The organism is Modestobacter sp. SYSU DS0511, from assembly GCF_054050755.1.
The window spans coordinates 1-49166 of sequence record NZ_JBJGZY010000030.1; the positions used below are offsets into that span (position 1 = coordinate 1).

Below are 49166 nucleotides of genomic sequence, written 5' to 3' on the forward strand. Positions count from 1 at the left end.
CCCCCCCCCCCCCCCCCCCCCCCCCCCCCCCCCCCCCCCCCCCCCCCCCCCCCCCCCCCCCCCCCCCCCCCCCCCCCCCCCCCCCCCCCACGACTGTCCCGGGGTGACCCTGGTGGCGCGGTCGCCCGGATCAGCCGGGCAGGGTGCTCAGCCAGTCGACGACGGCGGTGGCGACCGCGGCGGGGTCCTTCTTCAGGCCGTGGTCGCCGGGGACGGCCTGCACCCGGCCGGGCAGCACCGCCTCGACCTCGGCCGGCCTGCCGAAGGCGTCGGTCTCCCCCTGCACGACCAGCAGCGGGGTGCCGACCCCCAGCAGCTCGGCCGCGCGGCTCTTCTCCGGCTTGCCCGGCGGGTGCAGCGGGAAGGCCAGCCCGAGCACGCCCGCGGCGCCGAGCGCCCCGGCGGTGCGGCAGGCGACCCGGGCGCCGGCGCTGCGGCCGCCGAGCACCAGCGGGCCGGTCAGCGCGCCGTCGTCCCGCAGGTGTGCGAGCACCGCCGTCCAGCCCTCGTCCAGCCGTGCCGGGGCGGGCGCGATCCGCTTGCCGGCGACCACCCACGGCTGGTCGACCCGCAGCACCCGCCAGCCGGCCGCGCAGGCCGCAGCCGAGACGGCCAGCAGGTCGGCGGTGCCGTTGCCGGCGCCGGCCCCGTGGCCGAGCGCGAGGGTGCCGCGCACGTCACCGGCGGGGTCGTCGCGGTGCACCCGGGCCGGGCCGAGCGGGGTGGGGACGTTGGAGGCCGTCACGCCGGGGGGAGGGCGAGCAGGGCGTCGACCACCTCGGGCAGCGAACGCCCCTGCACGTGCGGCGGCTCGAACACCGCGGCCGGCACCTGCTCGGTGCGGGCCACCCAGCCGGTGGTCAGCCCGGCCCGGGCCGCGCCCAGCACGTCCCAGGAGTGGGCAGCCACCAGTGCCATCCGTTCCGGTGCCACGTCACAGACCCCGGCGGCCCACAGGTAGGCCTCCCGGTTCGGTTTCCACGCCCGGATCGACTCGGTGGTGAGCGTCCGCTCGACCAGCGGCGTCACCCCACCGCGGGACAGGCCTGCCTCGGCGACGCCGGGGGAGCCGTGGCTGAGGGTCACCGCCCGCACCCCGCCCTCGGCCAGCCGGCGCAGCGCCGGCTCGACGTCCGGGTGCGGGGAGAGCTCCATGAACGCGTCGGCGACCGCGGAGCACTCGGCCGCCGGCAGGCCGGTGACCTGCGCCAGGGAGGTCTCGAACGCGTCGCGGAACCGGCACCACGTGCCCACGGCCGCAGCCGCGAAGCCGGTGACCAGGGTGCGCGCGAACACCGTGCTCAGCAGGTGGCCGGGCTCCCCGCGTTCGACCAGGGCGGCCTGCACGGGCGCGAGGTCCAGCAGGGTCTCGTTGACGTCGAACGCGACGACGTCCGGCCGGGTGCGGGGCTCGGTCACGGCTGGTCCATCCGGTCGAGAGGCAGGTGGGTACCGGCATCCGGCGGACGCCGGTACTGGCCGGTCACCTTCTTGTAGACGAACCAGCCCACCGCGATGACGGCCGCAGCCACCACCGCGTAGTCCAGGTACTGCAGGTTGGCCTGCACGAAGTCGCCGGCGGCCACGCCCAGCCCGATCAGCAGGCAGTTCCACAGCAGGCTGCCCGCGGCGGTGAACAGCAGGAACTGCCAGAACGGCATCCTCACCACGCCGGCCGGCACGGAGACGAAGCTGCGCACGATCGGCACCATCCGGCCGAAGAACACCGCGCCCCGCCCGTGCCGGTCGAACCACGCGAAGGCCCGGTCGACGTCGGAGGTCTCCACCAGCGGCAGCCGGTCGAGGAAGGCGTGCGACCGGCGGGGACCCAGCAGGCGGCCCACCCAGTACAGGGCCGTGGCGCCCAGCACCGACCCGATCGTGGCCCAGATGATCACCGGCACGACGGACATCCGGCCGTCGTTGATCAGCACCCCGGCGGCGCCGAGCACCGCCTCGCTGGGGATCGGCGGGACGACCGTCTCGATCAGGATGGTCAGGCCGACGCCCACCGCGCCCAGCTTCTCGATCAGGTCGAGCAGGAAGCCGGTGATGCCACCCTCGTCGGAGGTGGCGGCCAGCACCTCGGCAGACCGGGCGAGGGGGTGCATGGCGTCACGGTATCCGGGTCACCTGGGCGTCCGCCCTGCCTCGCGGCCGCAGCCCGGCTAGGTTCAGCTCTCATGCTGCAGCGCTTCACCGCCCGGGCCGTCGTCGTCGGTGACCGGGCCGGCACCGTCGTCCCGGATGCCGTGCTGGACGTCGAGGACGGGCTCATCCGCTGGGTGGGCGGTGCCGCCGACGCGCCGGAGGCGCCGGACGCCGAGGTGACCGCGCTGCCCGGCGTCCTCACCCCCGGCATGGTGAACACCCACTCGCACGCGCCGATGGTGCTGTTCCGCGGGCAGGGGGAGGGCCTGCCGCTGGACCGGTGGCTGCGCGAGGTGATGTGGCCGCGGGAGGCGCGGCTGAGCCCGGAGGACGTCGAGGTGGCGATGACCGCCGCGTCGGCGGAGATGCTGCGCCACGGCGTGACCACCAGCGTGGAGATGTACTTCCACCCCGACCGGATGGCCGCCGCGGTGCGGCGCACCGGAGCGCGCGGGGTGATCACCCACCCGCTGATCGGACTGCCCGGGTTCGGCACGTTCGACGAGCAGCTGGCCCGGGCGGCTGCGTCGGCCGGCACCGGCGACGAGCAGGTCGAGTGGGGCATCGGCCCGCACTCGGCCTACACGGTGCCGCTGCCGGTGCTCACCCGGGCGGCCGAGGTGGCCCGCGAGCACGGCATGCTGCTCACCACGCACGTCGCGGAGACCACGACCGAGGGCGCCGAGCTGCTGGCGCAGCACGGCTCGAGCGTGCCGCAGCTGCTGGCCAGCCACGACGTGCTCGGCGGCCGGGTGCTGGCCGCGCACTGCGTGCACATGGACGACGGCGACCTGGAGCTGTGGCGGGAGTACGACGTCGCCGTGGCGCACTGCCCGGGCAGCAACACCAAGCTGGCCAGCGGCACCGCCCGGCTGCGGGACATGCTCGACCTGGGCATCCGGGTCGGCATGGGCACCGACGGCCCGGCGTCCAACGACAACCTGGACCTCTTCGAGGACCTGCGGCTGGCCGCCCAGCTGGCCCGGCTGCGCGAGCGGGACGCCACGGCCCTCACCGCCCCGGAGGCGTTCTGGCTGGCCACCGGCGCGGCGGCCGCGGCGATCGGCCGCGACGACCTCGGTCAGCTCACCGCGGGCCGGCGGGCGGACCTGGTGCACGTCGACAGCGAGGACATCGCCTTCGTCCCGGTCGGCGAGGCCACCGACCTGCTCACCCACCTGGTCTGGGCGGCCGGGTCACGGCACGTCCGCGACACCTGGGTCGCCGGCCGGCAGGTCGTCCGGGACGGGGTGTCGACGACGGTCGACGAGGCCGAGCTGCGCGCCGACGTGCAGACCCGGGCGATGCGGCTCGCCGGCCGCTGAGCCGGGCGGTCACTCCTCCGCGGAGAAGCGGTAGCGCACGTCGTCGAACGAGTCGGTCGGGAACGCGTACACGAACCGCAGCGGCCCCGGACCGGTGTTGCGGATGCCGTGCTCGGTGTCGCCGGGGATGAACACCGCCGAACCGGCGGTCACCGGGTGCTCCACCCCGTCGAGGACGACGATGCCGCTGCCCTCGACGAGGTGGTAGACCTCGGTCGCGCTGTGCCGGTGCAGGCCCAGCCAGCCGTCGGGGGCCAGCTCGGTCAGGCCGGTGTAGAGCGCGGCGGTCGGCGTCCGGTCCTGGCTGAACAGCACCCGGAAGGACACCTTGCCGCGCACCGGGTCGTCCCAGGTCTCGGCCTCGACCTCGGCGCTGTCGCGGATCAGGGGTTCCACGGCAGCCCCGTGCCCCCAGCGCGGATGCCGTACACGCGAACCCGGTCACGGCCGTGCCGGTCAGCCGCGGCGCGGCAGACGGCGTCAGCGGGCGTCGGCCGCCGGGGTGATCCGCCCGGCGCACCCGGTCATCCCGGGGACGGAGGTCGTCGACGGGAGTCGCCGATCTCTCACGCGTCGTCGCACCGGCCCGCGGTGGGCCGGGGGAAGCTCTCGGGGATGACGGACGCGTTCCCGGGCGACCTGCTCCCCGCCGGGCTGACCCTCGAGGTGCTCGCGCTCGTGCTGGTCGCCGCGCTGGCAGCCGGGTGGATCGACGCCGTCGTCGGTGGCGGCGGCCTCCTGCAGTTGCCCGCGTTGTTGCTGGTCCCGGGGATGAGCCCGGTCCAGGCCCTCGCGACGAACAAGCTGGCCTCGATCTTCGGCACCACGACGAGCGCCGTCACCTACCACCGCCGGGTGCACCCCGATCTCCGGACCGCCCTCCCGATGGCCGGGGTGGCCCTGGTGTGCAGCTTCGCGGGGGCGTCGGTGGCCGCCGCGCTGCCGGCCAGTGTGTTCAAGCCGGTCATCGTCGTCGCGCTCATCGCGATCGCGGCGTTCACCGTGCTGCGGCCCTCCCTCGGGGAGGTGACCGCGTTGCGCCACAGCGGGCGTCGTCACCACGGCGTCGCCGCGGTGACGGGCGCCGGGATCGGCTTCTACGACGGCATCCTCGGGCCGGGCACCGGGTCGTTCCTCGTGTTCGCCCTGGTGTCGCTGCTGGGGTACGACTTCCTCAACGCCAGCGCCAAGGCCAAGATCGTGAACGTCGCCACCAACCTGGGGGCGCTGCTCTTCTTCGTCCCCTACGGTGCGGTCTTCTGGGGTCTGGGTCTCCTCCTCGCCGCGGCGAACACGTGCGGGGCCTACCTGGGTGCGCGGACGGCGACCGCCCGGGGCAGCCGCTTCATCCGGGTCGCCTTCCTGGTCGTCGTCACCGCGTTGATCGGCCGGGTCGGCTGGGACGTCTGGACGGAGAACGTGCGCCCTCTCCTGCGGTGAGGCACCCGCGGGGCCGGCGGCGGGCCGGCCCGTCAGGCGCGCAGCGAGATCGTCTGACCGCGACCCACGGTGCGGATCTCCCCCGGGGCCCGGCGGCGGGCCACCTCGGCGACGAAGTCGCCCAGCGGGCTGGCGAACACCCCGTAGTCGTCGAAGTGCACCGGCACCGTCACCGGCGGCTGCAGCAGCTCGACCAGGTCGGCGCCCTGCTGCGCGTCCATCGTCACCGTGATGCCGGCGATCCTGGTGCCGCCCAGGTGCGGGATCAGCACGTCCAGCGGCCCGCAGCGCTGCAGCACCTCGCCCAGCACCGGGCGGTAGAGGGTGTCGCCGCTGACGTAGCCGCGCCAGGTCACCTCCCCGCCGCGCACCAGCTCCAGCACGCTGCCCATCACCTCCGGCAGCAGCCGGGCCAGCGGGCCCGGCCCGTGCACCCCCGGCACGGAGGTGATCCGCAGGACGTCGTCGCCGGAGCCGATCTCGTGGGTCTGCCAGGGCCGCAGGTCGGAGGTCTGGGCGAAGCCGCGCTTGCCCAGGCAGCGCGCCGCCTCCGGGGTGGTGACCACCGGGGTCTCCTTCGGCAGCGCCCGGGTGGCGATCCGGTCCCAGTGGTCGCCGTGCATGTGGGACAGCAGGATCGCATCCAGCTCCGGGAGCTGTGCCGGCACCAGCGCCGGGTCGGTGAGCCGCTTGCTGCGCAGGCCGTACCCCAGGTGCGCCCGCTGGCCGCGGTGCAGGAAGTTCGGGTCGGTGAGCAGCGTGAACGGGCCCAGCCGCAGCAGCGTCGTCGCGGTGCCGCCGAAGGTGAGCGTGACGTCGTCTGCCGGCGCGGTCATGCCCGACCGGCTACCCGGCGGGGCCGCCGTCGATGCCTGGTAGACACAGGCGCGTGGCACAACCCCGTTCGGTGGACGAGTCGTTCCTCGCCCTCCCGCTGTCCGCCCTCGCCGACGCCGCGCTGACCCGGGCCGTCGACCTGGGGTGCGAGCACGCCGACCTGCGGGTCGAGCGGGTCCGCACCCAGTCCGTCCGGCTGCGCGACGCCCGGCTGGAGTCGCTGGCCGACGGCGAGGACCTGGGCCTCGCCGTCCGGGTCGTCTACGAGGGCACCTGGGGCTTCGCGGCCGGGGTGGTGCTCACCGCGGCCGAGGCGGTGCGGCTCGCCGAGGAGGCCGTCGCCGTCGCGCAGGTGTCCGCGGCGGTCAACACCGACCGGGTCGAGCTCGCCCCGGAGCCCGCGTACGACGGCGAGTGGGTGTCGGCCTACGAGGTCGACCCGTTCGCCGTCCCGGACGCGGAGAAGACCGCGCTGATGACCGAGCTGTCCGAGCGGCTGCTGGCCGGCGACGGGGTGGAGCACGTGCAGAGCAGCGTGCTGCAGGTCAAGGAGCAGAAGTTCTACGCCGACACCGCCGGCACCCGCACCCGCCAGCAGCGGGTGCGGATCGAGCCGGAGTTCACCGCGCTCACCGTCGACCGGGCCACCGGGGCGTTCGAGTCGATGCGCACGCTGGCCCCGCCGGTCGGCCGCGGCTGGGAGTACCTCACCGCCGGCCACTGGGACTGGCGCGGTGAGCTCGCCGAGATCCCCGAGCTGCTGCGGGAGAAGACCAAGGCGCCCTCGGTCGAGGCCGGCCGCTACGACCTCGTCGTCGACCCGACGAACCTGTGGTTGACCATCCACGAGTCGATCGGCCACGCCACCGAGCTCGACCGCGCGCTGGGCTACGAGGCCGCCTACGCCGGCACCTCCTTCGCGACGCCCGACAAGCTCGGCACCCTGCAGTACGGCTCGCCGCTGATGAACGTCACCGGTGACCGCACCGCCGAGCACGGGCTGTCCACCGTCGGCTGGGACGACGAGGGCGTCGCCGGCCAGCAGTGGGACCTCATCCGGGACGGCGTCCTGGTCGGCTACCAGGTCGACCGGAACATGGCCCGGCTGCGGGGCATGGACCGCTCCAACGGCTGCGCCTTCGCCGACTCCGCCGCGCACGTGCCGGTGCAGCGGATGGCCAACGTCTCGCTGCAGCCCGACCCGGCCGGCCCCGCCACCGAGGAGCTCATCGCCGGGGTCGAGCGCGGCATCTACGTCGTCGGCGACAAGAGCTGGTCGATCGACATGCAGCGCTACAACTTCCAGTTCACCGGGCAGCGGTTCTACAGGATCGAGCACGGTCGGCTCGCCGGTCAGCTGCGCGACGTCGCCTACCAGGCGACGACGACGGACTTCTGGGGCTCGATGAGCGTCGTCGGGGGTCCGCAGACCTATCAGCTGGGCGGCGCCCTCAACTGCGGCAAGGCCCAGCCCGGCCAGACCGCGGCGGTCAGCCACGGCTGCCCGGTCGCGCTGTTCGAGAACACGACGATCCTCAACACCGCGCAGGAGTCCGGCCGATGAGCCAGCTCGCCCCCCAGGAGATCGTCGAGCGGGCGCTGGCGGCGTCGACGGTCGACGGGCAGGTCACCTACGTGGTCGAGAGCTCGGAGGCCAACCTGCGCTGGGCGTCCAACAGCCTCACCACGAACGGGGCGATGCGGTCCCGCCAGGTCGTCGTCATCAGCTTCGTCGACGGCGGGGCCGGGACGGCCGTGGGCACGGTCGCCCGCACCGGCACCCCGGACGTCGCCGAGCTGGTCGCGATGAGCGAGCAGGCCGCCCGCGACGCCGGCCCGGCCGAGGACGCGATGCCGCTGGTCACGCCGGGGGACAGCGGAGCGTCGCCCGGCGCCGGCGACTGGGACGCCCCGCCGGCGGAGACCTCGATCGGCGTGTTCGGCGAGTTCGCCCCCGCGCTGGGCGAGGCGTTCGCCGGGGCCCGCGGCCGCGACGAGCTGCTGTTCGGCTTCGCCGAGCACTCGATGGCCACCACCTACCTGGGCACCTCGACCGGGCTGCGGCTGCGGCACGACCAGCCCACCGGCCGGGTCGAGCTGAACGGCAAGGACCGCGACTTCGGCCGGTCGGTCTGGGCCGGCGTCGGCTCCCGCGACTTCTCCGACGTCTCGGTCGCGGCGCTGGCCGCCGAGGTGCAGCAGAAGATGGCCTGGTCGCAGCGGCGGGTCGAGCTGCCGGCGGGCCGGTACGAGACGCTGCTGCCGCCGTCGGCGGTGAGCGACCTGATGATCTACGCGTACTGGACGATGGCGGCGCGGGACGCCGACGAGGGGCGCAGCGTCTACGCCCGGGCCGGCGGTGGCAACCGGATCGGTGACCGGCTCGCCCAGCTGCCGCTCACGCTGCGCAGCGACCCGAACGCCGCCGGCCTGGAAGCCGCGCCGTTCCAGGTGGTCGGCGGCTCGTCGGGGACGGCGTCGGTCTTCGACAACGGCATGGCGACGCCGGCGGTCGACTGGATCCGCGAGGGCGTGCTGACCAACCTGATCCGGCCGCGGACCTGGGCGCTGAAGCAGACCGCCCCGGCGACCGCGGCCGTCGACAACCTGATCCTCACCGACCCGAACGCCACCGCCTCGCAGGCCGAGATGATCGCGGGAACCGAGCGGGGGTTGCTGCTCACCACGCTCTGGTACATCCGCGAGGTCGACCCGCAGACCCTGCTGCTCACCGGGTTGACCCGCGACGGCGTCTTCCTGGTGGAGAACGGGGAGGTCACCGGCGCGGTGAACAACTTCCGGTTCAACGAGTCGCCGGTCGACCTGCTCGCCCGGGCCACCCAGGCCAGCGTCACCGAGCGGACCCTGCCGCGGGAGTGGAACGACTGGTTCACCCGCGCCGCGATGCCGACGCTGCGGGTGCCGGACTTCAACATGAGCTCGGTGTCCCCCGCCAGCTGACGGTCCCGGGAGCATCGACCGAGCGCCAGCCTGTCCGCCCGCCGTTGCGCCCTGGTCGTCGGTTCCGCCGGAGCGGGAGCGACGGCCGGTGCACAACGGCGACGGCGGGGCTACTGCTCGGGACCGACCTCGTCGGGGTCCGGGGTGCGGAAGGCCGTGTGCTCGGGCTCGGCGGCCTCCCGCTGCTGCTCGTCGGTCTGCTCGGGGGTGTCCGGCTCCTCGCCGCCGATGCCGAACCCCTCGGCGGTGTCGGGAGCCCCGGCTCCGGGGTCGGCGGCGGGGATCCCCTGGTCGCGGTGCGGCAGGTCGGGCTCGATCGGTGCGCTCATCGACATGGGTGGTCGACTACCCCGCGAGGTGTCCGGAACACCGCCGGGAGGTGACGGACCGGTCAGTCCGCGCCGCGGGCCGGGCGGGCGCGGACGTGCATCCGCTCGCCCTGCGGGCCGAACAGCGCCAGCGCCTCGGCGGGCGAGCTGCTGGTGTTGCCGAACCAGTGCGGGGTGCGGGTGTCGAACTCGACGACCTCACCGGGGCCGAGGGTGAGGTCGTGCTCGGCGAGCTGCAGGCGCAGCTGCCCGGAGAGCACGTACATCCACTCGTACCCCTCGTGGGTCTTCTGCGTCCGGTCCTCGGTGTGGACCCCCGGCGGGAAGATCATCTTGAACGCCTGCACGCCACCGGGGCGGCGGGTGAGCGGCAGGTGGGTGACGCCGTGCCGCACGATCGGCCGGGCGTGCACCCGCGGGTCCCCGGTGGGTGGGGCGTCGACCAGCTCGTCGAGGGTCACCTGGTGCACCCGGGCCAGCGGCAACAGCAGCTCCAGGGTGGGCCGCCGGCCACCGGACTCCAGCCGGGACAGCGTGCTCACCGAGATGCCGGTGGCGGCCGACACCTGGGCGAGGGTCACCTGCCGCTCCTGCCGGAGCGCCCGCAGCCGCGGCCCGACCGCGTCGAGCACCTCCTGGGGCAGGGCACCGTCGTCCGTCACCCCTTCATTGCCGCCGTGGCAACCGGGTTTGTCAAGCAGGGGCGGTCGTCGCCGCAGTGGGGAGTGACGGTCACCACGGAGGCGGTCGCCGAGAAGCACCGCTCTGGCCCACCACCCGGCGGGCTGGCTACCCTGGGAACCGGGCCGTGACTGGCGCAGACAGGTGGACGACCACCGGGGAGCGGCTCCGAAGCCGTGCCGCGCGCCTGGGCTCCCCGTCGTCCTCCCGGAGGAGAGCCATGACCAGCACCGTCACCCGCGAGACGGCCGCCTTCACCAGCGCCCTCGACGTCATCGCGCAGGTCGAGCCCCGGGTCGCCGCGGCGATCGGGCAGGAGCTCACCGACCAGCGCGAGAGCCTCAAGCTCATCGCCAGCGAGAACTACGCCTCCCCGGCCGTGCTGCTGGCCATGGGCAACTGGCTGAGCGACAAGTACGCCGAGGGCACCGTGGGGCGCCGGTTCTACGCCGCCTGCCAGAACGTCGACACGGTGGAGCGGCTCGCCGCCGAGCACGCCCGCGAGCTCTTCGGCGCCGACCACGCCTACGTGCAGCCGCACTCGGGCATCGACGCCAACCTGGTCGCCTTCTGGTCGATCCTGGCCCACCGGGTCGAGACCCCCGCGCTGGCCGAGGCCGGCGTGAAGAACGTCGACGCGATGACCGAGGAGGACTGGGAGCGGCTGCGCCGGTCCTTCGGCACCCAGCGGATGCTGGGCATGTCCCTGGACGCCGGTGGGCACCTCACCCACGGCTTCCGGCCGAACATCTCCGGCAAGATGTTCGAGCAGTCCAGCTACGGCACCGACCCGGAGACCGGGCTGATCGACTACGCCGCGCTGCGCGAGCGGGCCCGCGAGTTCCGCCCGCTGATCCTGCTCGCCGGGTACTCCGCCTACCCGCGCCGGGTGGACTTCGCGAAGATGCGGGAGATCGCCGACGAGGTCGGCGCCACGCTGATGGTCGACATGGCCCACTTCGCCGGCCTGGTGGCCGGCAAGGTGCTCACCGGTGACTTCGACCCGGTGCCGCACGCCGACGTCGTCACCACCACCACGCACAAGTCGCTGCGCGGGCCGCGCGGCGGCATGGTGCTGTGCACCGACGAGTACGCGCCCTCGGTCGACCGCGGCTGCCCGATGGTGCTCGGCGGCCCGCTGCCGCACGTGATGGCCGCCAAGGCGGTCGCCTTCGCCGAGGCCCGCCGTCCGGACTTCGCCGGCTACGCCCAGCAGATCGTCGACAACGCCCAGGCGCTGGCCGGGGGGCTGCAGAAGCGCGGCGTCCGGCTGGTCACCGGCGGCACCGACAACCACCTGGTGCTGATGGACGTGCGCACCTTCGGGCTGACCGGCCGGCAGGCCGAGTCCGCGCTCCTGGACGCCGGCCTGGTCACCAACCGCAACGCCGTCCCGGCCGATCCGAACGGCCCCTGGTACACCACCGGCGTCCGGCTGGGCACCCCCGCGCTGACCACCCGCGGGCTGCGCGAGGCCGAGCTGGCCGAGGTGGGCGACCTGATCGCCGACGTGCTGGACAACACCCGGCCCGAGGGCGAGTCCAAGGTCAAGTACCGGCTCGACGAGACGGTGGCCGAGCGCGTGCGCACCCGGGCCGCCGAGATCGTCGGCGCCCACCCGCTCTACCCCGAGGTCGACCTCACCGGTCGCTGACGCGCTCGTGGACGGCCGTCTCCCCTCCGGGGGAGGCGGCCGTTCGTGCGTCCGGGACCCGGTCGCCACCCGGGGGCCCGTGGACCGCAACCGGCTGACGTGACCAGCGGGCGCCACGGAGACCGGGACGGATGGGACGAGCGCGACGAGTGGGGCGGGTGCACACCGCCAACCGGCGATTCGAACTCTCTTTCCCGTGAGTCACCCGCCTGAAACCTGATTCCCGTCTACTTTTTCCCTGACGCCGACGACGACCCCCTGCTCCGGCAGGACGGCGAGGGGAGCACAGCCATGACGTACCGACAGAAGCCCTCGATCTTCCAGCTGGGCAAGGTCCACGAGAACGGCCCGTCCGTGATCGTCTCCGGGTGGGGGCTGGGCATGTGCGCCGCCTCCTGCCGCTGCCACCGCAACCCGGCCGACGGGCAGCTCGCCCTCGCCGAGGACCAGGCCGGCGGCAGCCTGGGCCTGCGCAGCTTCACCGACAGCGGCGCCTGCGACTGCTGCGAGGCGTGGACCTCCGCCGAGCTCGCCGCGATCCTGCGCGACGTCGCCGTCGTCGAGGCGCTCGAGTGCCAGGAGCCGCTGGCCGGCTGAGCACTGCCCGGCCCGATCGACTCGAGGCCGCCCGCCGGGGGAACCGGCGGGCGGCCTCGAGTCGTTCCCGGGCCGCCCCCGGTGGTTGCACCGGGTCGCCGGGCGGGTAGGCCCGAGTCCATGTGGCGACGAGCAGCAGTCCGTGGTGCCCTGGCCGGCCTCGCCGGCGTCGCGGTGATGACGGCGGGGGAGAAGCTGGAGCAGCAGCTGACCGGCCGGCCGAACTCCTACGTGCCGGGCCGCACGCTGACCGCGCTGACCACCGGACGCCGGCTGCCCGGGTCGGCCCGCCCGCCGGTGCGCAACCACCTCATGCACTGGGGCACCGGCGCCGCCGTCGGTGCGCTGCGCGGGGTCTGGGCCGCGGCCGGCCTGCGCGGCTGGCGGGCGAACGCCTGGCACACCTCGGTGCGGCTGGCGGTCGACCAGACGCTGGAGAACACCACCGGCGTCGGCGCACCGCCGTGGACGTGGAGCCGGTCCGACCAGGTCGTCGACGTCCTGCACAAGGCGGTCTACTCCTTCGCCACCGGCACTGTCGCGGACCGCCTGGTGCCGTCCGCACGGGGCAGGAGTGGCACTCGGGGCCTCTGGGACTGACCCGCCGGGCGGACCGATCGTCCCCCGGCGCGCCGTGGGCGACGCGCCGTCCGCGCGTCCTTACGTTCCGTCCCTGACGCGCGAGGACCACGTCGCCCCTTCCCCGGGCCGCCTCGCGCAGACGGAGGCACGGTGACCCGATCGACCACTCGCCGGTGGACCCGGGGCGCAGCGCTGGCGCTGAGTGCCGGTGCGGCGCTCACGTTCGTCCCCGCGACGGCCTCCGCCGCCCCCGCCACCGCCGAGCAGGCCCGCCAGGCGGTCACCGAGACCGGTCAGAAGCTCAGCGCGCTGGACGAGGACGTGCACCAGGCCACCGCCACCGCCGAGGAGCAGCGGGCCGCCGCCGGTGCCGCCGCGGCCGCCGCCGCCGACGCGCAGGTGCAGCTCGACGCGCTGGAGCCCCAGCTGCGGGCGATCGCCCAGTCCGGGTACGTGGGCACCACGCGCGGCCGCCTCGCCGCCTTCCTCACCAGCGGCTCGGCCGACGAGCTGGTGCGGCAGATGAGCACCCTGGACCAGCTGGCCTCGCACGCCGACGCCGTCGTCGCCGAGGCCGCCGCCGTCCGGACCGCGGCCGAGCAGGCGCAGCAGGCGGCCACCGACGCAGCGGCCGCCGCCGCGCAGGCCGCGGCCGACCTGCAGCGCCGGCACGACGAGCTCGAGAGCGAGATGAGCCGGTACCAGGCGGACTTCGCCCGGCTCTCGGCCGCCGACCAGGTGCGGGTGCAGACGGTGATCGCCGGCCCCGACGTCGTCGCCGCCCCGGCCCCCGCGCCGACCGCGGCCGCCGGCGTGGCGGTGCAGACCGCCCTGGCCCAGACCGGCGACATGTACCTGCCCGGCGGGAGCGGCCCGGACCGGTTCGACTGCTCCGGGCTCACCCAGTACGCCTACGCCGCCGCCGGCATCTCGCTGCCGCACTCCAGCCGGGCGCAGGCCCAGCTGGGCGTGCCGGTGTCGCGCAGCGAGCTGCAGCCCGGCGACCTGGTCTTCTTCTACACCCCGATCAGCCACGTCGGCATGTACATCGGCAACGGTCAGATGGTGCACGCCAGCGTCACCGGCAAGCCGGTCGCGGTGACCAGCGTGGACAAGGGCGGCTACGTGGGCGCCCGCCGCGTCACCGGCTGAGAGAGGACCCCGTCCTCCTCACCCCTCGCCGGCTCGGGGCGAGCCTCGGGACGGGGCCGTGTCCGCCCCCTCGGTCAGCTGCTGGACGGCGGCGGCGATGCGCTTGGCGCGGGTCTGCGGGGTGACCGCGGTGTGCACCCGGTGCAGGACGGTGTACCGGTCCTGCGACCGCAGCGCCGCGAAGGCCGCGGCGGCCGCCGGCACCCCCGCCAGCGCCGCGGCCAGGTCGTCGGGCACGGTGACGGTGGCCGGCCCGGCGTAGGCGCGGTCCCACCGTCCGTCGGCCTGCGCCGCCTCGACCTGGGCGAGCCCGGCCGGGCGCATCCGCCCCTCGGCGATCAGCCGGGCCACCGTCGCCACGTTGTCGGCCCCGTTCAGGGCACCGCCCCGAGCTTGCGAGGGGTGGGGGGAACGGGGTCCTTCCGCCGGTTGCTGCGGCCGTCGATCCAGCCGTGGCACAGCGCCACCTCCACCGCCTCCGGCGCGGTGATCGAGGGGATGCCGGAGGACTTCCTCGCCAGCTTCAGGAACAGCCCGGGTGCCCGGTCGTGCTCGGCGGCCAGCCAGGCGTCGAAGTCCGCGGCCGTGGCGAAGGAGAGCACCGGGAGGTCGCCGTCGTCCGCCACCGGGTCATCGTCGCCAGCCGGCCGCGCACCGTCCAGCCGTCTGCGTACGGTTTCGCCGGATGGCGGCGGGGCTACCGCCACCCGGACGGCGCCCGGTGGCGGTGCCCGGAGCGGACGGAGCGGGCATGGTGCGGGTGCCGGGACCGACACGGCTGTGGCTGGTCCGCCACGGGGAGAGCGTGGGCAACCTCGCCGACGCGCACGCCCACCGGACCGGCGCGGAGCGGCTGGAGCTCGACGTCCGCGACCCCGACGTCCCGCTGTCGGACACCGGCGAGCACCAGGCCGACGCCCTGGGCCGCTGGCTGGCGGAACTGCCCGCCGACGAGCGGCCCACCACGGTGCTGAGCTCCCCCTTCGCCCGCGCGGCCGACACCGCGCGGCGCGCGGTCGCCGCCAGCGGGTTGGATCTGCCGGTGCGGTTCGACGAGCGCCTGCGGGAGCGGGACTTCGGCGCCTTCGATGGCATGACCGGGGCCGGCATCCGCGAGCGCTTCCCCGACGAGGCCGAGCGCCGCGCCCACCTGGGCAAGTTCTGGTACCGCCCGCCGGGCGGCGAGAGCTGGGCCGACGTCGCCCTGCGGATCCGCAGCCTGCTGGCCACCGAGGCGCTGCGGCACGACGGCGAGCGGCTGGCCTGCTTCTCCCACCAGGCCGTGATCATGGTCTTCCGCTACGTGCTGGAGGAGCTTGCCGAGCCCGACCTGCTGGAGATCGACCGGCGCGAGCGGGTCGCCAACACCTCGGTCACCCGCTACCGCCGGGACGACGCCGGCGAGCTCCGGCTGGTCGAGTTCAACGCCGTGCACCACCTGACCGACGCCGAGCCCGCCGAGGCGCCCGTGACCGAGGAGAACGATGTCCCACGCCCGGCCTGAGCCCACCTTCGTGACCCCGCACGTGCTGCGGGGCTGGCGGCTGCCGGAGCCGACCGGGGGCAAGGAGGCGCGCGGCTCGATCCTCGTCGTCGGCGGCAGCACCGAGACCGTCGGCGCGGTGCTGCTGGCCGCCGAGGCCGCGCTGCGCTCCGGCGCCGGCAAGCTGCAGGTCGTCGTCCCCTCCAAGGTGGCCCCGCACGTGTCGATCTCGCTGCCGGAGGCGCTGGTCCGCGGGGTGCCGCACACGGAGGAGGGCGCGATCCGGGCGTCGTCGGCCGAGCTGGTGCTCGACCTTGCGCAGCGCGCCTCGGCCGTGCTCATCGGCCCGGGCATGGCCGACGAGGCGGAGACCCGGGGGCTGGTCGAGCAGCTGCTGCCCCACCTGGACGGGCCGGTCGCGCTGGACGCGCTGGGGCTGGCCGCGGTCACCGCCGAACCGGGCTGCCTGCACCACCTCGGCGGGCAGGTCGTGCTGACCCCGAACCCGACCGAGCTGGCCATCGCGTTGCACGTGGAACACGACGAGGTCGACGACGACCCGGCCGGGGCGGCCCGGCGGCTGGCCGACGAGGCGCAGGCCGTGGTCGGGCTCGGTGGGGCCACCAGCTGGGTCGTCGCCCCGGACGGCCGCTCGTGGCAGGACGAGAGCGGCGGCGCGGGGCTGGGGGTCTCCGGCTCCGGCGACGTGCGGGCCGGGATCGTGGCCGGGCTGCTCGCCCGGGGCGCGGAGCCCGCGCAGGCCGCGGTCTGGGCGGCGCACCTGCACGGCCGGTCGGGTGAGCGGTTGGCCGCGCGGGTCGGGCGGCTCGGCTTCCTGGCCCGCGAGCTGCCGCCGGAGGTGCCGCGGGTGCTGGCCGAGGTCGACCTGTGACCGCCGCGGACGGCGCGTTCCTCGGGGAGCTGGCCTACGGCGCACCGGCGGTCCACGAGCAGGCGTTCGTCGCGCCGACGGCGGTCGTCGTCGGCCGGGTGACGCTCGGCCCGCGGGCGAGCATCTGGTACGGCGCGGTGGCCCGCGCCGACACCGAGGTGATCGAGATCGGCGCCGACTCGAACGTGCAGGACGGCTCGACCCTGCACAGCGACCCGGGCTTCCCCCTGGTGCTGGGTGAGCGCGTCACCGTCGGCCACGGGGTGGTGCTGCACGGCTGTCGGGTGGACGACGAGGTGCTCATCGGGATGGGCTGCACCGTGCTCAACGGGGCGCACATCGGCACCGGCTCGATCGTCGCCGCCGGGGCCGTGGTCCTCCAGGGCACCGTGGTGCCGCCGAACTCGCTGGTCGCCGGGGTGCCGGCGAAGGTGCGCCGGCCGACCACCGCGGACGACGTCGCCGCGATCCGGGCGAACGCGGTGAGCTACACCGACCGGCTCGACGCCCACCGCGCCGTCCGCCGGGTGGGGTGATGAGCGAGGCCGAGCTCCGGGACCGGGTCGGCCGGCCGGTCACGGACCCGTCGGCGGCGTGAGCGACGACACGCTCGCCGGCGCGGGCGCCCTCCTGCTCCCGACGGCGTACCTGCTCACCGGGGACGACCGGTCGGCCCGGGAGCTGGTCGTCGAGGCGCTCACCGGAGTGCTGGGCCGCGGCACCGGGACCGACGACCGCACGCTGCGCCGTGCCCTCGTCGCCGCGCACGCCGCCTGGCACCGGCGGGCCCGCGTGGCGGAGGCGGTCTCCAGCGTCCCGGCCCTCGACGGGCTCCGGGCCAGCGGGCTGCCGGGCACGGCCGCCGCCGGTGCGCCCGCCGCACCACCCGGGGAGGTGGCCGCAGCGCTCGCCCGGCTGCCGGCGCGCGAGCGCGCGGTCCTGGTGCTGCGGTACGGGGACGGCCTCACCGACGACGAGGTAGCCGACGCCGTGGGGCTGGAACCCGGTGCGGTGTCGGGCGAGATGGACCGGGGCCTGGCTCGGCTCGCCGAACGGCTGCCCGGCCAGGACCTCGCCGACCTGCTGCGCCGGGACCTCGCCGAGCGCGCAGCCGGCGCGCCCGTCGCGGGCCCGGAGCTGCTGACCGCGGTGCGCGAGGCGCGACGCGCCCAGCGGTGGCACCGGTCCGGGCTGGTCGCGCTGCTGGCCTTCCTCCTGGCGGTCGTCCTCGCCGTCGCCGTCGGCCTGGGCTGAGCCCTCGACCCGCTCACGGGCAGGATCGACGGGTGCGCATTCCCATCCGGGTCCGGCCCGGCGCCGGGCGGACCGTGGTCGGCGGGGAGCACGACGGCGCGCTCGTCGTCCGGGTGTCCGCCCGGGCCGTCGACGGGAAGGCGACCGAGGCCGCGCTGGCCGCCGTCGCCGACGCGTTCGGTGCCCGCCGGTCGGCGGTCACGCTGGTCACCGGGGCGACGTCCCGGACCAAGGTGGTCGACGTCGACGGCGCCACCGACGCGCGGCTGGCGGACCTGCTCGGTCGCTGAGCCGCGCGGCCGTGCACGCTGTCGGGCGTGCGCGCACTGGTGTTCGAGTCCTTCGGCGGTCCGCTCGAGGTCCGGGAGGTGCCCGACCCCCGCCCGGCCCCCGCCGGGGTGGTGGTGCGGGTGGAGGCCAGCGGCATCTGCCGGAGCGACTGGCACGCGTGGTCCGGTCACGACCCCGACGTCGTCCTCCCGCACGTGCCCGGCCACGAGCTGGCCGGCACGGTCGCCGCCGTCGGGGCGGACGTGCGGCGGTGGGCGGTCGGTGACCGGGTGACCGTGCCGTTCGTCTGCGCCTGCGGTCGCTGCGCGCCCTGCCGGGAGGGCGACGGCCAGGTCTGCCTGCACCAGACCCAGCCCGGCTTCACCGGCTGGGGGTCGCTCGCCGAGCTGGTCGCGCTGGACGCCGCCGACGTCAACCTCGTCGCCCTGCCCGACGGGCTGCCGGCCACCACCGCGGCCAGCCTGGGCTGCCGGTTCGCCACCGCCTTCCGCGCGGTCACCGAGGTGGGCCGGGTGCGTCCCGGGGAGTGGGTCGCGGTGCACGGTTGCGGTGGCGTGGGGCTGTCGGCGGTCCAGGTGGCGGTCGCGGCCGGCGCCCGGGTGGTCGCGGTCGACGTCGCCTCCGGCGCGCTGGAGCTGGCCCGCCGGATGGGCGCCGAGCACACGGTCGACGGGGGTGCCGCCGACGTCCCCGCCGCCGTCGCCGAGCTGACCGGCGGCGGTGCCCACCTCTCGCTGGACGCGCTCGGGTCGGCCGCCACCTGCACGAACTCGATCCGGAGCCTGCGCCCGCGCGGGCGGCACGTGCAGGTCGGCCTGCTGCCCCCGACGGTGGGCCGGCCGGAGATCCCGATGGAGCTCGTGATCGCCCGCGAGCTCGCCGTGCTCGGCAGCCACGGGATGGCCGCCGGCGACTACCCGGCGATGCTCTCGCTGATCACCGCGGGCCGGCTGCGCCCGGAGCTGCTGGTCACCCGCGAGCTCGGTCTCGCCGACGCCGGTGCCGCGCTGGCCGCGGTCGGCCGGGCGCCGGGGATCGCCGTCGTCACCCCGGCCGGCACATGACGATCTGGTGACCTCTGCGCGGTCGCGCACGCGGCGGGCCGCCGGCGCGCATCCTGGGAAGGGACAACCGAGCTGAGGAGGGCACCGTGTTGGCGCTCATCGCCCTGCTGCTGGTCGCCTGGCTGGTCGTGACCGTGGTCGGCGCCCTCGTCGAGGGCCTGTTCTGGCTCTTCGTCGTCGGCGTCGTGCTGTTCCTGGTCACCGCCGCCTGGGGGCTCACCCGGAGCAACACCCAAGGCTGAACCGGTCAGCCGGTCGGGGTCTCGCTGGGGGTCGGCTCCTCGTCGGTCCCCTGCTCGGTGCCGGTCGTCGGGGTCTCGTCCGTCGTCGTCGGTCCCGTGGTCCCGGTGGACGGCGCCGGGGCGCGGCTGGTCCGCGGCGTGGTGGTCGGCGTCTCGTCGTCGTCCAGCCCGGTGGTCTGCGGCGCCTGGCCGGTGGGTGCCGGCGCGTCGGTGCCCGGACCGGTGGGGTCGGTCGGCGCGAGCGGCGACTCGCTGGGCAGCGGGGTCTCGCTGGGGGTCGGCTCCCCGCAGGTGCTGACCTGGGAGCACGGCACCCGGGCGGTGCCCCCGCCAGGCAGCTCGACGTCGACGTACGCGGGGCGGGCCGCCAGCCAGAGCGCGAACAGCACGACGAACAGCGCCCCGATCACCACGGTCGAGGTGTGCGCGCGGCCGATCCGGGACGGCAGCCGGCGCTGCCAGACGCGCGACCGTGCCGGTGCCTCGCCGGTGGTCACGGCGGGCTGCTCGGCGGTGACCTGCCGCTGGACGGTGGTCGGCTGGTCATCCGGGGTGCTCATGCTGCTCCTCCGCCGCGGGCCCGGTCCTCGGCCAGCGCCTCGTCCTGCACGCTGGGCAGGTCGGTGCTCGTGGTGGCCCGCAGCGAGACGCCCTCGCGGGAGAGGGCGAGCGCCACCCGTGCCCGCAGGTCACGGCCCACCTCGAACTGCTTGCCGGGCAGCGTCCGGGCCACCATCCGCAGGTTCACCTCGTCCAGCGTGATGCTCTCCACGCCCATGACGCTGGGCTCGTCGAGCAGCAGCTGGTGCAGCCGTGGATCGGCGAAGGCCCGTTGCCCGACCTCCCGCAGCACCTCCTGCACCCGGCTGACGTCGGTGGTCGCCGGCACCGGCACGTCGACCACCGCCCGGGCCCAGTCGCGGGACAGGTTGGTCACCTTGACGATCTGCCCGTTCGGCACGATCACGACCTCGCCGTCGACCGAGCGCACCCGGGTGATGCGCAGCGTGACGTCCTCCACCGTCCCGGACGCGGGCTCCATCCCGCCGACCACCTGGATGGACACCACGTCGCCGAAGCCGTACTGCCGCTCGGTGATCAGGAAGAAGCCCGCGAGCACGTCCCCGACGATCCGCTGGGCGCCGAAGCCCAGCCCCACGCCGAGCACGGTCGCCGGGGCGACGAGGCCGGTGATCGGGATGCCGAGCCGCTCGAGCACGAAGAAGATGGCGATCGACCAGATCAGCACGATCGCGGCCCAGGTGATCACCTGGGTCAGCGAGTGCCGGTGCTTGGCCGCCTCCGAGCGGACCAGGGCGTCGGACTCCTGGGCGGTGGCGTCGATGCGGTCGGTGATCCGGCCGCCGGCCCAGCTGACGAAGCGGGCCAGCAGCACCGCGCCCAGCACGATCAGCAGCGCCTCGAGCCCGGCGCCCCGCAGCCAGTTCCAGAGATCCACGAGCGCCTCCATCACCGTCCAGTGTGGCCGGTCCGCCTGTCTGCCGGCTGCCCGGGTGGTGCGGCGCCCAGGACGGACATGGTCGCGGATGTGCTGCCGTGGATTTGCGCTGGGGCCCGGGTGCGGCGACGGTGGTCCGTACAACGAGTTGCCCGGAACGGGGGCAGCTCGCTCGACCTGCGCGCCGACCCGAAGGGAGGGGCGCCGATCAGGCGCCACGCCACGTGAGCAATCCACCGAACGACCCACCCGGTCAGCCGCCGCACGGCTCGACCAGCGCCGCCCCGGACACGGTCTCCGGCGAGGCCCCCCACTCCGCGGCGCCCGACCAGACGATCGACGACGTGCTCGACCCCGGAGTCGCCAGCCAGACGCACCCGGCGATCGCCCAGCCCCCGGCCCAGGAGCACGAGCGCCGGCCGCGGCTGGACCGGACGGTCTTCGGCGTCGCCGCCGTCGTCTCGCTGGCCTTCCTCGCCTGGGGCTTCCTCAGCCCCAGCGGCCTGGGCTCGGCCAGCAGCAGCGCGCTCGGTTGGATCGAGCTGAACCTCGGCTGGTTCTTCGTGCTGCTCGGCACCGCCGTGGTGCTCTTCGTGCTCTGGATCGCCGCCAGCGCCTACGGACGCATCCCGCTCGGCGGGGACGGCGAACGACCTGAGTTCCGGACGATCAGCTGGATCGCCATGATGTTCAGCGCCGGCATGGGCATCGGGCTGATGTTCTTCGGCGTCTCCGAGCCGCTGTCGCACTACGTCTCCCCGCCGCCGGGCACCGTCGCCGGCGAGAGCCAGGAGGCCGTCACCACGGCGATGGCCACCACGCTCTTCCACTGGACGCTGCACCCGTGGGCGCTGTACGCCCTCGTCGGGCTGGCTGTCGCGTACGGCACCTACCGCCGCGGGCGCGGCCAGCTTCTCTCCTCGGCGTTCACCTCGCTGTTCGGGCGCGGGGTCGCCCAAGGGCCGGCCGGCAAGGTGATCGACGTCCTCGCCATCTTCGCCACGCTCTTCGGCACGGCCGCCTCGCTGGGGCTCGGCGCCCTGCAGATCGGCAGCGGGCTGGAGATCCTCGGCTGGCTCGGACCGGTGGGCAACGCGGCGACCGTGGGCGTCATCGCCGTGCTGACCGCGGCCTTCGTCGCCTCCGCCTTCTCCGGCATCGCCCGCGGCATCCAGTGGCTGTCCAACATCAACGTCGCCCTGGCCTTCACCCTGGCGCTGTTCGTCTTCGTGGTGGGCCCCACGGTGCTGATGCTGAACCTGGTGCCGACCGCGCTGGGCTCGTACGCCGCCGAGCTCCCCGAGATGGCCGCGCGCACCAACGCCTCCGGTGGCGAGGAGATGGCCGAGTGGCTGTCGAGCTGGACGGTCTTCTACTGGGCCTGGTGGATCTCCTGGACGCCGTTCGTGGGTGTGTTCCTCGCCCGGATCAGCCGCGGCCGCACGGTCCGGGAGTTCATCGCCGGCGTGCTGCTCGTGCCCAGCGCAGTCACGCTGTTCTGGTTCGCGATCTTCGGCGGAGCGGGGATCGGTGCCCAGCAGTCGGGTCAGGACCTCGCCGGCCAGTCGACGGCCGAGGGCCAGCTGTTCGGCCTGCTGCAGGAGCTGCCGTTCACCACGGTCACCAGCGTCATCGTGATGCTGCTGGTCGGCATCTTCTTCGTCACCGGCGCGGACTCGGCCTCGATCGTGATGGCGTCGCTGTCCGAGCGCGGCACCCGTGAGCCGACCTCGAAGATGGTCGTCTTCTGGGGGCTCCTCACCGGTGGCGTGGCCGCCGTGATGCTGCTCGTCGGTGGCGATGAGGCGCTGCAGGGGCTGCGGAACCTGACGATCATCGCCGCGCTCCCCTTCGCGTTGGTGATGATCGGGCTGGCGATCGCGCTGACCAAGGACCTGCGCTCGGACCCGATGGTGCTCCGCCGCGCCTACGCCGCGGACGCCGTCGAGCAGGCCGTGGTCCATGGGATCAGCCGGCACGGTGACGACTTCGTGCTGGTCGTCGAGCACACCGCCGCGGGTACGACGGGGGACGGGACGGAACCCGGCGGGCAGCCCGACGGAGCGCCGGCATCCGGGGCCACCCGGGACGAGGACGACCCGGTGGGCCGGCCCCAGGACCCCCGAGGCTGAGGAGGACCCGTCCTCCGCACCCCTCGCAGGCTCACGAGGGGCCCGACACGGAGCCGCACGACGGCCCGTCCGCCACCCGGCGGGCGGGCCGTCGCCGTTCCCGGGTGGCGGACCGGTCGCGGCGCGCACCGGGACTGCCGATGGCGACGGTGCAGGTGGGCCGCGCAACCACCGTCCCCGTCCCCCGCCAACGAGGCCGCCCGGGTGGCGGCCGGCGCCGTGGCCCAGGCCGCCACCACCACCGCGACCGTCGTCGCGCTGGGGGAGTCGTCCCGGGAGATCGGCGAGGTCGTCAAGGTGATCACCGCGATCGCGGACCAGACGAACCTGCTGGCCCTCAACGCAACCATCGAGGCCGCCCGGGCCGGTGAGTCGGGCAAGGACTTCGCGGTGGTCACCAGCGAGGTCAAGGACCTCTCGGAGGAGACGGCGAGGGCGACCGAGGACATCGCCCGCCGGGTCGAGGCGATCCAGGCCGACACCGGGTCGGCGGTCGCGGCGATCGAGCAGATCTCCGCGGTGATCGGTCGGATCAACGACCTCCAGTTGACCATCGCCAGCGCGGTCGAGGAGCAGACAGCGACGACGAACGAGATCTCGCGGTCGGTGCAGGAGGGGGCGACCGGGTCCACGGAGATCGCCGCGAACATCACCGGGGTCTCGGAGGCGGCCGAGCAGACCACCCGGGCGCTGGCCCGGACGCGGATCGCGGTGGACGAACTGACCCGGCTGGCCAGTGACCTCCGTGCGGCGGTCGCGCACTTCAGCTACTGAGAGGACCCCGCTGCCCCCCCCACGCCTCGCTCCGCTCGGCGCGGGCCCTGCGAGGGGGCTGTTCCAGCGCGTCACCGTCAGCGGAGGCGGCGGACCGGGACCACCATCGGGGTGCCGGTGACCGGGTCGGGGACGACCCGGGCCTCCAGCTCGAACACGTCGGCGAGCAGCTGCTCGGTGAGCACCTCCGCCGGCGTGCCCGCCGCGACGAGCACGCCGTCCTTCATCGCCACCAGCCGCTGCGCGTAGCGCGCCGCCAGGTTCAGGTCGTGCAGCACGACGACGACGGTCCGGCCGCGCTCGGCGTGCAGCCGGCCGACCAGCTCGAGCACGTCGACCTGGTGGGCCAGGTCGAGGTAGGTGGTCGGCTCGTCGAGCAGCAGCAGGTCGGTGCCCTGGGCCAGCGCCATGGAGATCCAGGCCCGCTGCCGCTGCCCGCCCGACAGCGCGTCGACCGGGGAGTCGGCCAGTTCGGCCATGTCGGTCCAGCGCAGCGCCTCGTCGACCACGGCCTCGTCGTCGGAGGACCACTGGCGCAGCCAGCTCTGGTGCGGGTGCCGGCCGCGGGCCACCAGGTCGGCGACGGTGAGCCCCTCCGGCGCCAGCGGGGTCTGCGGCAGCAGGCCGAGCACCTTGGCCACCTCACGGGTCGGGGTGCTGGTGATGGCCCGGCCGTCGAGCAGCACGGTGCCCCCGGTGGGGCGCAGCAGCCGGCCCAGCGCCTTGAGCAGGGTCGACTTGCCGCAGCCGTTCGGGCCGACGATCGCGGTGAACGAGCCGTCGGTGAGCTCGAGGTCCAGCGAGTCGACGACGACCTTCTCGCCGTAGGCCAGCCGGACGCCGTCGGCGGCGAGCCGCACCGGCGGGGCGTCGGGGCGGGTGGTGTCGCGCGCGAGCGTGGGTGAGGCAGTCACAGGGTCGATCGCCGCCTTCCGCGGACGAGGAGCCAGAGCAGGTACGGAGCGCCGACCACGGCGGTCACCACCCCGACGGGGAACGAATCGGGCAGCACGGTGCGGGCCACCAGGTCACTGCTGATCAGCAGCAGCCCGCCCAGCAGCCCCGAGGCGAGCACCGGCGGCCGCGAGCCACCGGCGAGCCGGACGGCGATCTGCGGCACCACCAGCGCGACGAACTGGATCGGCCCGGCGGCGGCGACGGCGAACGCGGCCAGCGCCACCGCGACCAGCACGACGACGCCCTGCGCGCCGGCCAGCCGCACCCCGAGGGCCCGGGCGGTGTCGTCGCCGAACTGGAGCACCCCCAGCACCCGGCTCAGCGCGAGCGCGGCGGGCAGCAGCACCGCGAGGGCCAGCGCCAGCGGCGCCGCCTGGTCCCAGCCCCGCCCGTTCAGCGAGCCGGTGAGCCAGACGTTGGCCGCCGCGGCGTCGTTGATGTCGCTGCGGGTGAGCAGGTAGCCGATCAGCGCCTGGGCGAAGGCGGCCAGCCCGATGCCGACCAGCACCAGCCGGTAGCCGTCGATCCCCTTGCGCCAGGCCAGGCCGAAGATGAGTGCCGCGGTGAGCAGGCCGCTGGCGAGCGCGGCGGCCGGCAGCCCGGCCCCGCCCAGCAGCGCCCCGGCGCCGGTGGTGCCGCCCAGCACGATCACCGCGACCGCGCCGACCGCCGCCCCGCCGGTGACGCCGAGGATGTCCGGGCTGGCCAGGGGGTTGCGGGCGAAGGTCTGGAACAGCGCGCCGGACACCCCCAGCGCCAGCCCGACGAGCAGGCCGACCACGACCCGGGGCGCGCGCAGCTCGAGCACGATGAACCGCTGGGTGTCGTCGCCGGCGCCGACCAGGGTGCCGAGCACCTCCGGGACGCTGATCGGGTAGTCGCCGCGACCCAGGTTGAGCGCGCTGACCACGACCAGCACCACCAGCACCGCCAGCGGGACGACGAGCTGCCGGGGGCGGTACACCCCGGAGAAGGGGCCGATCCGCACGGCCCGCCGGGGTTGGGGGCGCCGCTCGGGGGCGCGGGGAGGCGCGGTGAGGGTCACAGCGCCGCCAGCTTCCGGCGGCGGACCAGGGCGATGAAGAACGGTGCGCCGACCACGGCGAGCACGATCCCCACCTGCAGCTCGCCGGGCCGGGCCACGATCCGGCCCAGCACGTCGGCGAGCAGCAGGAACACCGCGCCCAGCAGCGCGGAGTACGGCACCAGCCAGCGGTGGTCCGGCCCGGTGACCGCCCGGGCCACGTGCGGCACCACCAACCCGACGAACACGATCGGTCCGCAGGCGGCGGTGGCGGCGCCGGCCAGCAGGGTGATCGCCGTCAGGCCCACGCCGCGGGCCAGCCAGATCCGGGTGCCCAGCCCACGGGCGACGTCCTCACCGAGGCCGAGCAGGTTCAGCGCCGGCGCGTTGACCAGGGCGAGCACCAGGCCGGCGACGATGAAGGGGGCGACCTGCGCGGCCACCGTGGCGTCCCGGCCGGCGAGGGCACCGACCACCCAGAACCGGTAGGCGTCCAGCGCCGTGGTCTCCCGGATGGTGATCGCCTGGATCAGCGCGTAGAGCAGGGCCGTCAGCGCGGCACCGGCCAGTGCCAGGGTCACCGGGGTCGACCCGCCGGGGCCGGCGGAGCCGATCGCGTAGACCGTGACGCTGCCCAGCAGTGCACCGGCCAGGGCGAACCAGACGTAGCCGCCGGGAGAGCTGATGCCCAGCAGCCAGATGGACAGCACGACGGCGAACGAGGCACCCGCGGTGACCCCGAGCAGCCCCGGGTCGCCCAGCGGGTTGCGGGTGTGCCCCTGCATCAGCGCGCCGGAGACGCCCAGCGCGACCCCGGCGAGCACGCCCAGCACGGTCCGGGGCACCCGGAGCTCGCGGATGATGAGCGCCTCGTCGCCCGGGGTGGAGGCGTCGCTCAGCGCCTGCCAGACGGTGCCGAGCCCGATCGGCCGGGTGCCGACCGTGATGCTCAGGACGCAGGCCGCCAGCGCCAGCGCGAGCAGCAGCCAGAGCCCGAGCGTGCGGGTGAACGCACCGCGCAGCAGGCCGCGGCGGGGTTGCTCGGCGGTCGCCCGCGGAGCCGCGGTGGCCGTGCGCTGCGCCACGAGCTGCTCCTGGGGGACGAGGGGACGGCCGGCGTCCGGCCAGGGAAAGCAAGGCTCACCTTACTCATCGGTCCGGCCGGTGGCAGCCGGGCGGGGTGAGCGATGCAACTCCGCGAAGTCGACCGGCGGGCGCGGCCGACCGCCAGGATGGGCGGGTGCGCCGGCTCTCCGCTCTGCGCGCCGCGGCGCTGGCGTACGGGATCTCGGCCACGGCGGTGGTGCTCGCGGTCCTCGTGTTCGGCGACCGGTGGGCGGTGACCTACACCGCGGCGCTGTTCTCCTCCTGGTGGCTGCTCCCGGCCCCGCTGCTGCTGGTCGCCGCGGCCCTCCGGCGGTCCTGGCCGGTCGTGGCGGCGGTCGTCGTCCCCGCGGTGCTGTGGGCCTGGCTGCAGGGGCCGCTGCTGGTCAACCGGGTGGACGGGGAGGACGGCCCGGCCGGCCTGCGGGTGGCCACCTACAACGTGACCGCCGGCGCTCCGCTCGACGGGCTGGCCGCGCTGGTGGGCGAGCAGGACCCCGACGTCCTGCTGCTGCAGGAGGTCGTCGACCGGCGGCGCCCGGAGGTCGAGGCCCTGCCGGGCTACCCGCACCGCTCGTTCGGCCGGCTGGCCGCGAACGGGGAGGACGGCGACCGGGACGTCGTCCTCTCGCGGTACCCGATCGTGGACGTGCGCCCGGTGACCGGGCTGCCCGAGGGCGCCCGCCCGGTGGACGTGGTCACCCTGGACGTGGACGGGCGGGAGCTCGCCGTCCTCTCGGTGCACCTGGCCTCACCGTGCCTCGGCTGCGGGGGCGGACGCCGCGAGGCGAACCCCGCCGGGGGCACGGGCGCCGCGGCCCGCGTGCGGGTCGCCGAGGCCGAGCGCCTGGCCACCGTCGTCGCCGGGCTGATGGCCGACGGCCGGCCGGTGGTGCTCGGCGGCGACCTCAACTCCTCCACGCTCAACGAACCGCTGCGGGTGCTCACCGGAGCCGGGCTCGTCGACGTGCACCGCGCGGTCGGCACGTGGCCGCAGTTCACCCGCGGCCCGGGCCCCGGGGTGGCCCGGGTCGACGTGGTGCTGGTCGCGGGGCTGCGGCCGGTCGCGGACGCGGAGGGCGCGCGGGGGGCGAGCACGCACTCGCCGGTCGTCGCCGACCTCGCCTGGCCGGGGACCTGACCCGGCCCTCGGTCAGCGCGGGGCGGTGCCGGCGACGACGAGGTCGGCGAGCTCCCGGTAGGCGGCGGCGTCGTCGAGCCCGGTGGCCGCGCGGACGTCGCCCCGGTGGATCGCGGCCATGACCTGCGCGACCGCCGTCCCGACGAAGGAGGCGTGCACCGGGCGGACGGTGCCCGCGGTGACGCCCTCGGCGACCAGGCGCTGCACCCGGGCGGCGGCCGCGCGGGTGTTGTGCTGGTAGATCTCCCGCGCCGGGGCGAACGCGGCCAGGTCGGCGAAGAACGCCGGGGAGGCCGGCTGCAGCTGCGCGGCGACGGCGAGCAGGTAGGCGCTGATCCGCTCGCGGTGGTCGGCGGGGGCGGCGGCGCGCTCCTCCACGGCCGCGGTGGCGACCTGGAAGAACCGCTTCACCCCGGCCACCACCAGCTGCTCCTTGCTGGCCGCGATGCCGTACAGCGTGCTCTTGGAGCAGTGCAGCCGGCGGGCCAGCTCGTCGAGGGTGAACGCCGCGAACCCCTCGGCCAGCATCAGCCCGACCAGCTGGTCGAGCAGCTCCGCGCGCCGGGCGGTGGCGCGGGGGCTGCGGGTCTCCAGCGACGTCATGGCGCCTCCCTCCGGGTACCGGAGGGTAACAACGGCGACGCTCTTGAGTACTGGGATCGGTACTGCGTACCGTCCGTCAGTACTGCCCGCGGGACACCGGCGTCCCGCCGTCCCGGAGGTCTCCCCGTGCCCGTCGCCCGTCTCGTGCCCACCCAGGAGGCCGCGGACCTGCTCCAGCTGACCCGGGAGCTGGCCCGCGCCGAGCTCGCTCCCCGGGCCGCCGCCGCGGAGGCCTCCGAGGAGTTCCCGCGGGAGGTGTTCCGCACCCTGGGCCGGGCCGGGCTGCTCGGCCTGCCCTACGCCGAGGAGCTGGGTGGCGGCGGGCAGCCCCTCGAGGTGTACCTGCAGGTGCTCGAGGAGATCTCGGCCGCCTGGGCCAGCGTCGGCGTCGGGGTGAGCGTGCACGGGCTGTCCTGCTTCGCGCTGGCCACCCGGGGCACGCCGGAGCAGCAGGAGTGGCTGCCCGACCTGCTCGGCGGCGAGCTGCTCGGCGCGTACTGCCTGTCCGAGCCGCACGCCGGCTCCGATCCGGCGGCGATGCGCACCCGGGCCGTGCGGGACGGGGACGCCTACGTGCTGTCTGGGGAGAAGGCCTGGACCACGCACGGCGGGCACGCGGACTTCTACACGGTGATGGCCCGCACCTCCGACGACGGCGCCCGCGGCATCTCCTGCTTCCTCGTCCCCGCCGACAGCGAGGGGCTGTCCGCCGACCCCGCCGAGCGCAAGATGGGGCTGACCGGCTCGACCACGGCGACCATGCGGTTCGACGGCGTCCGCGTCGACGCCGGCCGCCGGCTGGGGGAGGAGGGCGAGGGCCTGTCGATCGCCCTCGCCGGTCTGGACGCCGGCCGGCTGGGGATCGCCGCCGTCGCCACCGGGCTGGCCCAGCGCGCGCTGGACGACGCGGTCGCCTACGCCAAGGAGCGGGAGACCTTCGGCGCACCGATCATCGAGCACCAGGGCCTGGGCTTCCTGCTCGCCGACATGGCCGCCGCCGTGGAGGCCTCCCGGGCCACGTACCTGGCCGCGGCCCGGCTGCGCGACGCCGGCCAGCCGTACGGGCGGCAGGCCTCGATCGCCAAGCTGGTGGCCACCGACAACGCGATGAAGGTGACCACCGACGCCGTCCAGGTGCTCGGCGGCTACGGCTACACCCGTGACTTCCCGGTCGAGCGCTACATGCGGGAGGCGAAGGTCATGCAGATCTTCGAGGGCACCAACCAGATCCAGCGGCTGGTGATCAGCCGGGCCCTGGCCCGCGGCGGCGCAGCGGACACCGCCACCGTCGTCCCCTGACCTCCCCGCCAAAATGGCCATTTTGGCGGGGAGGTCAGGGGCCTACGCTGCCCGGCATGTGTCGGAACATCCACGTCCTGCACAACCTGGAGCCCGCCACCACCTCCGACGAGGTGCGCGCCGCGGCGCTGCAGTACGTGCGCAAGGTCAGCGGGTCGACCAGGCCGTCACAGGCGAACCAGGCGGCGTTCGACCGGGCGGTCGAGGAGATCGCGCACGCCACCGAGCACCTGCTCGCCGACCTGGTCACCACCGCACCGCCCAGGGACCGCGAGGTGCTCGCCGCCCAGGCCCGCGCCCGCTCCGCCGCCCGCTACGGCCGCTGACGCCCACTTCCCGCGCGGAAGGCGACCCGGGGTGGTCTGCTCTCCGCGCCGAGGGCGAACCGGGGGCCGCTAGAAGCTGGGGCCGCTGACCAGGTAGCGGTAGGCGGTCGTGCCCGGCTGCAGGTGCTGGATGGTCAGCGGGCCGGCCTCGATCCGGGCCAGCAGCGGGGCCAGGCCCTCGGGGCTGCCCAGCTCGATGCCGGTCAGCGCCGCCCCGGTGTCCCGGTTGTCGCGCTTGACGTACTCGAACCGCACGATGTCGTCGTCCGGGCCGAGCACCTCGTCGAGGAAGCGGCGCAGCGCGCCGGGCTCCTGCGGGAACTCCACCAGGAACCAGTGCTTGAGCCCCTGGTGCACCAGGGACCGCTCGACGATTTCGGCGTACCGGCTGACGTCGTTGTTGCCGCCCGACAGCAGGCAGACGACGGTCTGCCCGGGCTCCACCCGGACGGCGCCCCCGGTCAACGCCGCGGTGGCCAGCGCCCCGGCGGGCTCGGCGATCACGCCGTCGACCTGGTAGAGCTCCAGCATCTCGGTGCAGATCTGCCCCTCCGGGACGGCGACCAGCTCCGCGCCGCTGTCGCGCACCAGCGGGTGGGTGACCTCCCCGACCCGGCGCACCGCGGCGCCGTCGACGAAGGTGTCGATCTCGGGCAGCTCGACGGGTGCGCCGGCGGCCAGCGCCGCGGCCATGCTCGCCGCGCCGGCCGGCTCGACGCCGACCAGCCGGGTGCCGGGGCTGTGCTCGCGCAGCCAGGTGCCGCAACCGGCCAGCAGCCCACCGCCACCGACCGGCAGGACGACGACGTCCGGGGCACCGCCCAGCTGGTCGAGCACCTCCACGGCCACGGTGGCCTGACCGACCACGGTGGAGAGCGCGTCGAACGCCGGCACCAGGGTGGCCCCGGTCATCTGTGCGGAGGCAGCGGCCGCGGCGGCCGCGTCGTCGTAGGTGTCGCCGGTGACCACCAGCTCCACCATGTCCCCGCCGAGGGCGGCGATCCGCTGCCGCTTCTGCCGGGGTGTGGTGCCGGGGACGAACACCCGACCGCGGACGCCCAGCACCCGGCACGCGTAGGCCACGCCCTGGCCGTGGTTGCCGGCGCTGGCGCAGACCGCCCCGGCGGCGCGGCCGGCCGCGTCGAGCTGGCTGATCGTGTTGTAGGCGCCGCGCACCTTGTACGAGCGGCCGACCTGCAGGTCCTCCCGCTTCACCCACACCTCGGCGCCGGTCAGCTCGGACAGGCGGGCGTTGCGCTGCAGCGGGGTCCGCTCGGCGACCCCGGCGAGCCGCCGGACGGCGTCGGAGACCTCCGCGGAGAAGGAGGTGCGGACGTCGGTCACCGGGCCATCCTCCCCGACCCGGGACGACGTCGGTCAGATGGCCCGGTAGGGGCCCCGCGTCGTCTCCTTCGCCGGCACCGGCGCGAACACGTTGCCGGTGGTCGGCGGGACCGGGTCCCGGCCCAGGCTGAACATCTTCAGGAGCGGACCGACCAGCGCGTCGTAGACCGGCGGGAACAGCCGGAACCCGGCGATGATCACCGGGTTGGTGAACCCCGACTGCTTCAGCCGCCTGGGGGCACCGATCCGGGCCAGCACGTGCCGGGCGACCCGCTCGGGGGTGTAGACCGGCGGCGGCGGGTGGGCGCTGGTGCCCAGCACGGTGGCCGCCTGCTCGTAGATCGGGGTCGCCACCCCGCCCGGGGCGACGGCCGAGACGTGCACGTCGGGCAGCTCGCGCAGCTCCTGCTGCAGCGTCCGGATGAGCCCGAGCTGCCCCCACTTGGCGGTGACGTAGGCGCTCATGGTCGGGGTGGTGATCGAGGCGAGCAGCGAGCTGACCACGACGAGCGAGCCGCGGCGTTGCGCGCGGAACACCGGCACCACGGCCTGGAAGAGGTTGAAGGTGCCCTGGATGGCGGTGTCCACCACCCGCTCGAAGACCTCCGGGTCCATGTCCTCGATCCGGCCGTAGGCCATGACCGTGGCGGAGTGGACGACGACGTCGAGCTGGCCGGAGGTCTGCACGGCCCGGTCAACGGCGGCCTGCAGCGCGGCGCTGTCGAGGACGTCGGCCGGGCAGACGTGCACCTCGCCGGCTCCGGCCGCCCGGCACTCGGCGGCGGCCTGCTGGAGGCTCTCTCGGCTGCGGGACACCAGCACCAGCGAGGCGCCGCGCCTGGCGAACTGCACCGCCGACGCCCGGCCGATCCCGGACGAGGCGCCGGTGATGAGGACGACCTCGGCGGCCCGGTCTGCTGTCTGCTCGGTGGTCACCTGCGGCGTCGTACCCGGAGCGGGCCGAGGGCACTCGCGTTGCGCACGGCCGGTTCTCCGGGGCAGCCGTGGACCGCCGCCCGCCGCTACGGTCGGGCAGCACGCGGGCCGCCGGCGCCGGCCGCCCCCGAGCCGAGAGGACGCGCCCGTGTTCGAGAAGGTCCCCGGGTTCCAGAAGGTGCTGGTCGCCAACCGCGGGGAGATCGCCGTCCGCGCCTTCCGCGCCGCGTACGAGCTGGGGGCCGGGACGGTCGCGGTCTTCCCGCACGAGGACCGCAACTCGGTGCACCGGCTCAAGGCCGACGAGAGCTACCAGATCGGTGAGCCGGGCCACCCGGTGCGCGCCTACCTGGACGTCGCCGAGATCGTCCGGGCCGCTCAGCGCGCCGGCGCCGACGCCGTCTACCCCGGTTACGGGTTCCTGTCGGAGAACCCCGAGCTCGCCGAGGCGTGCGCGCGGGCGGGGATCACCTTCGTCGGGCCGAGCGCCGCCGTGCTGGAGCTGACCGGGGACAAGTCCCGCGCGATCGCCGCGGCGCGGGAGGCCGGCCTGCCGGTGCTGCAGGGCACCGACCCGAGCGACGACGTCGACACCCTGCTGGCCGCAGCCGACGGGATCGAGGGCCCGGTGTTCGTCAAGGCCGTCGCCGGGGGCGGCGGGCGCGGCATGCGCCGGGTCGACGACCGCCCCCAGCTGCGGGGCGCGATCGAGGCGGCGATGCGGGAGGCGGAGTCGGCGTTCGGCGACGCCACCGTCTTCCTCGAGCAGGCCGTCGTCGACCCGCGGCACATCGAGGTGCAGGTCCTGGCCGACGGGCAAGGGAACGTGATCCACCTGTTCGAGCGGGACTGCTCGGTGCAGCGCCGGCACCAGAAGGTGGTCGAGCTGGCCCCGGCGCCGAACCTGGACGCGGAGCTGCGCGATCGGATCTGCGCCGACGCCGTCGCCTTCGCCCGGGCCATCGGCTACAGCTGCGCCGGCACCGTGGAGTTCCTGCTCGACGCCGCCGGGCGGCACGTGTTCATCGAGATGAACCCGCGGATCCAGGTCGAGCACACGGTCACCGAGGAGGTCACCGACGTGGACCTCGTGCAGTCCCAGCTGCGGATCGCCGCGGGGGAGACGCTCGCCGACCTGGGGTTGAGCCAGGAGACGGTGCAGCTGCGGGGCGCGGCGCTGCAGTGCCGGATCACCACGGAGGACCCGGCGAACGGCTTCCGCCCGGACACCGGCCGGATCACCGCCTACCGCTCGCCGGGCGGCGCCGGCGTCCGGCTGGACGGCGGGGCGTCGCTGGGCGCGGAGGTGGGTGCCCACTTCGACTCCATGCTGGTCAAGCTCACCTGCCGGGGCCGCACCTGGGACATCGCGGTGGCCCGGGCGCGCCGGGCGGTCGCCGAGTTCCGCATCCGCGGCGTCTCCACGAACATCCCGTTCCTGCAGGCGGTGCTGGACGACCCGGACTTCGCCGCCGGGCGGGTGACGACGTCGTTCATCGCGGAGCGCCCGGAGCTGCTCACCGCCCGAAGCTCCGCCGACCGCGGCACCAAGCTGCTCAGCTACCTGGCCGACGTCACCGTCAACGCCCCGCACGGGGAGCGCCCGCACCTGGTCGACCCGGCCGAGAAGCTCCCCGCCGTCGACCTGAACCTGGCCCCGCTGGACGGCTCCCGCGACCGGCTGCGCGAGCTCGGCCCGGAGCGGTTCGCCGCGGACCTGCGCGCGCAGACCCCGCTGGCGGTCACCGACACCACGTTCCGCGACGCCCACCAGTCGCTGCTGGCCACCCGGGTGCGCACCAAGGACCTGGTCGCCGTCGCCGGGCACCAGGCGCGGTTGCTGCCCCAGCTGCTCAGCATCGAGGCCTGGGGTGGCGCCACCTACGACGTCGCGCTGCGCTTCCTGCACGAGGACCCGTGGGAGCGGCTGGCGGCGCTGCGCGAGGCGGTGCCCAACGTCTGCCTGCAGATGCTGCTGCGCGGCCGCAACACGGTCGGCTACACGCCGTACCCGGAGCAGGTGACGACGGCGTTCGTGGCCGAGGCGGCCCGCACCGGCATCGACGTCTTCCGCGTCTTCGACGCGCTCAACGACGTCGGGCAGATGCGCCCGGCGATCGACGCCGTCCGGGAGACCGGGACGGCGGTGGCCGAGGTCGCGCTCTGCTACACCGGCGACCTCTCCGACCCGGCCGAGCCGCTGTACACGCTGGACTACTACCTCGGCCTGGCCGAGCAGATCGTGGACGCCGGGGCGCACGTGCTGGCGATCAAGGACATGGCCGGCCTGCTCCGGCCGCCGGCCGCGGCCACCCTGGTGCGGGCGCTGCGCGAGCGGTTCGACCTGCCGGTGCACCTGCACACCCACGACACCCCCGGCGGGCAGCTGGCCACCCTGCTGGCCGCCTGGTCGGCCGGGGTCGACGCGGTGGACGGCGCCAGCGCGGCGCTGGCCGGGACGACGTCGCAGCCGGCGCTGAGCAGCATCGTCGCGGCCACCGACCACACCGAGCGGGCCACCGGCCTGGACCTGGCGTGCGTCAACGACCTGGAGCCGTACTGGGAGGCGGTGCGCCGGGTCTACGCGCCGTTCGAGTCCGGGCTGCCGGCGCCGACCGGGCGGGTCTACACCCACGAGATCCCGGGTGGGCAGCTGTCCAACCTGCGCCAGCAGGCGATCGCGCTGGGCCTCGGGCAGCGGTTCGAGGAGGTGGAGGCGATGTACGCCGCCGCCGACCGGCTGCTCGGGCACCTGGTGAAGGTCACCCCGTCGTCGAAGGTGGTCGGCGACCTGGCGCTGCAGCTGGTCGGCGCCGGGGTGGACGTCGCGGAGTTCGCCGCCGAGCCGGGGCGCTTCGACCTGCCCGACTCGGTGGTCGGCTTCCTGCGCGGCGAGCTCGGCGACCCGCCCGGCGGCTGGCCGGAGCCGTTCCGCACGCGGGCGCTGGAGGGGCGGCGGGAGGCCCAGCCCCCGGCGGAGCTGAGCCAGGAGGACCTGGACGGGCTGGCGGAGGAGCCCCGGCGCACGCTCAACCGGCTGCTGTTCCCCGGCCCGACGCAGGAGTTCGAGGCGCACGCCGAGAGCTACGGCGACGTCTCGGTGCTGCCGAGCAAGGAGTTCCTCTACGGCCTGCGGTCCGGCGTCGAGCACTCGGTCGACCTCGAGCCCGGCGTCCGGCTGCTGATCGGCATCGAGGCGGTGTCCGACGCCGACGAGCGGGGGATGCGCACGGTCATGTGCTCGCTCAACGGCCAGCTGCGGCCGGTGAGCGTCCGGGACCGGTCCGTCACGTCCGAGGTGCAGCCCACCGAGAAGGCCGACCGCACCGACCCCGGCCAGGTCGCCGCCCCGTTCGCCGGCGTGGTCACCCTGCAGGTCGGCGAGGGCGACACGGTCGAGGCGGGGGCGCCGATCGCCACCATCGAGGCGATGAAGATGGAGGCCGCGATCACCGCGCCGCGGGCCGGGACGGTGCAGCGGGTGGCGATCAGCGCCGTCCAGCAGGTGGAGGGCGGTGACCTGCTCGTCGTCCTGGGGTGAGCCTGGGTGCGGGACGGCATCCCACCCGTCACATCGGCACGGTAGGAAGACCGTCGTGACGTCCCCGTCCCGCACCGTCAGCCGGCCGTCCCGCACCGGCCACCTGCTCGCCCAGCTCTCCACCCCGGCCCGCCGGTTCCTGCGCACCGAGGCGTCCAGCGCGGTGCTGCTGGTGGCCGGCACCCTGCTGGCCCTGCTGTGGGCCAACTCCCCGTGGGGTGACTCCTACGAGCGGGTGTGGCACACCGAGTTCGCCGTGCAGCTGGGCTCCACCGAGGTCGCCATGGACCTGCGGCACTGGGTCAACGACGGCCTGATGGTGTTCTTCTTCTTCCTCATCGGGATGGAGGTGCGCCGGGAGCTGTCGATGGGCGAGCTGACCCAGCGAAGCCGGCTCTCGGTGCCCGCCCTCGGTGCGCTCGCCGGGCTGGTGGTGCCCGCCGGCATCTACCTGGCGATCAACGCCGGCGGCCCGGGCGCGCACGGCTGGGGCATCCCGATGGCCACCGACACCGCGTTCGTGCTCGGCGCCCTCGCCCTGGTCGGCTCCCGCGCCCCGACGCAGCTGCGGGTCTTCCTGCTCTCCCTGTCCGTCGTCGACGACATCGGCGCGCTGACCGTGATCGCGGTCTTCTACTCCGCGGACATCGACCTGGTGGCCCTCGGCGTCGCGGCGCTGTGCGTCGTCGCCTTCGTGTGGCTCACCAAGCTGCAGGTGTGGCGGGGCCCGGCCTACTTCGCCGTCGGCGTGGTCATGTGGCTGGCCATGCACGCGTCCGGGGTGCACGCCACCATCGGCGGGGTCGTGCTGGGCCTGCTGGTCAGCGCCTACACCCCGCGCCGCGCCGAGGTCGAGTCCGCCGGCACGCTGGCCCGCGCCTTCCGGCAGGCCCCGGACGTCGCCCTGGCCCGGCGGGCGAAGCTCTCGGTGGAGCGGGCCATCTCGCCCAACGAGCGGATCGGCGCGCTGCTGGTGCCGTGGAGCGGCTACGTCGTCGTCCCGGTGTTCGCCCTGGCCAACGCCGGCGTGCAGTTCGACGGCGAGGTGCTGGACCGGGCGCTCACCTCACCGGTCACGATCGGGGTCTTCCTCGGTCTGGTCGTCGGCAAGTTCGTCGGCATCGGGCTGGTCTCCACGCTCGCGGTGAAGTTCGGCATGGGCTCCCTGCCGCCCGGCGTGGGCCTGCCCAGCGTCTGGGGCGGTGCGGCCTTCTCCGGGCTGGGGTTCACCGTCTCGCTGTTCGTCGCCGACCTGGCCTTCGACGACGCGGTGCTCCGCGAGGAGGCGATGATCGGCGTGCTCGCCGCCGGGGTGGTCGCCGCTGTGCTGGGCGCCGTCTGGTTCTGGGCGCTCGGCCGCCGTGCGCCGCACGTCACCGAGACCGGGCCCCGCCAGCTCGACCCGCCGGTCGACCCGCAGACCGACCACCTGCGCGGCCGGGCCGACGCCCCGCTGACCCTGGTGGAGTACGGCGACGTCGAGTGCCCGTTCTGCGGTCGCGCCACCGGGGTCGTCGAGGAGCTGCGCCGCCGGTTCGGTGACGACCTGCGCTACGTCTTCCGGCACCTGCCGCTGCCCGACGTGCACCCGCACGCCGAGCTCGCCGCCGAGGCCACCGAGGCCGCGGGCGCCCAGGGCGCGTTCTGGGCGATGCACGACCGGCTCTACGCCCACCAGGACCAGCTGGAGGCCGACCAGCTGCTCGACCACGCCGCCGCCCTCGGGCTCGACCTCGGCCGGTTCGCCGAGGAGCTGGGGTCGGGCGTGCACGCCGCGCGCGTCCGCGCCGACGTCGTGGGTGCCGAGGTCAGCGGCGTGCAGGGCACCCCGACCTTCTTCGTCAACGGCGTCCGGCACGAGGGGCCGACGACCACCGAGTCGCTGGCCGCGGCGCTGGTCGCATCCGACCCGCGCGGGCCGGGCCACGGCGGCCTGCTGCCGGCGGCCGAGCCGGGGGCGCCGGCGCAGCAGCTGCGGGTCTTCTCCCCGCCCGCCCAGATGCCGGCGATCGACGTGCTGCCCGGTGGGCCGTTGGCCGAGACCCCCGAGGACGGCGCCTCCCCGCGGCTCTCCGACGAGCACATCGCCGTGTTCCGCCGGGTGGGGCGGCGGATGAGCACCGTGCGCGGCCAGGTGCTGCTGCGCTCGGGCCAGGCGGAGTTCGACTTCTTCGTCGTCCTCTCCGGGGCGATCGCCGTGGTCGAGGGGTCGCTCGACCACGGCGGGGACGGCGGCAAGCGGGTCGTGGCCGTCCACGGCCCGGGCCGGTTCCTGGGCGGGCTGAACATGCTGGCCGGGCAGCGGCCGGTGCGCTCGCTGGTGGCCGCCGAGGACGGCGAGGTGCTGGTGCTCAGCCTGGAGCAGCTGCGCGCCGCGTTCGCCCGCGACCGCGGCCTGGCCGACGTCGTCACGCGGTCGTTCCTGCTGCGCCGGGCGATGCTCATCGGGCAGGCGACCGGGCTGCGGGTGGTCGGCGACCGGCGCTGGCCGGCGAGCGTCGCGCTGCGCGAGCAGCTGGCCGAGGACGGCGTGCCGCACCAGTGGCTCGACCCCGCCGACGACGACGCCGCCCGCCGGCTGCTCGCCGAGGCCGGTGCGGAGGGGACGACCTCCCCGGTGGTGCTCACCCCGGACGGCCGGGTGCTGGTCGAGCCGACCCGCGACGACCTGGCCCGGTTCGCCGGCACGGCTCGCGACCTGACCACCACCTGAGGGCCGGCCACCCCCGCAGTTGACCATGGGCGTCCTGCTCCGCGGCGCGCCGTCCCCGGGCGTGTCGCGGGCAACGCGCCCATGATCAACGGCGGGTGGGCGGTGACGTCGGTCGGGCCTGGGGTCAGCTGCGCATGTGGGCCAGGAAGCCGGTCATCTCCGCGCGCAGCTTCTCCGCCAGCTGCGAGAGCCCCGGCGACGCCGTCCCCAGCGGGTCGGAGGCGCCCCCGTCGACGGCGGTGGTGATGCCGTCGACCAGGCCGGTCATGTCCGCCACCGTCGTCCCCACGTTGGTCATCACCTCGGAGACGTCCCCGCAGGCGGCGCGCACCGACGCGACCTGGGCGGTGACCCGCTCGGTGGCGCTCGCGGTCTGGTCGGCCAGGTCCTTGACCTCCGACGCCACGACGGCGAACCCCTTGCCGGCCTCCCCGGCCCGGGCGGCCTCGATCGTCGCGTTGAGCGCCAGCAGCCGGGTCTGCGCGGCCACCGAGTCGATCAGCGCGATGACCTCCTTGATCTCGGTGGAGGACCGGTCGAGGGAGACCACGCTGTCCTCGGCCCGGCCGACCTCGGTGCCGGCCGACACGGCCGCCCCGGTCAGCCCGGCGGCCGAGGCGCTGAGCTCGGTCGCCGCCGTCGCCACCTGCTCGGACATCGCCAGCACCACCGACTCGAACTCGTCGGCCAGCGCCAGCCGGGCGCCCTGCGCCTCGGTCACCCGGGTGGCCGAGGCGCGCATCGCCTCCCCGGCCTGGTTGAGGATTCCGGCGCTGCGGCGGTAGGCCCCGGGGAGCCCCCGCTCGAGCACCCGGCGGTGGAAGCGCCCGTCGGCGGCGGAGGTCAGCGCGGCGCCGGCCTCGCGCACGAAGGTGTCGGAGACGTCGAGCAGCTGGTTGACGCCGTCCTGCAGCTCGCGCAGCTCGGGGACGTCGCGGGATCCGGCCACCGCCCGGCTGCGGGCCTCCAGGTCACCGGTGGCCGCGGCCCGGCACACCCGGCTGAGCTCGGCCACGAAGGCCCGGTAGACCGCCAGCTCCTCCGCGTCGGTGCGCGCCCGCTCGGACCGCCTGCCCATCTCAGAACCCCCCGTCGGCGATCAGCGACCACACGAACTCGTCGTAGGACTGGCCGCGGTCGGACAGCAGCGTGCCGAGCAGCGCCGTGGAGGCCTCGACCGCCGCCCGGCCGTTGGGCTGGGCGCGCTCGGCGGCGCGCAGCTGCGCATAGACCCCGCTCACCGCGGCGATCGCGGGGCGGGTCGGGGCGCGCCGGCTGGAGTGGTAGCCCACGATCGTGCCGCGGGTGTCGTAGCTGGGGGTCACGTTGGCCAGCACCCAGTAGTTCGCGCCGTCGGCGGCCAGGTTGTCCACGTAGGCGAACACCTCCTGGCCCGCGGCGACGGTGTCCCACAGCAGCTTGAACACGGCCTTGGGCATGTCGGGGTGCCGGATCAGGTTGTGCGGCTGGCCGAGGACCTCGTCCTCCTCGTACCGCGACACCCGCAGGAACGACTCGTTGGCGTAGGTGATCACCCCGCGCGGGTCGGTCTTGGAGACGATCAGGTCGTCGGGCTCGAGCACCCGCTCCTGACCGGTGGGGCGCACCGCCCGCCGCTGGTCCCGGGCCGTCGTCCCCGCCGTCGTCACCTGTGCTGCCTCCGCATCGCCGAGTTGCTGCCCTGCTCGTTCCTGCTCCGCCAGTTCTCGGCAGGCAGGGCGGCGATCGGAACGGCGGGTCAGGCCGACCAGGTCGTGTTCGGTGGGCGCCGGTAGCCGATGGTGTGCGGGACGAAGAAGGACAGGTCGTCGGTGATCAGCCCGTCGGACTCCCGGATGCCCAGCCCGGCGGCCTCGCCGTCGACCACCCAGGCGCCCAGCACCGGGTGGTGCGGGCCGTCCGGGCCGGGGAAGTCCGGCAGCGCGCACAGCTGCTGCACGATCCAGCCCTCGGCGCCGTACTGCCCGCCCTGCGCGGCCAGCACCTCGCCACCGGGGGCGACCAGTTCGACGTTGCCGCCCTCCCGGCCGAACAGCGGCTTGCGCGCGTACCCGGTCGCCTCCAGCTCGCGGGCGCGCGGGTCGTCGGCGAAGAACGCCGGCAGCAGGTACCGGGAGAGCACCGGGTCGTGCTCGTACCGCTGCCACAGCACCGGCAGCAGGCCCTTGTTCGACCAGAGCATCTTCCAGATCGGCTCGACCCAGGTGGTGCCGTCCGGATCCCGGAGGTCGGCGATCACCGAGGGGCCGTAGGCGTCGTCGAGCAGCCACTCCCAGGGGTAGAGCTTGAAGACGACGTCGAGCCGGTTGCCCTTCGGGTCGTAGAACCGGGCGTCGCCGGTGTCCAGCCCGATCTCCTCGGTGGTGAGGACGACGGCCTCGTACCCGGCCCGCTGCACGGTGTCGGCCAGGTAGGCCACGGTCATCCAGTCCTCGCCGCTGCGGTCACCGGAGGTCCAGGCCAGGTGCACCGTCGGCCTGCGGTGGTGCTGGCCCTCCCAGCGGGAGAGGTTGCGCTGCCAGGCGGCGACCAGCTTGTCGTCGAGCTGGTTCCACTGGTCCCGGCCCTGCCCGGTCTCCAGGTGCCAGGCCCACTGCACGACCGCCGCCTCGACGAGCGAGGTCGGGGTGTCGGCGTTGAACTCCAGCAGCCGGGGGGTGGCCCGGCCGTCCCACCACAGGTCGAACCGGCCGTAGACGCTGGGCGGCTCCTCCTCCCAGGTGGCCCGGACGACGTCGCGGGCGTCGCGGGGGATGCGCATCCGGTCCAGCAGCCGGTCGTCGGCCAGGGCGACGTCCCCGGCCTCCACGCAGGCGGCGAACAGCTGGTCGGTGACGTCGGCGAGGGTGTCGATCTCGGCGTCGGTGAAGTCGTAGAAGACGTCCTCCCGCCAGTAGGAGCGCGGGTCCTCACCGGGCACGGTCGTCTTGTTGTAGACCAGCCCCTGGCTCTCGATCTCGGCCTCCCAGCCGAGCCGGGCCTTCCCGTACAGCCGCCTCACGAACCGACGCTGCCGCTGCCGACCCGGCCCGAGCCGATCCCGCCGGAGACCCGGGTGCCGGAGCTGACCCGGCCGGAGCCGGGCAGGCCGGCGCGCGTCCGGGCGGAGGTGTCGGAGGGGTTCACCCGGGTGGCGGCCCCGGTGTACTGCTGCGGGATGGTCTGGCCGACCGCGTACCGGTTGCCGCCGAACCCGCCGAGCAGGAAGAAGTAGGGGAAACCGCCGACGTAGCCGCCGTTGGTCTCGGCCTCCTCGCAGAGCTCGTCGTCGACGACCTGGTCCTGCTCGTCGACGCAGTAGACCCGCTCGGCCTCCGCGTCGTCGTCGCCGGAGGCGTACCCGCCGGTGCCGCAGGCGGACAGGAAGCCCATGGCCGCGCCGGTCAGGCTCACGGTGCCGATGGCCGCGCGCACCCGGTTGCTCCTCGACGTGCTCACCGTCTGCACTCCTCCTGCCGCGCTCTGCCGGACCCGCACATGCTGTCGGACGACGCCCCGGTCGCCGCACCCGCCCCGCGGCACATCCTCACAGCCGCGCCCCAGCGATGGGAGGTGCCGTGCGCACGAGGGCCGCCGGACGTCTCCTCTGTACACCCCCGAGCAGGAGGAGAACCGATGACCGAGCCCGTGCGCCCGGTGGGGACGAGCCGCTGCCCGACCCTGCGCGGCAGGAGACCCGGGAGTCCGCGGCGGCAGCCGAGCCGGCCGGGGCATGCCGCCGGGCGGCGCCGGCGGGTTCGGTGGCCAGGCCCCCGGACGGCAGCACGGACGGCAGCACGTACGGCAGCACGAGCAACGGGACGGCGGCCGACGCCACCGCCTGACCGGCGGCCCCGGATGAGCGGCGGCCCCGGATGAGCGGCGGCGAGGTGGGTAGTCGCGGGCATGGACCTCGCAGCGCACCGGACCGGCTCCGGCGACCCCCTCGTCCTCGTGCACGGGCTGGGTGGCTCCTGGCGCTCCTGGGGCCCGGTGCTCCCCGGCCTGGCCGCGGCGCGCGAGGTGGTGGCGGTGGACCTGCCCGGGTTCGCCGGCGACACCCCGCCGCCGCCGGACCCCACCTTCGGTTCGCTGACCGACGCGGTGGCCGACTGGCTGCGGGCCGAGGGGCTGGCCGACGCCCCGCTGGTCGGCAGCTCGCTGGGCGCCCGGATGGTGCTGGAGCTGTCCCGGCGGGGGGTCGGCGGGGACGCCGTGGCCCTCGACCCGGGCGGGTTCTGGACCGACCGGGAGGCCGCGGTCTTCCTCGCCAGCCTGCGCGCGTCCATCGCGCTGGTGCGCCGGATCCGGCCGGCCCTGCCCGCGGTGCTGGGCAACCCGGCCGGGCGGACGGCGCTGCTGGCCCAGTTCTCCGCCCACCCGTGGGCGCTGGACGCCGGCGTGGTCACCCGTGAGCTCACCGGGTACGCGCAGTCGCCGTCCTTCGACGCGGTCCTCACCGACCTGGCCCGCGGGCCCCGCCAGCAGGGCGCCCCGGCCGGGTCGCTGCCCGGTCGGCTGACCATCGGCTGGGGACGGCGGGACCGGGTGACCCTGGCCCGACAGGCGGCGCGGGCGAGGGAGGCCTTCCCCGACGCCGAGCTGCACTGGTTCGACGGCTCCGGCCACTTCCCGATGTGGGACGTGCCCGCGGAGACCGTCGACCTCGTGCTCGCCGCGACCGCCCGCCGATGAGTTCCCCGGCGCCGGCCGGTCTGACTGGTGGCGGGACCGGACGGCGGTCCCACGAACCGAGGAGCTCCCCGTGCGCACCATCTTCGTCAACCTGCCGGTCACCGACCTGGAGCGGGCCAAGGCCTTCTACGCGGCCCTCGGCTTCACCAACAACGCCCGGTTCACCGACGACACGGCCGCCGCGATGGTGATCGAGGAGAACATCCTGGTGATGCTGCTGACCCGGGAGAAGTTCGCCGGGTTCCTGGCCGGCCCGATCGGCGACCCGGCGCAGGCCACCTCGGTGCTGAACGCGATCTCCGCGGCCGACCGGGCGGAGTGCGACGACCTGCTGGCCCGGGCGCTGGCCGCCGGTGGCAAGCCCTGGATGCCCGCCCAGGACCACGGCTTCATGTACGGCACCAGCTTCGCCGACCCGGACGGCAACGTCTGGGAGGCGGCGTGGATGGACCCGGCCGCCCTGGAGGGCTGACCGAGCACGCCGAGTGGTGGCCTGTGCACGTCTGAGCCGGGAGCGTGGCGTGCGGAGGTCGACACTCGATGGCCCCACGACGACGGTGTAGGCGGCTCGGCCGCGTTGACCCGCTACATTGCCCGGTGTGCCCGCCGCCCGCCCCGCCGTCGGCTCCCTGCTGACCCTCGGCGCGGCCGGGGTCTTCGCCATCAACGGCACGGTCTCCGCGCTGGCGCTGCAGGCCGGGATCCCGCCGACCCAGCTGACCGCGCTGCGCTGCACCGGGGCGGCGATCACCCTGCTGGCCGGACTGGCCCTCCTCGCCCCGGCGCGGCTGCGGCTGCACCGGCGGGACGTCCCGCTCGTCGCCGTCCTCGGCGTGGTGGGGATCGCGCTGACCCAGTTCCTCTTCTACGTCGCCATCGACGGCCGGCTCCCGGTCGGCATCGCGCTGGTGTTCGAGATGACCGCGCCGGTGTTCATCGCGCTGTACGTGTGGCTGGTCCGCCGCGAGCGGGTGCGCCGCCGGCTGTGGCTGGCGCTGGCGCTCTCCCTCGGCGGCCTGGTGCTGGTCGCGGAGGTCTGGCAGGGCGGTGGGGGGCTCGACCCGGTCGGCGTGGCGGTCGCCCTCACCGCGGCGGTCTGCCTGGCCACCTACTACCTGGTGGGGGAGCGCGGCACCGTCGACCGCGACCCGATGGGGCTGACCGCCTGGAGCTTCGCCGCTGCGGCGGTGTTCTGGGCGGTCGCCGCCCCGTGGTGGCGGTTCGACGCCGGGGTCCTCGCCGAGCGGGTGCCGGTCTCCCTGGGCGAGGTCGAGGTGCCGGCCGGGCTGCTGGTGGGCTGGATCGCCGTGCTGGGGGCCGCCCTGCCCTTCTGGCTCTCCCTGGCCGCGCTGCGCCACCTGCCGCCGACCACCGCCGGGATCCTGGCGACCGCCGAGCCGGTGCTGGCCTCGATCGTGGCCTGGCTGTGGGTCGAGCAGGTGCTCACGCCCTGGCAGATCGCAGGTGGCGCCGTCGTCCTGACCGGGATCGTGCTGGCCCAGACCGCCCGGACGGCGGAGCCCGCTCCGCTGCCGGAGACCGTGCCCAGCTGACACCGGTCAGAGCGAGGACGGGTCGTCCGGGACGTCGACGGCCTGGGACCGCAGCACCGCCAGCGGCACCACCTCGAGGGCGCGGGCATTGGTCGCGGCCAACACGACCCCGGCCGGGGCGCCCGCCTGCAGGGCCTGGTACCAGCGGACGGCGACGACGCACCAGCGGTCGCCGGGGCGCAGCCCGGGGAAGTCGTACTCGGGGCGCGGGGTGGCCAGGTCGTTGCCCAGCTGGCGCTGCATCTCCAGGAACTCGGCGGAGACCACGGCGCAGATCGTGTGGCTGCCCAGGTCGGCCGGCCCGGTGCGGCACGAGCCGTCCCGGGTGAAGCCGGTCATCGGGTCGGTGCCGCACGGCTCCAACGGACCGCCCAGCACGTTGCGGTCCTCGCCGGGGGCGCTCATGGGCCGATCATCGCGCCGCCGGAGCCGGCGCGCCGGGCGGGCCGTGCGCTTCTGAGTCGCGCCCGACCGGTCGTGCCGGGAGGCTGAGAGCGTGCGAGTTCTGGTCACCGGCGCGTCGGGGTTCGTGGGCGGCAGGCTGGCGCCTGCCCTGGAGGAGGCCGGGCACGAGGTCCGGGCGATGACCCGGCACCCGGACACCTACTCCGGCGTCGGCACGCCGGTGCCGGGGGACGTCGGCGACGAGGCGTCGCTGCGCACCGCGCTGGCCGGCTGCGAGGCCGCCTACTACCTGGTGCACTCGCTGGACTCGGCGGACTTCCAGGAGAAGGACGCCGCGGCCGCCCGTGCCTTCGCCCGGGCCGCGGCCGACGCCGGCCTCCGCCGGATCGTGTACCTCGGCGGGCTCGGCAACGACGCCGACGACCTCTCTCCCCACCTGCGCAGCCGCCGCCAGGTCGAGCGGCTGCTCGGCGAGACGGGCGTGCCGGTGACCGTGCTGCGGGCCGGGATCGTGATCGGCCACGGCGGGGTCTCCTGGGAGATGACCCGCCAGCTCGTCGCCCACCTGCCGGCGATGGTCACCCCGCGCTGGGTGCACACCCGGACCCAGCCGATCGCCGTCGCCGACGTCGTCCGGTACCTGGTCGGTGTGCTGGAGGCGCCGGAGGCCGAGGGGCGGGCGTTCGACGTCGGCGGACCCGAGGTGCTCGAGTACCTCGAGATGCTCACCCGGGTCGCGGAGATCCAGGGCCGTCGGCTGCTGGTCGTGCCGGTGCCGCTACTGAGCCCGAAGCTCTCCTCCCGCTGGTTGTCGCTGGTCACCGACATCGACGGGCAGACCGGCCGGTCGCTGATCGGCTCGATGAGCAACGAGGTGGTGGTGCGAGACGACGCGATCCGCCGGGTGGTCCCGTTCGACCCGATGACCTACGACGAGGCGGTGCTCACCGCGCTCGGTGAACGGGCCCGCGAACGCCGGGAGGCCCGTTCGGCGAAGGCCTCGGGGCGGGTGGGATGACCCGCGACAAACGGCGGCTGGGGCAGTCGCTGTGGTCCGACGCCCGGTTGACCCGGCTGCTGGCCCGGGCGCCGTCCTGGCTGGTGGACAAGGTGCCGCGCGACCACCGGGAGTCCGACGAGGCATTCCGCCGCCGGCGCCGGGTGACCGCCGGGGTCTCGCTGGCCGGCGCCGGGCTGCTCGGGGTCTCGCTGGCGCAGAAGCCGAACTCGACGTCGTTCTACGCGCTGACCCTGGGCGTGGCGGGCACCTGGGTCGCCGGGGGCATCGCCTCGGGCCCGCTGCACCTGGGCTGGGTGCAGACGCCGGAGGCCACGCTGCGCCGGCCGCTGCTCACCCCGGTCGTGGCCGGGACGGCCGCCTTCGCCTCGTTCTACGGCGCGGCGCTGGTGGCCAAGCGGATTCCGCCGCTGGACGCCGCCATCTCCCGGGTGCTGCGGTACGCCCAGCAGGGTTCCCCCCCGCTGGTGCTCACCACCACGCTGGCCAACGGCGTCGCGGAGGAGGTCTTCTTCCGCGGGGCCCTGTACGCGGCGGTCGGCGCCGAGCACCCGGTGCTCAAGTCCTCCGCCGTCTACACGCTGGCCACCGTCGCCACCCGCAACCCGGCGCTGGTGCTCGCCTCGGTGCCGATGGGCCTGCTGTTCGCGCTGCAGCGGCGGGTCACCGGCGGCATCCAGGCACCGATCCTCACCCACGCCACGTGGTCGGTGCTGATGCTGCGGTTCTTGCCGCCGCTGTTCGCCGACGAGGCCTCGATCGACGACCCGCACCCCGCCCAGGAGGTCTGACCCGGGCCCGCTCGCCGACCTGGTCAGGCGGGGCCGGCCAGCAGCTCCTTCAGCGCGCGGTCGATGAATTCGTTGTCCGCCGGGTTCTGCCCCAGGCCGGCGAAGTGCCCGTAGACGGTCGGGATGACCCGGACCTCACCGTTCGGGATGAACTGCGACGCCCACTCCTCGTCCTCCGGCGGGAAGTACAGGTCGGTCTTCGCCGGCATGGCCAGCAGCGGGCAGCGGATGGACCGCAGCGCCGCCTCCGTGTCGCCGTCGAAGCCCGGGGTCTTCCCGACGTCGCCGTGCTCCCAGGTCCACAGCATCCCCAGCAGGTCGTTGGGGTCCCGGTCGTCCAGCCAGAAGCCCTCCCAGAACCCGACGAGGAAGTCCTCGAGGGAGGAGAAGCCGAGGTTGCGGTACTCCCGCTGCCAGTAGAAGGCCTGGGAGAGGCCCCAGCCGGCGTAGATCCGGGCGAAGGCCCGCAGGCCTGCGGTGGGCAGCGCGTCCGGCCGGTAGCGTCCGCCCGCGAACGCCGGGTCCAGGGTGAGCGCGGACCGCAGGCTCTTCAGGAAGACCTGGTTGTGCTCGCTGGTGACCGCCGAGCCGACGATGGGCGCGGCCCGCTTCACCATCTCCGGGTGGCTGACCGCCCACTGGTAGGTCTGGCCGGCGCCCATGGAGGACCCGAGCACCAGCTCGACGGACTCGATGCCCCACTGCTGCGTGAGCAGCCGGTGCTGCACCTCGACCTGGTCGTAGAAGGTGACGTGCGGGAAGTTCGGCCCGTCGTAGGGCGGCGGGGTGTTGCTCGGCGACGTCGACAGGCCGTTGTTCAGCTGGTTGGGGACGACGATGAAGTACTTCTCCGGGTCCAGCGCCAGCCCCGGGCCCGTCGTCCACTCGTTGGCGTCGTGCCAGGCGCTGTACCAGGTGGGGTGCACGATCACGTTGGACCTGTCGGCGTTCAGCGTGCCGTACGTCATGTAGGCGAGCTGGGCTCCGCGCAGGGTCGCGCCGCCCTGCAGGACGACGTCCCCCAGGTCGAAGAGCTCGTGGTCGGTGGGCCGTGGCATCGGTGCTCCTCGGGTCGGGGGGGCGGACGGGTCAGGCGGGATGGACGGCGGTCTCGTCGACGAGCTCGACCGGGTCGCCGAGGGTGATCTCGCCCGGTTGCTCGACCGTGGCGTACATGCCGAGGATCACCGCGCCGTTGTCCGGCAGGTGCGCCACCGGCGTGCTGCGGTCGGTCGCGAGGTCGCCGCGGTAGCGCACGATCGCCTTGAGCGTGCCGAAGTCGACCACTCCGCTGTCGGGGTTCTCGTTGGTCACGACGCAGCGCGGCACGGGACCGACCACCTGGACGGTGGCGCCGCCGATCCGCACGCGCCGGCCGGCCCAGGTGTCCTCCTCGTGGACGTCGCAGCCGTCCACCTCCACGAGCATCCGGAACCGGCGGTGGTCCAGCCGCTCCCCGTCGGGGGTGACCCGGCGCAGGTGCTCCAGCGTCGCGGTGGAGATGAGCGTGACCGGGTGGACGTCGACCGCGTCACCGGGCCGGTCGACCGCGACCAGGTGCACCTCCTGCCCGACGAAGTCGCTGAGCGCGGCCGACCACGGCCCCTCGACGAGGTGTCCGTCGACGGGGCGCCCGTAGAAGTCCGTGCGGACCGCCTCGCCGAGCTCGGTGGTCCGGCCCGCCACGGGCGGGCGGTCGGGGAACCGCAGGCTCAGGTGCTCCCCGGTGGGGTCGATCTCGGCGGTGAGCTGCACGAGCGGGCCGTGCTGCTTGCCGTTGAACAGCCGCCGGCGGGCGTCGACCAGGTGGAAGCGCCGGTTCTCCGGCACCCCGTTGCCGGTGACCGTGACGGCCTGCGGATGGTGCAAGGCGGTGCCCTTGACCGGGGTGGTCGAGAGGCGGGAGACGAGCGGCATGGCCCTCCGTCCGAAGCGGTGCTGGTGCCGGTGCCGTGCTGTGGACCGTAGCCGGGGTCGGGCGGTCCCGCTGCCGGGTCGGTGCCGGTGGGTCAGTGCCGGTGGGCCGTGCCGCCGGGCAGGCGGCGTCCCGTGGGCGGACCGGTGACCAGCGGCTCCCCACTGCGGGCCCGGTCGACGCGGGCGCGGTCGGCACGGCCGGCGTTCCGGAGTGCGCCGGCGGGAGGGCGCCCGACCCCCACGCCGTAGTGGCGCGGCGCCGTCCGGTCGCAGGCCGGGCAGGGCGCCGTGGCGGCGGCGTCACGCATGTCGCGGTGCAGGTCGAACGGGCCGCACTCGGGGCAGCGGAACTCGTACAGCGGCAACGCGGTGCTCCTCTCGGGGGGGGGGGGGGGGGGGGGGGGGGGGGGGGGGGGGGCCGGCCCCCCCCCCCCCCCCCCCCCCCCCCCCCCCCCCCCCCCCCCCCCCCCCCCCCCCCCCCCCCCCCCCCCCCCCCCCCCCCCCCCCCCCCCCCCCCCCC

Annotated in this window: 51 protein-coding genes, 1 pseudogene and 1 riboswitch; of the genes and pseudogenes, 27 read left to right on the plus strand and 25 right to left on the minus strand. The window is 75.1% G+C overall.

Annotation, left to right across the window (positions count from 1 at the left end; all coding sequences use genetic code 11):
• Positions 1-130: 130 nt before the first annotated feature.
• From ACI783_RS14665 to ACI783_RS14675, 3 genes are read right to left on the minus strand one after another with little or no spacing between them, the layout of a single operon-like run.
• Positions 131-745 (minus strand): alpha/beta hydrolase family protein, encoded by a 615-nt coding sequence (locus ACI783_RS14665; RefSeq protein WP_457141122.1) that lies wholly within the window; start codon positions 743-745, stop codon positions 131-133.
• Positions 742-1419, minus strand: coding sequence for an HAD-IA family hydrolase (locus ACI783_RS14670; protein ID WP_457141123.1), 678 nt, complete (start codon positions 1417-1419; stop codon positions 742-744). The genes ACI783_RS14665 and ACI783_RS14670 overlap by 4 nt, the downstream gene beginning before the upstream one ends.
• Entirely contained in the window at positions 1416-2111 is a 696-nt protein-coding gene (locus ACI783_RS14675; RefSeq protein WP_457141124.1) for a DedA family protein, read from the minus strand. The genes ACI783_RS14670 and ACI783_RS14675 overlap by 4 nt, the downstream gene beginning before the upstream one ends.
• 72 nt (positions 2112-2183) lie before the next feature.
• Here ACI783_RS14675 and ACI783_RS14680 point away from each other — a divergent pair, with 72 nt between their 5' ends.
• A complete protein-coding gene (locus tag ACI783_RS14680) occupies positions 2184-3476 on the plus strand; it encodes an amidohydrolase family protein (RefSeq protein ID WP_457141125.1) in 1293 nt (430 codons plus the stop codon).
• Positions 3477-3485: 9 nt separating this feature from the next.
• Here ACI783_RS14680 and ACI783_RS14685 read toward each other — a convergent pair whose 3' ends face one another.
• Positions 3486-3872 (minus strand): cupin domain-containing protein, encoded by a 387-nt coding sequence (locus tag ACI783_RS14685; protein ID WP_457141126.1) that lies wholly within the window; start codon positions 3870-3872, stop codon positions 3486-3488.
• A 219-nt stretch (positions 3873-4091) separates the two neighbouring features.
• On the opposite strand from ACI783_RS14685, the gene ACI783_RS14690 reads away from it, so the two are divergent.
• The gene (locus tag ACI783_RS14690; protein WP_457141127.1) at positions 4092-4916 is read left to right on the plus strand and encodes a sulfite exporter TauE/SafE family protein; all 825 of its coding nucleotides are present in this window, start codon (positions 4092-4094) and stop codon (positions 4914-4916) included.
• A gap of 32 nt (positions 4917-4948) precedes the next feature.
• Here the strand turns inward: ACI783_RS14690 and ACI783_RS14695 are convergent, their stop codons facing one another.
• Positions 4949-5752, minus strand: a complete 804-nt coding sequence (locus ACI783_RS14695) for an MBL fold metallo-hydrolase (RefSeq protein WP_457141128.1) — start codon at positions 5750-5752, stop codon at positions 4949-4951.
• Between the two features lie 53 nt (positions 5753-5805).
• On the opposite strand from ACI783_RS14695, the gene ACI783_RS14700 reads away from it, so the two are divergent.
• Entirely contained in the window at positions 5806-7317 is a 1512-nt protein-coding gene (locus ACI783_RS14700; protein WP_457141129.1) for a TldD/PmbA family protein, read from the plus strand.
• Positions 7314-8714 carry a metallopeptidase TldD-related protein gene (locus tag ACI783_RS14705; RefSeq protein WP_457141130.1) on the plus strand — a complete coding sequence of 467 codons (1401 nt, stop codon included), beginning with the start codon at positions 7314-7316 and terminating at the stop codon, positions 8712-8714. The genes ACI783_RS14700 and ACI783_RS14705 overlap by 4 nt, the downstream gene beginning before the upstream one ends.
• Positions 8715-8824: 110 nt before the next feature.
• On the opposite strand, the gene ACI783_RS14710 is transcribed toward ACI783_RS14705, so the two are convergent.
• On the minus strand, positions 8825-9043 hold the full coding sequence (locus ACI783_RS14710; RefSeq protein ID WP_457141131.1) for a hypothetical protein: 219 nt from the start codon (positions 9041-9043) through the stop codon (positions 8825-8827).
• Positions 9044-9105: 62 nt separating this feature from the next.
• Entirely contained in the window at positions 9106-9705 is a 600-nt protein-coding gene (locus ACI783_RS14715) for a helix-turn-helix domain-containing protein (protein ID WP_457141132.1), read from the minus strand.
• 136 nt (positions 9706-9841) lie between these two features.
• Positions 9842-9924: riboswitch (ZMP/ZTP riboswitch) on the plus strand.
• A 20-nt stretch (positions 9925-9944) separates the two neighbouring features.
• Here ACI783_RS14715 and ACI783_RS14720 point away from each other — a divergent pair.
• The 4 genes from ACI783_RS14720 to ACI783_RS14735 all read left to right on the plus strand — a co-directional run bounded on the left by ACI783_RS14720 (position 9945) and on the right by ACI783_RS14735 (position 13709).
• Positions 9945-11378 carry a glycine hydroxymethyltransferase gene (locus ACI783_RS14720; RefSeq protein WP_457141133.1) on the plus strand — a complete coding sequence of 478 codons (1434 nt, stop codon included), beginning with the start codon at positions 9945-9947 and terminating at the stop codon, positions 11376-11378.
• Positions 11379-11669: 291 nt separating this feature from the next.
• Complete coding sequence (locus ACI783_RS14725; RefSeq protein WP_457141134.1) at positions 11670-11975, plus strand: hypothetical protein; 306 nt, start codon at positions 11670-11672, stop codon at positions 11973-11975.
• Positions 11976-12095: 120 nt separating this feature from the next.
• Positions 12096-12575 (plus strand): hypothetical protein, encoded by a 480-nt coding sequence (locus tag ACI783_RS14730; RefSeq protein ID WP_457141135.1) that lies wholly within the window; start codon positions 12096-12098, stop codon positions 12573-12575.
• A gap of 132 nt (positions 12576-12707) precedes the next feature.
• The gene (locus tag ACI783_RS14735; RefSeq protein WP_457141136.1) at positions 12708-13709 is read left to right on the plus strand and encodes a C40 family peptidase; all 1002 of its coding nucleotides are present in this window, start codon (positions 12708-12710) and stop codon (positions 13707-13709) included.
• 18 nt (positions 13710-13727) lie between these two features.
• Here ACI783_RS14735 and ACI783_RS14740 read toward each other — a convergent pair whose 3' ends face one another.
• Together ACI783_RS14740 and ACI783_RS14745 are read right to left on the minus strand one after the other, a co-directional pair.
• Positions 13728-14060, minus strand: coding sequence for a YdeI/OmpD-associated family protein (locus ACI783_RS14740; protein ID WP_457141137.1), 333 nt, complete (start codon positions 14058-14060; stop codon positions 13728-13730).
• A 23-nt stretch (positions 14061-14083) separates the two neighbouring features.
• A complete protein-coding gene (locus tag ACI783_RS14745; protein ID WP_457141138.1) occupies positions 14084-14335 on the minus strand; it encodes a YdeI/OmpD-associated family protein in 252 nt (83 codons plus the stop codon).
• Positions 14336-14460: 125 nt separating this feature from the next.
• On the opposite strand from ACI783_RS14745, the gene ACI783_RS14750 reads away from it, so the two are divergent.
• The 7 genes from ACI783_RS14750 to ACI783_RS14780 all read left to right on the plus strand — a co-directional run bounded on the left by ACI783_RS14750 (position 14461) and on the right by ACI783_RS14780 (position 18935).
• Complete coding sequence (locus ACI783_RS14750) at positions 14461-15213, plus strand: histidine phosphatase family protein (protein WP_457141139.1); 753 nt, start codon at positions 14461-14463, stop codon at positions 15211-15213.
• A complete protein-coding gene (locus ACI783_RS14755; RefSeq protein ID WP_457141140.1) occupies positions 15194-16084 on the plus strand; it encodes an NAD(P)H-hydrate dehydratase in 891 nt (296 codons plus the stop codon). The genes ACI783_RS14750 and ACI783_RS14755 overlap by 20 nt, the downstream gene beginning before the upstream one ends.
• On the plus strand, positions 16081-16620 hold the full coding sequence (locus ACI783_RS14760) for a gamma carbonic anhydrase family protein (protein WP_457141141.1): 540 nt from the start codon (positions 16081-16083) through the stop codon (positions 16618-16620). The genes ACI783_RS14755 and ACI783_RS14760 overlap by 4 nt, the downstream gene beginning before the upstream one ends.
• A gap of 58 nt (positions 16621-16678) precedes the next feature.
• Entirely contained in the window at positions 16679-17338 is a 660-nt protein-coding gene (locus tag ACI783_RS14765) for a sigma factor-like helix-turn-helix DNA-binding protein (RefSeq protein ID WP_457141142.1), read from the plus strand.
• Between the two features lie 32 nt (positions 17339-17370).
• Positions 17371-17628, plus strand: coding sequence for a DUF167 domain-containing protein (locus ACI783_RS14770; protein WP_457141143.1), 258 nt, complete (start codon positions 17371-17373; stop codon positions 17626-17628).
• A gap of 27 nt (positions 17629-17655) precedes the next feature.
• Positions 17656-18693: a zinc-binding dehydrogenase gene (locus tag ACI783_RS14775; RefSeq protein WP_457141144.1), complete on the plus strand. Its 1038-nt coding sequence runs from the start codon at positions 17656-17658 to the stop codon at positions 18691-18693.
• A gap of 86 nt (positions 18694-18779) precedes the next feature.
• Positions 18780-18935 carry a hypothetical protein gene (locus tag ACI783_RS14780; RefSeq protein WP_457141145.1) on the plus strand — a complete coding sequence of 52 codons (156 nt, stop codon included), beginning with the start codon at positions 18780-18782 and terminating at the stop codon, positions 18933-18935.
• Positions 18936-18940: 5 nt separating this feature from the next.
• Here ACI783_RS14780 and ACI783_RS14785 read toward each other — a convergent pair whose 3' ends face one another.
• Together ACI783_RS14785 and ACI783_RS14790 are read right to left on the minus strand one after the other, a co-directional pair.
• Positions 18941-19495, minus strand: coding sequence for a hypothetical protein (locus ACI783_RS14785; protein ID WP_457141146.1), 555 nt, complete (start codon positions 19493-19495; stop codon positions 18941-18943).
• Positions 19492-20406: a mechanosensitive ion channel family protein gene (locus tag ACI783_RS14790; RefSeq protein WP_457141147.1), complete on the minus strand. Its 915-nt coding sequence runs from the start codon at positions 20404-20406 to the stop codon at positions 19492-19494. The genes ACI783_RS14785 and ACI783_RS14790 overlap by 4 nt, the downstream gene beginning before the upstream one ends.
• 212 nt (positions 20407-20618) lie before the next feature.
• Here ACI783_RS14790 and ACI783_RS14795 point away from each other — a divergent pair, with 212 nt between their 5' ends.
• On the plus strand, positions 20619-22526 hold the full coding sequence (locus ACI783_RS14795; RefSeq protein WP_457141148.1) for a BCCT family transporter: 1908 nt from the start codon (positions 20619-20621) through the stop codon (positions 22524-22526).
• A 186-nt stretch (positions 22527-22712) separates the two neighbouring features.
• Positions 22713-23300: pseudogene (locus tag ACI783_RS14800) on the plus strand (methyl-accepting chemotaxis protein); the annotation flags it as partial.
• A gap of 77 nt (positions 23301-23377) precedes the next feature.
• Here ACI783_RS14800 and ACI783_RS14805 read toward each other — a convergent pair.
• From ACI783_RS14805 to ACI783_RS14815, 3 genes are read right to left on the minus strand one after another with little or no spacing between them, the layout of a single operon-like run.
• The gene (locus ACI783_RS14805; RefSeq protein ID WP_457141149.1) at positions 23378-24214 is read right to left on the minus strand and encodes an ABC transporter ATP-binding protein; all 837 of its coding nucleotides are present in this window, start codon (positions 24212-24214) and stop codon (positions 23378-23380) included.
• Positions 24211-25245, minus strand: coding sequence for a FecCD family ABC transporter permease (locus ACI783_RS14810; RefSeq protein WP_457141150.1), 1035 nt, complete (start codon positions 25243-25245; stop codon positions 24211-24213). The genes ACI783_RS14805 and ACI783_RS14810 overlap by 4 nt, the downstream gene beginning before the upstream one ends.
• Before the next feature lie 53 nt (positions 25246-25298).
• Positions 25299-26366: a FecCD family ABC transporter permease gene (locus ACI783_RS14815; protein WP_457141151.1), complete on the minus strand. Its 1068-nt coding sequence runs from the start codon at positions 26364-26366 to the stop codon at positions 25299-25301.
• 155 nt (positions 26367-26521) lie between these two features.
• Here ACI783_RS14815 and ACI783_RS14820 point away from each other — a divergent pair, with 155 nt between their 5' ends.
• The gene (locus ACI783_RS14820; protein ID WP_457141152.1) at positions 26522-27526 is read left to right on the plus strand and encodes an endonuclease/exonuclease/phosphatase family protein; all 1005 of its coding nucleotides are present in this window, start codon (positions 26522-26524) and stop codon (positions 27524-27526) included.
• 12 nt (positions 27527-27538) lie between these two features.
• Here ACI783_RS14820 and ACI783_RS14825 read toward each other — a convergent pair whose 3' ends face one another.
• Positions 27539-28129 (minus strand): TetR/AcrR family transcriptional regulator, encoded by a 591-nt coding sequence (locus ACI783_RS14825; RefSeq protein WP_457080073.1) that lies wholly within the window; start codon positions 28127-28129, stop codon positions 27539-27541.
• Between the two features lie 126 nt (positions 28130-28255).
• Here ACI783_RS14825 and ACI783_RS14830 point away from each other — a divergent pair, with 126 nt between their 5' ends.
• Together ACI783_RS14830 and ACI783_RS14835 are read left to right on the plus strand one after the other, a co-directional pair.
• A complete protein-coding gene (locus tag ACI783_RS14830) occupies positions 28256-29428 on the plus strand; it encodes an acyl-CoA dehydrogenase family protein (protein ID WP_457141153.1) in 1173 nt (390 codons plus the stop codon).
• 56 nt (positions 29429-29484) lie between these two features.
• Positions 29485-29754, plus strand: coding sequence for a DUF2277 domain-containing protein (locus tag ACI783_RS14835; RefSeq protein ID WP_457141154.1), 270 nt, complete (start codon positions 29485-29487; stop codon positions 29752-29754).
• Between the two features lie 69 nt (positions 29755-29823).
• On the opposite strand, the gene ilvA is transcribed toward ACI783_RS14835, so the two are convergent.
• Together ilvA and ACI783_RS14845 are read right to left on the minus strand one after the other, a co-directional pair.
• A complete protein-coding gene (gene ilvA / locus ACI783_RS14840) occupies positions 29824-31098 on the minus strand; it encodes a threonine ammonia-lyase IlvA (RefSeq protein WP_457141155.1) in 1275 nt (424 codons plus the stop codon).
• Between the two features lie 33 nt (positions 31099-31131).
• Entirely contained in the window at positions 31132-32034 is a 903-nt protein-coding gene (locus ACI783_RS14845) for an SDR family NAD(P)-dependent oxidoreductase (protein WP_457141156.1), read from the minus strand.
• A gap of 148 nt (positions 32035-32182) precedes the next feature.
• Here ACI783_RS14845 and ACI783_RS14850 point away from each other — a divergent pair, with 148 nt between their 5' ends.
• Both ACI783_RS14850 and nhaA read left to right on the plus strand, forming a co-directional pair.
• Positions 32183-35575, plus strand: a complete 3393-nt coding sequence (locus tag ACI783_RS14850) for a pyruvate carboxylase (protein WP_457141157.1) — start codon at positions 32183-32185, stop codon at positions 35573-35575.
• A gap of 55 nt (positions 35576-35630) precedes the next feature.
• Entirely contained in the window at positions 35631-38288 is a 2658-nt protein-coding gene (nhaA, locus tag ACI783_RS14855; protein ID WP_457141158.1) for a Na+/H+ antiporter NhaA, read from the plus strand.
• Positions 38289-38412: 124 nt separating this feature from the next.
• On the opposite strand, the gene ACI783_RS14860 is transcribed toward nhaA, so the two are convergent.
• The 4 genes from ACI783_RS14860 to ACI783_RS14875 all read right to left on the minus strand — a co-directional run bounded on the left by ACI783_RS14860 (position 38413) and on the right by ACI783_RS14875 (position 41726).
• Positions 38413-39366, minus strand: coding sequence for a methyl-accepting chemotaxis protein (locus tag ACI783_RS14860; protein ID WP_457080059.1), 954 nt, complete (start codon positions 39364-39366; stop codon positions 38413-38415).
• 1 nt (position 39367) lies between these two features.
• The gene (locus ACI783_RS14865) at positions 39368-39937 is read right to left on the minus strand and encodes a PAS domain-containing protein (protein ID WP_457141159.1); all 570 of its coding nucleotides are present in this window, start codon (positions 39935-39937) and stop codon (positions 39368-39370) included.
• Between the two features lie 89 nt (positions 39938-40026).
• Positions 40027-41289, minus strand: a complete 1263-nt coding sequence (locus ACI783_RS14870; protein WP_457141160.1) for a glutathionylspermidine synthase family protein — start codon at positions 41287-41289, stop codon at positions 40027-40029.
• On the minus strand, positions 41286-41726 hold the full coding sequence (locus tag ACI783_RS14875) for a hypothetical protein (protein WP_457141161.1): 441 nt from the start codon (positions 41724-41726) through the stop codon (positions 41286-41288). Before ACI783_RS14875 ends, ACI783_RS14870 begins: the two co-directional genes overlap by 4 nt.
• A 447-nt stretch (positions 41727-42173) precedes the next feature.
• Here ACI783_RS14875 and ACI783_RS14880 point away from each other — a divergent pair, with 447 nt between their 5' ends.
• The 3 genes from ACI783_RS14880 (at position 42174) to ACI783_RS14890 (ending at position 44515) form a co-directional block, all read left to right on the plus strand.
• A complete protein-coding gene (locus ACI783_RS14880) occupies positions 42174-42962 on the plus strand; it encodes an alpha/beta fold hydrolase (protein ID WP_457141162.1) in 789 nt (262 codons plus the stop codon).
• 70 nt (positions 42963-43032) lie between these two features.
• Positions 43033-43434 (plus strand): VOC family protein, encoded by a 402-nt coding sequence (locus ACI783_RS14885; RefSeq protein WP_457080047.1) that lies wholly within the window; start codon positions 43033-43035, stop codon positions 43432-43434.
• 127 nt (positions 43435-43561) lie between these two features.
• Positions 43562-44515, plus strand: a complete 954-nt coding sequence (locus tag ACI783_RS14890) for an EamA family transporter (protein ID WP_457141163.1) — start codon at positions 43562-43564, stop codon at positions 44513-44515.
• A gap of 6 nt (positions 44516-44521) precedes the next feature.
• On the opposite strand, the gene ACI783_RS14895 is transcribed toward ACI783_RS14890, so the two are convergent.
• The gene (locus ACI783_RS14895) at positions 44522-44920 is read right to left on the minus strand and encodes a DUF2237 family protein (protein WP_457141164.1); all 399 of its coding nucleotides are present in this window, start codon (positions 44918-44920) and stop codon (positions 44522-44524) included.
• 91 nt (positions 44921-45011) lie between these two features.
• Between ACI783_RS14895 and ACI783_RS14900 the strand changes: the two genes are divergently transcribed.
• Both ACI783_RS14900 and ACI783_RS14905 read left to right on the plus strand, forming a co-directional pair.
• Positions 45012-45938 (plus strand): NAD(P)H-binding protein, encoded by a 927-nt coding sequence (locus tag ACI783_RS14900; protein ID WP_457141165.1) that lies wholly within the window; start codon positions 45012-45014, stop codon positions 45936-45938.
• Complete coding sequence (locus ACI783_RS14905; protein ID WP_457141166.1) at positions 45935-46729, plus strand: CPBP family intramembrane glutamic endopeptidase; 795 nt, start codon at positions 45935-45937, stop codon at positions 46727-46729. The genes ACI783_RS14900 and ACI783_RS14905 overlap by 4 nt, the downstream gene beginning before the upstream one ends.
• 23 nt (positions 46730-46752) lie before the next feature.
• Here ACI783_RS14905 and ACI783_RS14910 read toward each other — a convergent pair whose 3' ends face one another.
• The 3 genes from ACI783_RS14910 to ACI783_RS14920 all read right to left on the minus strand — a co-directional run bounded on the left by ACI783_RS14910 (position 46753) and on the right by ACI783_RS14920 (position 49011).
• A complete protein-coding gene (locus tag ACI783_RS14910; protein ID WP_457141167.1) occupies positions 46753-47787 on the minus strand; it encodes an alpha/beta fold hydrolase in 1035 nt (344 codons plus the stop codon).
• 31 nt (positions 47788-47818) lie between these two features.
• Positions 47819-48646 (minus strand): MOSC domain-containing protein, encoded by an 828-nt coding sequence (locus ACI783_RS14915; protein ID WP_457141168.1) that lies wholly within the window; start codon positions 48644-48646, stop codon positions 47819-47821.
• A gap of 92 nt (positions 48647-48738) precedes the next feature.
• The gene (locus ACI783_RS14920; protein ID WP_457141169.1) at positions 48739-49011 is read right to left on the minus strand and encodes an FmdB family zinc ribbon protein; all 273 of its coding nucleotides are present in this window, start codon (positions 49009-49011) and stop codon (positions 48739-48741) included.
• Positions 49012-49166 lie beyond the last annotated feature (155 nt).

Coding starts and splice junctions, on each gene's coding strand:
- ACI783_RS14675 (WP_457141124.1), bottom strand. CDS start 2,111: ATGCACCCCCTCGCCCGGTCTGCCGAGGTGCTGGCCGCCACCTCCGAC.
- ACI783_RS14680 (WP_457141125.1), top strand. CDS start 2,184: ATGCTGCAGCGCTTCACCGCCCGGGCCGTCGTCGTCGGTGACCGGGCC.
- ACI783_RS14690 (WP_457141127.1), top strand. CDS start 4,092: ATGACGGACGCGTTCCCGGGCGACCTGCTCCCCGCCGGGCTGACCCTC.
- ACI783_RS14695 (WP_457141128.1), bottom strand. CDS start 5,752: ATGACCGCGCCGGCAGACGACGTCACGCTCACCTTCGGCGGCACCGCG.
- ACI783_RS14705 (WP_457141130.1), top strand. CDS start 7,314: ATGAGCCAGCTCGCCCCCCAGGAGATCGTCGAGCGGGCGCTGGCGGCG.
- ACI783_RS14710 (WP_457141131.1), bottom strand. CDS start 9,043: ATGAGCGCACCGATCGAGCCCGACCTGCCGCACCGCGACCAGGGGATC.
- ACI783_RS14720 (WP_457141133.1), top strand. CDS start 9,945: ATGACCAGCACCGTCACCCGCGAGACGGCCGCCTTCACCAGCGCCCTC.
- ACI783_RS14725 (WP_457141134.1), top strand. CDS start 11,670: ATGACGTACCGACAGAAGCCCTCGATCTTCCAGCTGGGCAAGGTCCAC.
- ACI783_RS14730 (WP_457141135.1), top strand. CDS start 12,096: ATGTGGCGACGAGCAGCAGTCCGTGGTGCCCTGGCCGGCCTCGCCGGC.
- ACI783_RS14750 (WP_457141139.1), top strand. CDS start 14,461: ATGGTGCGGGTGCCGGGACCGACACGGCTGTGGCTGGTCCGCCACGGG.
- ACI783_RS14755 (WP_457141140.1), top strand. CDS start 15,194: ATGTCCCACGCCCGGCCTGAGCCCACCTTCGTGACCCCGCACGTGCTG.
- ACI783_RS14785 (WP_457141146.1), bottom strand. CDS start 19,495: ATGAGCACCCCGGATGACCAGCCGACCACCGTCCAGCGGCAGGTCACC.
- ACI783_RS14790 (WP_457141147.1), bottom strand. CDS start 20,406: ATGGAGGCGCTCGTGGATCTCTGGAACTGGCTGCGGGGCGCCGGGCTC.
- ACI783_RS14825 (WP_457080073.1), bottom strand. CDS start 28,129: ATGACGTCGCTGGAGACCCGCAGCCCCCGCGCCACCGCCCGGCGCGCG.
- ACI783_RS14835 (WP_457141154.1), top strand. CDS start 29,485: ATGTGTCGGAACATCCACGTCCTGCACAACCTGGAGCCCGCCACCACC.
- ACI783_RS14860 (WP_457080059.1), bottom strand. CDS start 39,366: ATGGGCAGGCGGTCCGAGCGGGCGCGCACCGACGCGGAGGAGCTGGCG.
- ACI783_RS14880 (WP_457141162.1), top strand. CDS start 42,174: ATGGACCTCGCAGCGCACCGGACCGGCTCCGGCGACCCCCTCGTCCTC.
- ACI783_RS14895 (WP_457141164.1), bottom strand. CDS start 44,920: ATGAGCGCCCCCGGCGAGGACCGCAACGTGCTGGGCGGTCCGTTGGAG.
- ACI783_RS14905 (WP_457141166.1), top strand. CDS start 45,935: ATGACCCGCGACAAACGGCGGCTGGGGCAGTCGCTGTGGTCCGACGCC.
- ACI783_RS14910 (WP_457141167.1), bottom strand. CDS start 47,787: ATGCCACGGCCCACCGACCACGAGCTCTTCGACCTGGGGGACGTCGTC.
- ACI783_RS14915 (WP_457141168.1), bottom strand. CDS start 48,646: ATGCCGCTCGTCTCCCGCCTCTCGACCACCCCGGTCAAGGGCACCGCC.